Annotated in this window: 43 protein-coding genes; 20 read left to right on the forward strand and 23 right to left on the reverse strand. The window is 60.8% G+C overall.

Annotated elements, in window-relative coordinates; genetic code table 11:
* Window positions 1–227, forward strand: a 227-nt coding sequence (locus tag ACTJK9_RS10435) for a hypothetical protein (protein WP_440813675.1), incomplete at its 5' end; no start/stop codon positions are given.
* A gap of 44 nt (window positions 228–271) precedes the next feature.
* Here the strand turns inward: ACTJK9_RS10435 and ACTJK9_RS10440 are convergent.
* The 3 genes from ACTJK9_RS10440 to ACTJK9_RS10450 form a co-directional block, all read right to left on the reverse strand.
* Window positions 272–640, reverse strand: coding sequence for a DUF6124 family protein (locus ACTJK9_RS10440; RefSeq protein ID WP_440813677.1), 369 nt, complete (start codon window positions 638–640; stop codon window positions 272–274).
* A gap of 409 nt (window positions 641–1,049) precedes the next feature.
* Window positions 1,050–3,461, reverse strand: a complete 2,412-nt coding sequence (locus tag ACTJK9_RS10445) for a glucose/quinate/shikimate family membrane-bound PQQ-dependent dehydrogenase (protein WP_039765764.1) — start codon at window positions 3,459–3,461, stop codon at window positions 1,050–1,052.
* A 135-nt stretch (window positions 3,462–3,596) separates the two neighbouring features.
* On the reverse strand, window positions 3,597–4,958 hold the full coding sequence (locus ACTJK9_RS10450) for a carbohydrate porin (protein ID WP_064599213.1): 1,362 nt from the start codon (window positions 4,956–4,958) through the stop codon (window positions 3,597–3,599).
* A 300-nt stretch (window positions 4,959–5,258) separates the two neighbouring features.
* On the opposite strand from ACTJK9_RS10450, the gene ACTJK9_RS10455 reads away from it, so the two are divergent.
* The gene (locus tag ACTJK9_RS10455) at window positions 5,259–5,489 is read left to right on the forward strand and encodes a VF530 family DNA-binding protein (protein WP_007956650.1); all 231 of its coding nucleotides are present in this window, start codon (window positions 5,259–5,261) and stop codon (window positions 5,487–5,489) included.
* A 1-nt stretch (window position 5,490) separates the two neighbouring features.
* Window positions 5,491–6,129 carry a Pr6Pr family membrane protein gene (locus ACTJK9_RS10460; RefSeq protein WP_085610902.1) on the forward strand — a complete coding sequence of 213 codons (639 nt, stop codon included), beginning with the start codon at window positions 5,491–5,493 and terminating at the stop codon, window positions 6,127–6,129.
* Between the two features lie 18 nt (window positions 6,130–6,147).
* On the opposite strand, the gene ACTJK9_RS10465 is transcribed toward ACTJK9_RS10460, so the two are convergent.
* Both ACTJK9_RS10465 and ACTJK9_RS10470 read right to left on the reverse strand, forming a co-directional pair.
* Complete coding sequence (locus ACTJK9_RS10465; protein WP_064383885.1) at window positions 6,148–6,933, reverse strand: siderophore-interacting protein; 786 nt, start codon at window positions 6,931–6,933, stop codon at window positions 6,148–6,150.
* Window positions 6,930–7,505, reverse strand: a complete 576-nt coding sequence (locus ACTJK9_RS10470) for a PadR family transcriptional regulator (protein WP_039765773.1) — start codon at window positions 7,503–7,505, stop codon at window positions 6,930–6,932. The genes ACTJK9_RS10465 and ACTJK9_RS10470 overlap by 4 nt, the downstream gene beginning before the upstream one ends.
* A gap of 478 nt (window positions 7,506–7,983) precedes the next feature.
* Here ACTJK9_RS10470 and ACTJK9_RS10475 point away from each other — a divergent pair, with 478 nt between their 5' ends.
* From ACTJK9_RS10475 to ACTJK9_RS10495, 5 genes are all read left to right on the forward strand, one after another.
* Window positions 7,984–8,478, forward strand: a complete 495-nt coding sequence (locus tag ACTJK9_RS10475; protein ID WP_064599207.1) for a CS1 type fimbrial major subunit — start codon at window positions 7,984–7,986, stop codon at window positions 8,476–8,478.
* 81 nt (window positions 8,479–8,559) lie between these two features.
* Entirely contained in the window at window positions 8,560–11,082 is a 2,523-nt protein-coding gene (locus ACTJK9_RS10480; RefSeq protein ID WP_064599205.1) for a CS1-pili formation C-terminal domain-containing protein, read from the forward strand.
* A 4-nt stretch (window positions 11,083–11,086) separates the two neighbouring features.
* Complete coding sequence (locus ACTJK9_RS10485) at window positions 11,087–12,301, forward strand: hypothetical protein (protein ID WP_440813684.1); 1,215 nt, start codon at window positions 11,087–11,089, stop codon at window positions 12,299–12,301.
* 43 nt (window positions 12,302–12,344) lie between these two features.
* Window positions 12,345–13,088, forward strand: coding sequence for a pilus assembly protein (locus ACTJK9_RS10490; RefSeq protein WP_085610899.1), 744 nt, complete (start codon window positions 12,345–12,347; stop codon window positions 13,086–13,088).
* A 33-nt stretch (window positions 13,089–13,121) separates the two neighbouring features.
* On the forward strand, window positions 13,122–13,622 hold the full coding sequence (locus tag ACTJK9_RS10495) for a CS1 type fimbrial major subunit (protein WP_221398042.1): 501 nt from the start codon (window positions 13,122–13,124) through the stop codon (window positions 13,620–13,622).
* Between the two features lie 64 nt (window positions 13,623–13,686).
* On the opposite strand, the gene ACTJK9_RS10500 is transcribed toward ACTJK9_RS10495, so the two are convergent.
* On the reverse strand, window positions 13,687–18,606 hold the full coding sequence (locus ACTJK9_RS10500; RefSeq protein WP_440813687.1) for an NEL-type E3 ubiquitin ligase domain-containing protein: 4,920 nt from the start codon (window positions 18,604–18,606) through the stop codon (window positions 13,687–13,689).
* A gap of 290 nt (window positions 18,607–18,896) precedes the next feature.
* Window positions 18,897–22,028 carry a transglycosylase domain-containing protein gene (locus ACTJK9_RS10505; RefSeq protein ID WP_085610897.1) on the reverse strand — a complete coding sequence of 1,044 codons (3,132 nt, stop codon included), beginning with the start codon at window positions 22,026–22,028 and terminating at the stop codon, window positions 18,897–18,899.
* A gap of 498 nt (window positions 22,029–22,526) precedes the next feature.
* Between ACTJK9_RS10505 and ACTJK9_RS10510 the strand changes: the two genes are divergently transcribed.
* From ACTJK9_RS10510 to ACTJK9_RS10525, 4 genes are all read left to right on the forward strand, one after another.
* A complete protein-coding gene (locus tag ACTJK9_RS10510; protein WP_011335773.1) occupies window positions 22,527–23,948 on the forward strand; it encodes an amino acid permease in 1,422 nt (473 codons plus the stop codon).
* 170 nt (window positions 23,949–24,118) lie between these two features.
* Complete coding sequence (locus ACTJK9_RS10515) at window positions 24,119–25,624, forward strand: glucosyltransferase domain-containing protein (protein ID WP_085610896.1); 1,506 nt, start codon at window positions 24,119–24,121, stop codon at window positions 25,622–25,624.
* Between the two features lie 108 nt (window positions 25,625–25,732).
* Window positions 25,733–26,107, forward strand: a complete 375-nt coding sequence (locus ACTJK9_RS10520) for a GtrA family protein (protein ID WP_085610895.1) — start codon at window positions 25,733–25,735, stop codon at window positions 26,105–26,107.
* Window positions 26,104–27,672: a glycosyltransferase family 39 protein gene (locus ACTJK9_RS10525; protein WP_143492871.1), complete on the forward strand. Its 1,569-nt coding sequence runs from the start codon at window positions 26,104–26,106 to the stop codon at window positions 27,670–27,672. Before ACTJK9_RS10520 ends, ACTJK9_RS10525 begins: the two co-directional genes overlap by 4 nt.
* Window positions 27,673–27,676: 4 nt before the next feature.
* Here ACTJK9_RS10525 and ACTJK9_RS10530 read toward each other — a convergent pair whose 3' ends face one another.
* Window positions 27,677–29,296, reverse strand: coding sequence for an FMN-binding glutamate synthase family protein (locus ACTJK9_RS10530; protein WP_085647233.1), 1,620 nt, complete (start codon window positions 29,294–29,296; stop codon window positions 27,677–27,679).
* Window positions 29,297–29,332: 36 nt separating this feature from the next.
* Window positions 29,333–30,133 (reverse strand): helix-turn-helix transcriptional regulator, encoded by an 801-nt coding sequence (locus tag ACTJK9_RS10535; protein WP_011335770.1) that lies wholly within the window; start codon window positions 30,131–30,133, stop codon window positions 29,333–29,335.
* A gap of 125 nt (window positions 30,134–30,258) precedes the next feature.
* On the opposite strand from ACTJK9_RS10535, the gene ACTJK9_RS10540 reads away from it, so the two are divergent.
* Together ACTJK9_RS10540 and ACTJK9_RS10545 are read left to right on the forward strand one after the other, a co-directional pair.
* A complete protein-coding gene (locus tag ACTJK9_RS10540; RefSeq protein WP_221398038.1) occupies window positions 30,259–31,074 on the forward strand; it encodes a carbon-nitrogen hydrolase family protein in 816 nt (271 codons plus the stop codon).
* 146 nt (window positions 31,075–31,220) lie between these two features.
* A complete protein-coding gene (locus tag ACTJK9_RS10545; protein WP_440813693.1) occupies window positions 31,221–32,546 on the forward strand; it encodes an APC family permease in 1,326 nt (441 codons plus the stop codon).
* 7 nt (window positions 32,547–32,553) lie between these two features.
* On the opposite strand, the gene ACTJK9_RS10550 is transcribed toward ACTJK9_RS10545, so the two are convergent.
* The 5 genes from ACTJK9_RS10550 to ACTJK9_RS10570 are packed head-to-tail and all read right to left on the reverse strand — an operon-like array spanning window position 32,554 to window position 40,853.
* On the reverse strand, window positions 32,554–33,957 hold the full coding sequence (locus ACTJK9_RS10550) for an ATP-binding protein (RefSeq protein WP_440813696.1): 1,404 nt from the start codon (window positions 33,955–33,957) through the stop codon (window positions 32,554–32,556).
* Window positions 33,954–35,768: a DAHL domain-containing protein gene (locus ACTJK9_RS10555; protein ID WP_039765801.1), complete on the reverse strand. Its 1,815-nt coding sequence runs from the start codon at window positions 35,766–35,768 to the stop codon at window positions 33,954–33,956. The genes ACTJK9_RS10550 and ACTJK9_RS10555 overlap by 4 nt, the downstream gene beginning before the upstream one ends.
* Window positions 35,765–36,712 carry a cytochrome-c peroxidase gene (locus ACTJK9_RS10560; RefSeq protein WP_440813699.1) on the reverse strand — a complete coding sequence of 316 codons (948 nt, stop codon included), beginning with the start codon at window positions 36,710–36,712 and terminating at the stop codon, window positions 35,765–35,767. The genes ACTJK9_RS10555 and ACTJK9_RS10560 overlap by 4 nt, the downstream gene beginning before the upstream one ends.
* Window positions 36,709–38,583: a putative bifunctional diguanylate cyclase/phosphodiesterase gene (locus ACTJK9_RS10565; protein WP_440813702.1), complete on the reverse strand. Its 1,875-nt coding sequence runs from the start codon at window positions 38,581–38,583 to the stop codon at window positions 36,709–36,711. Before ACTJK9_RS10565 ends, ACTJK9_RS10560 begins: the two co-directional genes overlap by 4 nt.
* Window positions 38,580–40,853: a GGDEF/EAL domain-containing response regulator gene (locus tag ACTJK9_RS10570; RefSeq protein WP_440813705.1), complete on the reverse strand. Its 2,274-nt coding sequence runs from the start codon at window positions 40,851–40,853 to the stop codon at window positions 38,580–38,582. Before ACTJK9_RS10570 ends, ACTJK9_RS10565 begins: the two co-directional genes overlap by 4 nt.
* Before the next feature lie 256 nt (window positions 40,854–41,109).
* On the opposite strand from ACTJK9_RS10570, the gene ACTJK9_RS10575 reads away from it, so the two are divergent.
* From ACTJK9_RS10575 to ACTJK9_RS10590, 4 genes are read left to right on the forward strand one after another with little or no spacing between them, the layout of a single operon-like run.
* Window positions 41,110–42,468 (forward strand): HD domain-containing phosphohydrolase, encoded by a 1,359-nt coding sequence (locus tag ACTJK9_RS10575; protein ID WP_064599172.1) that lies wholly within the window; start codon window positions 41,110–41,112, stop codon window positions 42,466–42,468.
* Window positions 42,469–42,525: 57 nt separating this feature from the next.
* The gene (locus ACTJK9_RS10580) at window positions 42,526–42,960 is read left to right on the forward strand and encodes an NUDIX hydrolase (RefSeq protein ID WP_440813708.1); all 435 of its coding nucleotides are present in this window, start codon (window positions 42,526–42,528) and stop codon (window positions 42,958–42,960) included.
* A 23-nt stretch (window positions 42,961–42,983) separates the two neighbouring features.
* Entirely contained in the window at window positions 42,984–43,622 is a 639-nt protein-coding gene (locus ACTJK9_RS10585) for a LysE family translocator (RefSeq protein WP_440813711.1), read from the forward strand.
* A 2-nt stretch (window positions 43,623–43,624) separates the two neighbouring features.
* On the forward strand, window positions 43,625–44,155 hold the full coding sequence (locus ACTJK9_RS10590) for a GNAT family N-acetyltransferase (RefSeq protein ID WP_085647243.1): 531 nt from the start codon (window positions 43,625–43,627) through the stop codon (window positions 44,153–44,155).
* On the opposite strand, the gene metR is transcribed toward ACTJK9_RS10590, so the two are convergent.
* Entirely contained in the window at window positions 44,139–45,059 is a 921-nt protein-coding gene (gene metR / locus ACTJK9_RS10595; RefSeq protein ID WP_440813714.1) for a transcriptional regulator MetR, read from the reverse strand. The genes ACTJK9_RS10590 and metR overlap by 17 nt on opposite strands.
* A 111-nt stretch (window positions 45,060–45,170) precedes the next feature.
* On the opposite strand from metR, the gene metE reads away from it, so the two are divergent.
* Together metE and ACTJK9_RS10605 are read left to right on the forward strand one after the other, a co-directional pair.
* Window positions 45,171–47,483 (forward strand): 5-methyltetrahydropteroyltriglutamate--homocysteine S-methyltransferase, encoded by a 2,313-nt coding sequence (gene metE / locus ACTJK9_RS10600; RefSeq protein ID WP_440813717.1) that lies wholly within the window; start codon window positions 45,171–45,173, stop codon window positions 47,481–47,483.
* 130 nt (window positions 47,484–47,613) lie between these two features.
* The gene (locus ACTJK9_RS10605) at window positions 47,614–48,648 is read left to right on the forward strand and encodes an alpha/beta fold hydrolase (RefSeq protein WP_440813720.1); all 1,035 of its coding nucleotides are present in this window, start codon (window positions 47,614–47,616) and stop codon (window positions 48,646–48,648) included.
* Between the two features lies 1 nt (window position 48,649).
* Here the strand turns inward: ACTJK9_RS10605 and ACTJK9_RS10610 are convergent, their stop codons facing one another.
* The 8 genes from ACTJK9_RS10610 to glpD form a co-directional block, all read right to left on the reverse strand.
* The gene (locus tag ACTJK9_RS10610) at window positions 48,650–48,979 is read right to left on the reverse strand and encodes a GlpM family protein (protein ID WP_162831789.1); all 330 of its coding nucleotides are present in this window, start codon (window positions 48,977–48,979) and stop codon (window positions 48,650–48,652) included.
* Between the two features lie 20 nt (window positions 48,980–48,999).
* Window positions 49,000–50,328 (reverse strand): sigma-54-dependent transcriptional regulator, encoded by a 1,329-nt coding sequence (locus tag ACTJK9_RS10615; protein WP_039765821.1) that lies wholly within the window; start codon window positions 50,326–50,328, stop codon window positions 49,000–49,002.
* Window positions 50,325–52,238 (reverse strand): sensor histidine kinase, encoded by a 1,914-nt coding sequence (locus ACTJK9_RS10620; protein WP_085610880.1) that lies wholly within the window; start codon window positions 52,236–52,238, stop codon window positions 50,325–50,327. The genes ACTJK9_RS10615 and ACTJK9_RS10620 overlap by 4 nt, the downstream gene beginning before the upstream one ends.
* 165 nt (window positions 52,239–52,403) lie before the next feature.
* A complete protein-coding gene (locus tag ACTJK9_RS10625) occupies window positions 52,404–53,138 on the reverse strand; it encodes an amino acid ABC transporter ATP-binding protein (RefSeq protein WP_007953170.1) in 735 nt (244 codons plus the stop codon).
* Window positions 53,135–53,806, reverse strand: a complete 672-nt coding sequence (locus tag ACTJK9_RS10630) for an amino acid ABC transporter permease (RefSeq protein ID WP_007953172.1) — start codon at window positions 53,804–53,806, stop codon at window positions 53,135–53,137. Before ACTJK9_RS10630 ends, ACTJK9_RS10625 begins: the two co-directional genes overlap by 4 nt.
* On the reverse strand, window positions 53,806–54,552 hold the full coding sequence (locus ACTJK9_RS10635) for an amino acid ABC transporter permease (protein WP_007953174.1): 747 nt from the start codon (window positions 54,550–54,552) through the stop codon (window positions 53,806–53,808). The genes ACTJK9_RS10630 and ACTJK9_RS10635 overlap by 1 nt, the downstream gene beginning before the upstream one ends.
* Before the next feature lie 194 nt (window positions 54,553–54,746).
* Window positions 54,747–55,661 (reverse strand): glutamate/aspartate ABC transporter substrate-binding protein, encoded by a 915-nt coding sequence (locus ACTJK9_RS10640; protein WP_039765825.1) that lies wholly within the window; start codon window positions 55,659–55,661, stop codon window positions 54,747–54,749.
* Window positions 55,662–56,001: 340 nt separating this feature from the next.
* Complete coding sequence (gene glpD / locus ACTJK9_RS10645; RefSeq protein ID WP_440813726.1) at window positions 56,002–57,540, reverse strand: glycerol-3-phosphate dehydrogenase; 1,539 nt, start codon at window positions 57,538–57,540, stop codon at window positions 56,002–56,004.
* Window positions 57,541–57,671 lie beyond the last annotated feature (131 nt).

Raw genomic sequence — 57,671 nt, forward strand, 5'->3', positions numbered from 1 at the left:
CCGATGGGGCCGGCACGTCAAAAGCGGTACTCGAGCTAACGCTCATCGTGGTGAGTGGTGAAGAGCAGGGAAGAGCAGAGGGAGAAGGTGATGGTGAGAGGAGGGAGCCGATTGGGGCTCTAAAACCTGAGTTCGACTCGGTATCTCACGTCGGCGTACCTCTCCCAGACAACTCGGTCGGTCCCCTCTCCCTCCGGGAGAGGGCTAGGGTGAGGGCAGCGTCCTGACTGACTCACCACAAGCCTGACTCCCGCAGAGACCTCATCAGCATTTATGCCGGATATCGACTGACCTCGACATTATCCAGCACCCGATTCACAGCCAGTTCCGCCAGCATGATCACTTGCTGAATCCCGAGGATCCGATGCCGCTGCGGCGTATCGACAAAAGCCGCTACATCACTGGCCATGACACTGGCGGTGGCCAAAGACTCACAGGCATGGGCCAGCAGGGTTTCATCGTCCATGTCCGGCGAGATCTGAAACATCTGGCTCGGTCGGCGACCGGGGCATTTTTTCGGGATGGGGTTGAAGTGGTGGTCGAGCGCGCGTTCGGCGGCTTCGTGTAGTTTCTTCGAATCGGCGGATTCGTAGGGTGAGGTGTCGTTGGTTTCGGGTGGATTTGGTGTTGGTTTTTTCATGATGGAACTCCAAGTGGCAATTTGAGCTACCACGAATCGCTGCGACGCGACGGAGGGTGGTAGCTGTGCGCGGGGTCGCAGACCGGTCCACCTGAAAACCCGGCATACCCGAAGGTATCCCGCGCACAGCCACCATAAGCAAACGAGAAATACCGAAGCACTCCAGTTTGGGGTGGCGATTATGCACCAAGTGAACTGCACGGACTGCGACGCCCGTTCGCTGAATGTTTCAGCGACCCCCAAAGCCTATCCACCCCATTTCCGAGCGACAACCGACGCGACATGTCAGAAACATCCCCCGCAAACACCCCTTCTGTAGGACATAAACACCTCGTTGAGAAACCGCAGCCCACAAAAAAAGGCGACACCCCTCACAGGGCATCGCCTTTCTCTTTACCGCCGTTACAACTTATTCCGGCAGTTTGTACGCAATCACATAGTCACCCATCTTGGTGCCCAACGAACCGTGACCACCCACCACGAGCAGGACGTATTGCTTGCCGTCCTTGCCGGTGTAGGTCATCGGGGTCGCTTGGCCGCCGGCAGGCAGACGCGATTTCCACAGTTCTTTGCCGGTGTTCACGTCGTAGGCGCGCAGGTACTGGTCGAGGGTGCCGCTGAGGAAGCCGACGCCGCCGGCGGTGACGATCGAGCCGCCCATGCTTGGCACGCCCAGGGTGAAGCCGATCGGGATTGGCGAGCTGTCGCGGCTGGTGCCGTTTTTGCGTTTCCAGACGACTTTGCCGGTGGTCAGGTCGATACCGGCGACGTAGCCCCAGGCCGGAGCCTGGCACGGTACGCCCAGTGGCGACATGAACGGGTGCATGATCACCGCGTATGGCGCGCCGGTGTTTGGCTGTACGCCAGCGGTTTCGCTCTCGCGCTTGCTGCCGGCGGCGACTTTCTCGCGTGGCACCATTTTCGAGACGAAGGCCATGTAGTTCGGGCTGGTGAACAGCATCTGGCGAACCGGGTCGACCGAGACGCCGCCCCAGTTGAACACACCGACGTTACCCGGGTAGATCAGGCTGCCCTGTTCCGACGGAGGCGTGTATTGGCCTTCGTAGCGCAGTTCCTTGAACTGGATGCGGCACAGCATCTGGTCGAACGGGCTGGCGCCCCACATGGCTTTTTCGGTCAGTTCCGGGGCCAGCAGGTTCAGGTCCGAACGGGCCTGGGTCGGGGCGGTGTGGTCGCCTTTCACGGCGCCTTGGGGAACCGGGATTTCCTTGATCGGGATGATCGGCGTGCCGTCGCGACGGTCGAGGACGTACAGGCTGCCCTGTTTGGTCGGAGCGATCAGCGCAGGTTTGATGCCGTCGGCGGTTTTCATGTCCAGCAGGGTTGGCTGGCTGCCGACGTCCATGTCCCACAGGTCGTGGTGGGTGAACTGGTAGTTCCAGCGCACTTTACCGGTGGCCAGGTCCAGTGCCACGACGCCGGCGCTGAATTTCTCGGCGCCCGGGGTGCGGTCGGCGCCCCATTGGTCCGGGGTCTGGTTGCCCAGTGGCAGGTAAACCATGCCGAGTTTTTCATCGACGCTGGCCAGCGACCACATGTTGGCCGAGTTGCGGCTGTAGGTTTCGCCCGGCGCCAAAGGCTCGGTGGCGTCTGGCTTGTCGCTGTCCCAGTTCCAGACGAGGTGACCGTCACGCACGTCGAAAGCGCGGATCACGCCCGATGGCTCGTTGGTCGATTCGTTGTCGGTGACGTGGCCGCCCATGATCACCAGATCACGGGTGATCGCGGCAGGCGAGGTGGAGTAGTAGCCACCGGCGGTGAACGGGCCGATGCCCTGGGTCAGGTCAACCACACCGTTGGTGCCGAAGCCTTCGCAGATCTTGCCGGTGTCGGCGTTCAGTGCGATCAGGCGTGCATCGGCGGTCGGCAGGTACAGGCGACGCGGGCAGGCCTGGGCGACGGCTTTGCCGGCCTCGGAGATGACAGCGGACGCCGCGTTTTCAGACTTGGCGTACGCGGCTTCGTCGTAGTACGACACGCCACGGCAGGTCATGTGGGCGAAGCCCTTGAAGCCGACCGGGCTTTTGATCTGCGGGTCGAAGCGCCACAGTTCCTTGCCGGTGTCCGGGTCCAGCGCCAGCACTTTGCTGTGGGCGGTGCAGGCGTAGAGCATGCCGTTGGCTTTGAGCGGGGTGTTTTCGTTGGTCAGCTCGACCGGGTCATCGGCGGTCGGCAGGTCGCCGGTCTGGATGCGCCAGGCTTCCTGCAGCTTGCCGACGTTGGCCGGGGTGATCTGCTTGAGTGGCGAGTAGCGGTCACCGAACTCGGTGCGGCCATAGGCCTGCCAGTCGCCATCAGGCATGGCTGGCGCGGTGCTGGTGGTGTCGGCGGTGTCGCGACCCAGTTCGCCAAAGATTTCGCCCGGGTGGGTGAACAGGCTGGCCAGGGCGGTGACGCCGGCCAGAATCACGGCCACGGTCAAACCGCCGGTGCCCATCGGCGCCGGGCCTGCGAGCAGCAGCGGGCGACGGAACCACGGCAGCAGCATCACGAAACCGAGGACAAACCACAGTGCCAGGCGCGGCACCAGTTGCCACCAGTCCAGACCGACTTCCCATAGCGCCCAGACGGTGCTGGCGAACAGCACGATGGCGTACAGGCCCAATGCTGCGCGACGGCGCATCAGCATCAGAATGCCGGTCAGCGTGATGCCGATACCGGCCAGCAGGTAATACAGCGAGCCGCCGAGCGTACTCAGCTTGATTCCCCCGGCCAGCATGGCCAGGCCCATCAGCAGAAGCAGAATGCCGAGCAGGTTCGGCAGAAGACGGCTTCGACTCGAAGCACCTTCAGTGCTCATAGTGTGATTCTCCGTGACGTTTATGTAGTCCCGCGCTGTAGTCACTTTAGATGACGATTGGGCGCAGGCATGGTTCAGATAAAAACTTGTCTTGCTATCGAATTTCTTTCGCAGGACTGAGCCGCGTGCGCTGGATCAGAACGACGACTGGATCTTGATCCCGCCGATCAGCGCGTCATCGACCTTGTCCACACCGCCCGGATGGCGGATGTATTGCAGGTTCGGGCGCACGGTCAGCCAGTTGGTGACGTGCACGCCGTAATAGAGTTCGGCGCTGTATTCGGTGTCCTGTGGTGGCAGGAAGGACGGATCGTCGTAGTCGTAGACAGCGCGGGCCTGGTTGGTCGCCTCGGCGTTCTTGCGGTAGGCCGGGTTGACGTGAACGCGGGCCAGGGCGAAACCGATGTCATCTTTTGCACGGGCGTCGAACAGGCCTTTGTAGACCACGCCGGCCTGGACGTAGTTGTCGATAGCGTTGGTCTTCTTGTCGTGCATCGTGCCGTTGGCGAACACGCTCAGACCACGGGAGTTGTCGCTGGCCACGCTGGTGATCTGTTGCTGCACGCCGAGCCACACGCCATGTTTGCTCGAAGCGCTGCGATAGGCTTCGCCGCTCAGGGCAGCGGGCTGGCCGTTGCTGTCTTTATAGGCGTCGGTGGCCTTGGCGTTGCTGTAGTAGTAACCGGCGCGGTATTCGCCCGGCAGGCCGTTGAGCTTCGGCTTCCACACCAGCTCGATCGGCAGGATCGCGCCCTGAGTGCCGCTGCCGCTGAGCTTGAAGCCGTTGCCGCGATCAAGGTTCGACGGGTTCTGCTCATAGGCGCCGACTTGCGCGTACAGCTCTGGCGTCAGGTGGTATTTGACGCGCAGCGCCCATTGACTGACCGGCCAGTTGTACCAGATGCCGCCGACCCAGTTGCCGACCTGCGAACCGCAGAACGCCAGGTTCTGGAAGTCGCACGGGAAGCTGTTGAAGTCTTCGCCTTCGCCGAAGCGGCCAACCTTGATGTCGAGCTTCTGGTCGAAGAATTTCTGCTGGTACCACATCTGCGTCAGGCGGGTGGTCTGGCCACGGCCCCAGACTTCCTGGGCCGAGGTGAAGCCTCCGACGCGCGGGTCGTTGATGCGGTCGTTGCTGATGTTGTTGCCGCTGCGTTTGGTCACGGTCAGCTGAAATTCAGCGTCGTTCCAGCCCAGCAGCTTTTGCAGGTCCAGGTGGGTGCCGAGGCCCCATTGGTCGCTGTAGCGCGCGGTGCGGTCGTGGTCGTAGCCGCCGTGCAGATTGCTGCCCATTTCGCCGGTGTAGTCGAGCTTGAAGTCGATGCCTTTCGCCGAGAGTTCGCTGCGGGTGCCGTTCCAGTCACCGAGCATCCACGGTGATTCACTGTCGAAGGCCGGGGCGGCCTGGGTGCAGGTGGCGAGGCCAAGGGCGGTGCAGCCGCCGATCAGGCGCAGGGTGGAGATAGCGCTGTCTCGGGAGAACGGAAAATCGGGCATGAATAGGGTCTTTCTTGATCTTTTTGGGGGATAAGCTGGCCGCTACGATTTGACGCAGGCAGTGAAGCGGTTCAGCAGAAGGGCGGCAGGATAATGTCCTGTTACAAAAACACAAAGGGCTTTTGCAGACATGAACCCTTTCGGATTCGGTAACAGTGCGGCAATACAGCGCATTGCGGGCGTTGGCGCAGGCTGCGATCTTCTCCGGTTGGCCTACATTTAACCCAAGGCCTTCCACCCGCCCATGCCCTCGGCTAAGGTGCGCGGCTTCTGTATTTTCACTTCGCCCAAAGGCCCGGCATGAACGACCACAACCCCGATCCGCTGCACGGCGTGACCCTCGAACAGATCCTCAATGCGCTGGTGACCCACTACGAATGGTCGGGCCTGGCCGAGCGCATCGACATCCGTTGCTTCAAGAGCGATCCGACCATCAAGTCGAGCCTGACCTTTTTGCGCAAGACACCTTGGGCGCGGGAGAAAGTCGAGCGGCTGTACGTGAAGCTGATGCGCACCAAGCGTCCGCTCTGAGATGAACGCCGTATGGCGGCGACGCCTGATCACTTCGGCCGCAGTGCTGGGCTGGGCCGGGCTGGGGATTCAGCTGTACCTGATTTTCTTCGCCCGGCTGAGTGTCGGCGCCAGCCTGCTGGGCGGGCTGGTGAGTTTCTTCAGTTACTTCACCGTGCTCACCAACACCTTGGTGGCGGTGGTGCTGACCTGCGCCGTGACCGATCGCGAATCCGCAGCACGACGCTGGTTTCTGCAACCCTGGGTCAGCAGCGGGATTACCGTCAGCATTGCAGTGGTGGGCCTGGCTTACAGCATTCTGCTGCGACATCTGTGGCATCCGCAGGGCTGGCAGTTTATCGCTGACGAATTGCTCCACGACGTGATGCCGCTGCTGTTCCTGGCTTATTGGTGGTTGTGCGTGCCGAAGGGCAGCTTGCGTCTGAAGCACCTGCCGCTGTGGCTGATTTATCCGCTGGTGTACTTCGCCTATGCGCTGTTGCGCGGGCATTTGCTGGGGGCTTACGCGTACCCGTTCATCGACGTGGCGCTGTTGGGTTATCCACAGGTGTTCATCAATGCCGGGGGGATTCTGCTGGGGTTTGTGCTGATTGCGTTGCTGGTGATTGGCATCGACCGCTGGCAGGGGCGGCGCCTTTAGCAGCGCCGCCGCTCGTATTCACTCTTCTTCGGAGCCTTCTGCGCGCCAGTAACCGACCGCTTTGACGAACTTCTCGTCGAGTCCGTGCTCATCGAGCAGCACCCGGCGGATCTGCCGCGAAACCTTGGTCTCGGTCGCCACCCACGCATACAGATTGCCCTTGGGCACCTGCAATTGTTTGACAGTGGTCAGCAGGTTGTCCTTGCCGCCTTCGCGCAGTACCCAGATCACGTTGACCTGCGCCGCGCTTTCCAGCGTTTGCTGCTCCTTGCCGTTTTCCACTTCGATCACCACCAGCGCCTTGCGATTGGCCGCCAGGCCTTCGAGGCGGCGGGCGATGGCGGGCAGGGCGGTTTCGTCGCCGATCAGCAGGTAGCTGTCGAAGATGTCCGGCACGATCATCGAGCCACGCGGGCCGCCGATGTGCAGGAATTGCCCGGGCTTGGCCTGCTCCGCCCAGGTCGAGGCAGGGCCGTCGCCATGCAGTACGAAATCGATGTCCAGCTCAAGCTTGTCGAGGTCGTAGCGGCGCGGGGTGTAGTCGCGCATTTCGGGCATCGGCACGTCGCTCTTGCCAGCGCCGAGCACCAGGGTTTCCAGCGCGGCGGCCTGTTCGGCGTTCTGCGGGAACAGCAGTTTGACGTGATCGTCGGTACCGAGGCTGATGAAGCCGGCCAGTTCCGGCCCGCCGAGGGTGATGCGGCGCATGCGCGGAGTCAGGTCGACGACGCGCAAGACTTCCAGGCGACGACGTTTGATTTCATGCATGACGCGGTGAATGGTTTGGGTATCGACTGCGGTCATTCGGCTTTCTCCGGGGCAGATTGAACGGCGGGGCCGTCGACGATGGCTTTGGCGGTGTCATTGAGCAGGTCGCGCACCCGCAGGATTTCTTCCGGGCTCCAGCGTCCGTGGTGCATCTGCAGGGCATGGCGCAGGTTATGCACCGCTTCGTGGATTTCCGGCGGGCGATCATGCCCGCGCAGCGAGCGCTTGCTGACGTCGATGCGCATGCGCACACCGTCCAGGGCCACCGCCTGTTCGCTCAGGGACTGGCGACCGGCATCGGTCACGGCGTAGCGTTTTTTCCCGCCCTCGGCATCGCCGCTGATCATTTCGCTTTCTTCAAGAAAGGTCAGGGTCGGGTAGATCACGCCGGGGCTGGGGCTGTAGGCGCCGTCGAACATGGTTTCGATCTGGCGGATCAGGTCGTAGCCATGGCAGGGCTGTTCGGCGATCAGCGCCAGCAACAGCAGTTTCAGATCGCCGGGGGCAAACACCCGTGGGCCGCGACCGCCGCGCTCGCGGCCGTGGCGTTTTTCGAAGCCGTCACGGCTGTCGCCATGCTCACGGTGGGGGGAATGATGGTCTCTCATTTCAGTCTTCTCTCGTCGTATTTAGATACAACTTAAGATATATCTTTTCGTGCGAGCAAGGATTTTCTGACCCGAAGACGACGCCAGCGACGAACGGTGCGTGGCAGTGAGTCTGGAAACCTCATCGATACGACCATAACTAAAAAGTTAAAGTCATCACTCTATTAATCGTTGAGCTTATGTTCTAATTTGCACTCGACCCCCCATTCTTCTTGCTGAAGTTGCTGTATGGTTTTTCAGAGAAAAGTGTCGGTAGTCTATAACTTACAGTCATTGTTTTATATTTGAAGATTTTGTTCTTTTTTCTTTCCAGTTGCAGGGTTGATTAACTACGCGTTCGTGGGAAGTTGCCTGCTTACATTCAATGGCGAACAGTCGATCATGCCCCGGCGTTGAAACTTCAAAGCCACACCGTCGATATCGGCCGGCGTTGTTTGAACTTTCAATGCTCAATCTTATAAAGACAGGGTAATGAACGATGTTCAAGAAAATCGCACTCGCTGCTCCACTGGCTGTTCTGGCACTGGGTTCTTCCATGGCGTTTGCTGCCGGCGAAGCCCGTCACTCCATCAGCCTGATCGCTCACGTTCCAACCAATGGTTTCTATGTGGTTCCGGTCGATCCGGATCTGGTCAACAAGGACCAGGACATGAGCTTCAGCCCGATCACCGGCAGCATGAAACCGGTCAACGGCTTCTTCGACACTCGTAACAACAACGGCTCGGTGCATGGTTACCTGGAAGGCGTGCCGAAGCTGGTGGGCGGCTCGAGCATCATCGATCTGGAGGTCAAGTTCAACAACGTCGTGCTCACCCAGACACCGCAACTGGTGGTCGGTGAAACCGAATCCAATGTGAACTATCGCGCACCGATCAGCATCACCGCCAAAGGCTCCACTTTCACCCCGGGTGATTACACCGGCGCGGTCACCATGATGTTCGATGCCGTGGATCCGGTACTCGGCTCGCTCTAACGTCTGGAAGTAACAAAATCCGGCTGACGGAAGTTTCTGTCAGTCGGACTTCTTGTCTGTTTGCAATCAGAGTAACTGTTCATGTTCCCGATGACGCCCATCGCGGCTGCACTTGCGTTGCTGTTTTGTGCCGCAGCCATGGCGGCTCCTGCCGCCTCTGGTACGACACCGCGAAGTTTATTGGCGCAGGCCAAAGGTTTGCCGGCGGATTTTGAAGAGCACTTTTTTGATGTTCCGCTGGCGGTACGGGTCGAACTCGACCAACAGCCTCTGGGCGAGGCCATGGTGGTGCTGTCCCGTGACGATCGCCTGACGCTGCTGGAATTCACCGACACCAGCGACAGCCGTTTCAGCGCCTTCGAGCGAGACGTCTGGGCCGACTATCTCAAGCCCGGCGTCGCACTGGGTGCCTGTAGCGGACGATGCCCCGAGCAGATGCTTGCGCTGCACTACAACCTGGAAAGCTCGCTGGTGTCGATCGTGACGGCCAATGCCGAACGTGACACCGAGGCCAAGCGTTTCCATGAGCAACCCGAGGGTGGCAGCAGCGGCCTGATCGTGCGTAACCAGCTCAACCTCAATGGTGGCCAGGATCAGGATCTGGGCGGGCGCTTCGGCCTGGCGGCCAGCGGCAGCCTGGGCAACTGGACCCAGACATTCAACATGCAGCTGGCCCGCCTCGGCGGCCCGGACGACAAGCTTTATCACGCCGTCCATGAGCTGCACACCCAGCGCGAACTGCAGGGCAGTTTCCTGCGTCTGGGGTATTTCACGCCGGCCTCCGAAGGCCTGATGCGCCAGCCTCGTTCCTTCGGTGCCAGCCCCGACACCACGGTCGGGGTGATGTATGGCAGCTCCGACAGTCTGGCGATCAATTCGCCTCAGCCCAGCGTGTACCCGATTTACGTCACGGCCAACCGTCAGGCGTCGGTAGAGATCCTGCGTGACGGTTTGTTGATCAACACCCAGTCGGTGCCCGCGGGCCTGCAAACCCTCGACACGCGTCCCTTGCCGGGCGGCATCTATGACGTGGAGGTGCGGTTGATCGAGGACGGCCAGATCACCTCGACCACCCAGGAGCTGGTCTACAAGCCGAACAACTGGCGCAATCTCGATGACCGCTGGCGCTACAACCTGTTTGCCGGTGAGGAAAGCAAACTGCTGAGCAACTGGGACAACCAGGTCACCGGCGATCCCACGGCCGGCGCTTCGATCAACTATCTGCTGCACCCGCGCATGATTCTCGGCCTCTCGGCACGCCAGATACGCGACACCTTGCAGTACGGCACGTCCATCGACTGGACGCTGGCCAACAGCGTCAGCCTGTTCGCCAACATCTATGAAACCCAGGACCATGGCACCGGCCTTGACCTGCAAGGGCTGTACAACTACGGCGCCGGCAGTCTGGTGGTCAGCCATAACCGCAGCTGGCTCGACACCACCGATCTCTACGAAACCCTGCCGGATGGCACGCGGATTCGCCAGCGCAATGTGTTCGTCGGGCAGACCAGCAACTCATCGCTGGCACTCAACCATCGACTCGACAGCCGCAATTCGCTCAACGCCCGGGTTTCCCACAGCGATGGCAACACCGAAGGCGTCGGCGTGGATCTTGGCTGGACCCAGCGCACGACGCTGTTGGGCAGCGACGCCAACTGGCGTCTGTCGCTGTTTGACCGACCGGGCACTTTCAGCAGCGGTGACGAGCGTAATCGCGGGGTCGATCTGAGTATCAATCTGGCTCTGGGGCCGCCCGGCCAGCAGATCACCGGCAGCATCGGTTCGCGCACCGCCCGTGAAGGCGGGCGTGACAACAATGCGTCCCTGGGCTGGCGCAAGGACTTCAAGGATCACGTGCTGCAGAACGTGTCGGTCACCGCGCTGAGCGACACCTATGGCGTGGGCCTGTCGAGCCTGGCGAGTTTCCACACGGATGTCGTTTATGGCGACGGATTCGTGCAGCGCTCCTCCTACAACGGCAACTTTACCGGTGGCCTGAACCTCGACAGCACGCTGGTCATGGGCGCCGACCAGATGATTCTGACCAGTCAGAGCGAAACCCGCGGCGCGGGGATGATCGTCGACGTCGAGTCGGACATCGATGGTATCGCCCTGCGCGCCGACGATTACAGCGGCGGCAGCGCGGCGTTGAAACCGGGGCGCAATTTCATCCCGATCACCGCGTACCAGAACAGTTCGGTGAGCTTCGACTTCCAGGGCAATCACGCCCCGGCCGCGACCATTGAGCCGGCGCGGACCCGTTACCACATGAACAAGGGCGGGGTGGAGTACCGCAAGGTCCGGGTGATGAGAACCCTGACTGTGCTGGGTCGGTTGGTCGATGCCCAGGGCCGGCCGCTCAAGGGCCATCACGTGATCAACCACGCGAGCCGGGGGGTGACGGAAGTCGATGGCTTCTTCTCGATGGAAATGAACGCCGGGGCGCCAACCCTGGAAGTGCGTCAGGGCAACCAGTTGCTGTGTCAGTTCCGCCTCGATGCGAACAGCCATCGCAGTGAAAACAACGTGTTGATGATCGGTGATCTGCGGTGCACCCCGGACACCCTGGCCGATGTCACTTCTACCGAGCAGAAGGCGGGTTGAAACCATGAAAAAAACGACGTGTTGGCTGGGGTTGCTGGCGGCGCTGAGCGCCTCGCCGGCAGGGGCGGCGAATCAGGAAATCCGTGCCTTGTTCCAGCCTGATCCTGCGCATCCGAACAAAAATGTATTCATCAACCAGACGCCCAACAGCGGTTATTGCGCGGTATGGCCGGATCAATGCGTCGACAACCAGATGTTCAGTATCGAGTTGCCGATTCGTTTCACTTCCAGTCGCTTCATGACAGCCGGTTTTCCGCTTTCACTGAAGGTGCCAGCCAACTGGAGGCCATTGACAGTCACCAACCGGGACACCCTGGAAACCGAAACCGTCGAAGTGCGGGTCATCGGCATCGGCTCCGATTTTGTGCTGAGCGATACGGCCGCCAATCTGGTCGGAGTATCGGACATCCTCGAAGGTCATCAAAAACTCTGGACCACCAGCAGTTGGGTTTACGCGCCGGCGCCCTGTCAGTACAGCGGCGTGGGTGCCTACACGCCTTCGACGTATCGGTTTTTCTGGAAAACGCCGGTGGAAGCAAGCTGTACCAAGGTAACGGCTTTCCTGATTCCGGGGATGGCTTTCAGAACGATGGATTTCGCTTACGAACTGCGCACGCCCAATCCGCTGGGCATGTCGTCGGGGCTCTATACCGGCTCGTTGTCCTACACCCTTGGTCCCGGTGGTGATTTCGATCTCGGCATGCAGATGTACCCGGACGACAGCAACCTGACTCTGGATTTCGTACTGGATGTACAACACACCCTGAAGGTCGATCTGCCACCGGGAGGCAACAAGGTCACCCTTGAACCGGCCGGGGGCTGGCAGAGCTGGCTCGACAGCGGCCGCAAGCCGACCAAGATCTTCCGTGATCAGCCTTACTTTCTCTCGGCGTCGTCACGCTTCAAGATCCAGATGACGTGCGATTCGCTGGGCGGTGAGGAGTGCAATTTGCGCAGTCCGACAGGCCGTTCCACCAAGGCGACCGTCAAGCTCAGTGTGCCGGGGGGAATCGTCGGCCCGGGTGGTGGCGATGGCTGGACGGGCACGCTGCGCCACAACTTATGGATAGGCCCTTTCCAGCCCACCCACTATGTGGACCGCAAGCCCGGCAACCTGCATTTTTCGATTTCTCAGCGGGACATCGAGTTTCTATTGCGACCCGGCGTCAACGACACGCTCACGGGGCGCATCACCATTATCTGGGACTCGGAAGTCTGACCCTCCGGATCAACCCCTTACATCTTTCAAAAGGTTGAAGACGATGACACGCCTGTTTCTGCTTTCACTGCTCGGGCTGCTCGGCGGACCCGCACTGGCCGGGCCGCAGATCAATGTCGGCACGGTGTACGACTATCTGGATGGTGACAAGAGCACCTACCTCAAACGTGTATTCAACAGCGGCGACAGCACGGCCTTCGTCAAGGTCAACGTGCTGGAAATCGTCTATGACGATCAGGGCAAACCGCAGGAAATCCCGATCGAGACGGCCACCGACGGCGCGTCGCGCAATGGCCTCATGGCCAGCCCGGCGCGGTTGATCGTGCCGACCAAAGGCATGCAGGGCACACGCCTGCTGTACATGGGCGAGCGGGATCGCGAGCGCTATTTCCGGGTGCGTTTCGTGCCGGTGGTGCCTGAGAAGGAGGATGAATTCGTGGTGAGCGAGCAGGAGCGTGACGCCTACAAGGAGGCGTTGTCGGCCGGGGTCAACCTGATGACCGGTTTCGGCACGATCTTTTTCGTACGGCCCAGGGACGCCCGGTTCGAGACCGTCGTCAATGAAACGGGCGATCGCTATGAGCTGCGCAACAGCGGCAACACCGTGGTCATCGTCGATGAGTTCAAGAGCTGTTCCCTGAGTAACGAAACCGACTGCGGCGCGACCACCAAGCACCATATCCTGGCCGGCAAGACGTTTGCCTTCGACAAGGAGAAGGGCCGCGAGTACCGCTTCAAGTTGATCGAAGGCGACAGCAAAAAAGACTTGAGGGTGACGAGCCGCTGACGGCGGTTTCCATTGACGCGGCAGGTAAAGAACATGAACAAGCAATGTGCCGTCCTTGCATTGATGGCAATCACCGCACTGACCAGTCACCCGACATGGGGGGCCCGCGAGGAACACGTTTTCGAGGTGTCCCTGACGATTCCAAGTCGGCCGTTCTATATCGTGCCCGCCGAACCGGACTGGATCCACCGGGTCCAGCGCCTGGTCTGGAATCCCGGCAGCGAGACGCTTAGCACGCTGAGCAAGCACTTCGATGTGCGGCATGACTCCAGCGCTATAGAGGCACGTCTGGACAGCCCTGCGCATCTGTCGAACGGCAGGTCGAGCGAGGACATCTGGCTGAAGGTCACTTTCAATGGCGTAGTGCTCGGGCCTGAAGTGCCTTCCCGACTCGTGCTGTCACAGGAGGAGGCGGCGGTGGGCAAGCGAGTGCTGCTGGAGATAGAACCGTTGAAACCGACCGGAGGATTCCGGCCGGGGGATTACAGCGGCACCGTGATGCTGCTGTTCAATGCCAGGGCACCGGGAGCGTGATCCCGGGCCTGGCATGGCGTTGCGAAGGGTATTGCGCGCTTGCCTCACGTACACCGGTCGAAGATCAGATCCCGGCCCGGGCCATGGCTTCGCGGGTCAGGCGTCTGCTCAGTCCCTTTTCCTCGTAACCGATGTCGCGTTGCAGGCTCTCGTAGACGGCATCGGTCAATGGCTCCTCCGTCAGGACCTGGTCCAGCGGGATGGACAGTTTGTCCGCCAGTCTCACCAGGCTTTTCAACAGGGTCTGCTGCTCGCTTTGGCTGGGTGCCCGCTGCCATTCCCGGCGCAATGACAGCAGCTCCAGCCGGTCATGGAACAGCGCTGTATTACTGGCGAAATCGCTCGGGTAGGTCTGGCGCAGATAGCGATCCCAGAACGGTTGCTCGATCATTTGATTGACCAGCCCGTCGCCGGCTTCGGCTGCAATGATCTTCCCGTAGGCTTTGTCGATCGCCTCGTCAGTGACGCCTGCCACCGGGCGAAACCTCATGGCCTCGGACTGCCAGGGCAGATCCAGACGCCTGGCCAGTCCGGTTTCATACGCCAGATGCACCTCGACCTGATCGGGGTTGCTGTCCGGCCCACGTGCCTTGATATCGGCACGGGCAATTTCACCCACTTGCTCAAGGCGCGCCGACCCTTTGGCCAGCGTCACCAGTCGCGATTCGGTTTCGGCGAGGGTAGTGGAGAAGCTCAAGGCTTCCGTGGCCAGCACTTTTACCCCCATGTTGTTGAACAGTTGGGCGCCGGCGTCCTCACAGCCCTCCGGTTCGGTGGACATGAGCAACAGTTCTTCGCGCAGCATCGGGTCGAGTGTCATGGCGTCCACCATGCGCCATACGCGGTCGGTCAGTTGTGCGCGAGCGCGTCCCCCCTGGCGGTAGTCGGCGGAACGGGTCAGGTCCTGGATGACCTTGAAAAAACCTTCGGAATCCGGCTCGTTAATCAGTTCATGCCAATCCTCTGCGCGGTGGATACCGATGCCGGGTGATTCGCTGTACAGCGATGCATCTTCGTCGGGCGTCCATTTCTCCAGCAGATCTGCGGCAGGCAACCGATACTTGACGGCAGGCATCAACCCCACGGACTCCCGGTACTGTTCGTAAGTCATGCGAAGGTCGGGCGGCAGTTTTTCCCGGTCGACTCGGGTACGGGCGATGAGAAGGGCCTTGTCCGAGCCTGGGGCGACGTCGGGTATGGAACGCAGCCGATTTCTGCGCAGATCGAGGAAAAAGCCCTTCGGTCGGGCAAGACTGAATACCCCGGGCGGCCAGGCCTTGAGATCGGTATTGGACAGGTTCAGGACCTTGAGCCAGGGCATGCGCTGCACGGGCGGCGGGTCGCCCAATGGATTGTTGTCCAGTCGCAGGATTTCCAGGCGTTCGAGTCTCTGCATCTGCTCGATGGCGGACGGCGTCAGCTCGATCATGTTGTCACTGAGTCGCAGGGTTCTGAGCTGCGTCATATTGCCGATGTTCTCGGGCAGGCTTCGCAAGCCACAGTTCCTGGCACTGAGTTGCTGCAGATTGGGAAAGTTCTTGAGCAGCCCCCCTGGCCCGGACGAGAACTGCTGGGCATCGAGGCTCAGCGTCGTGATTTGTTCCAGATACGGTTTGAGTTCCGGCAAGGGTGGCCACCAGCGTTCGAGATTGTGCGGCAGTAGCTGTGAGGACAGGTCCAGGGTGTAACCGTCCTCCAGACGGGTGCCGCGTTCGCCGAACACCTCGCCAATCCTGTCGAAGCAATCCACCAGACGCTCCATGATCAGCCGACCGCCCTTGCGCTCGAACTCCCAGTAGGCGTCGGGCAGGCGGCCGGCGTCGTCCGGCTCGAATCCGCTCAGATAGCGTTGGCGCCAGTTCTCCAGGGTGTTCCTCAGGTTTGTCCGCTCAAGCTTCAGGCGTTCGATTTCCTGGTGGGGATCGCCCTTGGCCTGCAACGAACGGGTGAAGGCAGCCACCTCGCCCCGGTCAAAGTGCGGATAGAGTTCCTGCACCTTGGTTTCGACGGTTTTCTCGGTGAACGGCCAGCGTACCTTGGACAGCCCCTTGCCCTGCACCAGCAGCTCGGTCTGCCGGGGCACGAACGCCCGCAGGGGTGGCCGGGCAAGCAGTGTCCGGCGCTCGGCGGGTGTATGCGCCTTGGCCATCACCCATTGCCTGAACAGTTCCCCTTGCCCCGGGCGATAGCCCAGTGCGTTGCGTTTTGTCACCGGCAGGGCTGACAGGACGGCTTCATAGAGACTGTCGGCACCGTGGAGCAGCCTGTTCTCGCCATCGTGCACCTCATAGCGGCCATGCTCGTCCCTGACCAGGATTCGCACGCTGGTCGCGTCTTCGGCCCCGGCACGGCAACGCAGCGGTCCTTCAGTGGTGCCGTCGCGTACTTCGATGCGCAAGTCGGCGAAGGCGTCGACATGCAGTCGCAGGGCATTGAGAGCCAGTCGCTCGGTATCGGGCACCAGCAATGCCGGTTCGTAGAGGCCTTCGACGGCACGGGCCGCCCGCGCTTCGAAGGCACTTTCACGGGCCAGGTTCTTCAGGCGCAGGGGAATGCGTTGCTGTTCGGACATGAGCTGTCGTTCCGCAGGCGTCGCCTGCTCCAGCAGGGGCTGAGCGACCGCCGATGGCAGTTGCGGGAGTCGGCGCTGCAGCAGATTCACCTGCGGATTGCCGGAGCGGTTCCTGAGTCGGTACTCGTAATCGAAAATCTCGGGGGTTCGCGCCTCGACGGCTTGCGCCATCCGATTGCGCAGCGCCTGGACCTGCAAGTCCTGGGGGTAATGTCTGCCCAGCACGGCGGTCATGTCGGATTCACTCAGAAAACCGGGCAGACGCTCCGGCAGCCGGCCAGCCATCAGGTCGGCAAGACTGATGTCCAGCATCTTGTCGGAGGGCGCTGCGGCGTTGCCGTACTGGCGGTGGCTGCCGGTCAGGTCGGCTTGCTCGAAGACTCTCAGCCCTTTATCCGCCGGCCATCCCGGCAGGTTCGCCGCGATGGTTTCAAACCAGTAGGAGTCGGCGGGCAAGGGTTGCCCGTGACGCACGAGCTGGCTCGCACCGCGGGTTCGATCCCAGGTATCGAAACGGGCGACGGTGTCGGCCAGCAGCGGTGGCGGAGCGGCGTTGTCGACATGCATCCGGCGTAACGAGTCGTCCGGCGTGCCGCTGATGCGGCGCAGTGTTTCCAGCTCGGCGGGCGTGTAGTCATCGACGGAATGCCCGATCCGTCGCATCAGGGTTGATCCTTCCCAGTCCTGGGGCCGTTCGCCTTCGTGGACCCAGGCACCCAGGCCGTTGTGGCGCAATTGGGGAGCGTAGGCTTGTGAGCGCGTCGGGTGCAGGATTCGATATTGGTCGCTGGAGATGTCGTACAGCACCTGGTAATGCTTGCCCTCCAGGGGCAGGACGGTTTTGCCGGCGACCTGGTGCAGACCGAGGGTGTCGGGTTTCGATGTCGGGTTCGGTGCCAGTGTCGGTTGCTCATAGGGTGTGAGATCCGGGTGCCAGAGGCGGGTCTTGCCGTCGAACGAGCGCACGGGCCTCATCCCTTCGATCAGCGGTGAAAGCTTCAGGCGAAAGGTGTTGCCGATCGTCACGCCGGCGCCGAATGCCGCAAGTTGCAGGACGTCGGTCACCACCCCCAGCACATGTTCGCCCACTTCGGCGAAATGCCCCTCGGCCAGGTCCACCATGCCTTCGACCGCTTCGTTCGTAAGCTGGTACGCGGTATAGGCGAGCATGAGTTCGCCCAGAAACGGTACGAAAGGTGTCATCACCAGCAGCGCTGCATTGAAGATATCCGAAGCGATTTTCTTGAAGTTTTCCCACCAGGCCCAGCGCGCCTGACTGTCCGCGTCGGCAGTGGGCACCGCGATGCCCCGGGCGTCATTGAGAATCTTGTTCAGTCGTTGCTGGTAAAGGTGAGTCCACAGCGGCTGGTTGATCGGCGGGGCGCTGAACTGCAACTGGGGATTGCTCACCGGAGTTTCGCGCCAGGACGGCCGCGGATCGCCCGGCTCCCTCGGGTACCACTTGACGTACGTGAGACGTTGCTCGAGATCGGCGAAAAAATGTCCGCGTTGTTCGTGATCGACAAACTGGCTGAAGAACTGACGGTAGCTCATGCCGGTCGATGGCAGGACGTTGTTGTCGCGCAGTTGCCGGCTCAGTTCGTTCATGAAATCCGGGATGGACGGGTATTCCTTGAGCGGATGCTCGGGGTCGTGAGGTACATAGGCGATCATTTTCTGTGAGCGCTGCGGTGTATCGGGATCGGGCCTGATGATCAGGATCCCGGTGAGCGTGAGGTCCATCATGCCCAGATCGCAGAGCTGCATGGATTGCTGATCGAGCTTCAATTGCTGCCGACCTTCGAGCAGTTCGCGGACCAGTGCGTGCCCCTGACGGCTGATGTCGTTTTTCGCCAGCGCGATGTGCGCGGCAGCCTTGAGCGCCGATTGCTGGCTGCGCTGGACCTGGAGTTTCAGATAGGCAACAGAGGCCGGGTCCCGCTCGAGCAGGAACGTTTCGAGGTGGGCCTTGTACTGCGCGCCGATGTCCAGTTCGCGGCACAGCGCCTGAAACTGGCTGACACTGATCCGGCTATTGATCGGTGATACATCGAACAGGTCGCGCGCAGGATCGGTCTTGACGACGAAAGCCGAGTCTTTTGCGAATGTTTCGTCATAGGCGAAGTTATGAAGGGCCGCATCGAGGAGCGACACGGTTCTTGCGCTATATCCTTTTGAAACTTGAATCACCCACCAACTGCTTTCCTTGGGGACATACAGTCGCAAACAGGTGTTTTCGACGTCGACATTGATTTTGTATTGCTCAAACAACTTTGCCCGCAACAATGGCTCGGCGAATGCACGAATGTCCTGCAAACGCGACAGTATCCGGTCAACCTTGTTCTGCGTGCTCCAGGCCTTCTTGTTGGCGCTGTCCAAGCGTTCGGCATGGTTGGCCGGCAAATCGGTCATCCACATATGACGATGCAGCGGAACATGTCGCAATGCATTGTTTCGATGCCAGCGCATATCAAGATAAACAGCGTCGATACGCGATTTTATCAATTCGTAATGTTGCCCTTTGTATTCATTTATTGCAGTCATTGGTGAAGCCTTGAATAAGTCGTGAGTTTTCAGACTAACGTTCAAGACTCGGAATGATTAGTTCAAAAGCCTGTTTGGGAATGCTGGGGTTTATCGCGGATCCATTGAATATTGATATGTATAAAACATATAAATAACACCCCGGCTTTGAATCCGTTTCAAGTGCCCGTACTCAGTGCCGCCACCGCTGTGTTTGCAGGGGGCAGGCACTGCGAGTCGCTGCCCGGTTGCAGGTACGGCATCAGGATCGGTGCCATGCCCTTGAGCACTTGCACCGGCAGGGCCGAGGTGAATTTGAAGTTCTCGGCCGAGCGCCCCGGAACGAACGCTGTGAGCGTGCCGAAATGGTGGTCGCCGATGTAGAACACGAAGGTCGCCGTGCGGTTGATCGATTTCGAACTGAGAATCCGTCCTCCGGAGCCAATCGCTTCGATCCGGTTGTCGCCTGTGCCGGTCTTGCCGCCCATGGTCAGCGGTGTTCCATCGGCCAGTTTGAAACTGCCGGAAACACGTTTGGCGGTTCCCGAGTCCACCACTTGCGACAGCGCTTCACGCATCGCCGTGGCGACTTCGGACGGCATCACCCGTTTGCCCACATGAGGATCATTGACCAGTTTCGTTTCGTAAGGCGTGCCAGCGGCAAAGTGCAGGCTGTCGATGCGCAGGGTCGGCATGCGCACACCGTCGTTGAGGATGGTGCCGATCAGTTCGGCCAATGCGGCGGGGCGATCCCCGGAGCTGCCGATGGCGGTGGCCAGCGACGGCACCAGGTGATCGAACGGGTAGCCGACTTTCTGCCAGCGCTGATGAATGTCGAGGAACGCTTCGATCTCCAGCATGGTGCGGATGCGGCTGTCACGTGCACCCTTGTGCCTGCTCTTGAACAGCCAGCTGTAGACTTCCTGACGCTCGAACTGGCTGGCCTTGACGATGTCCTTGAAGGTCGCGTCGGGGTGGTTGAGCAGGTAGCCGATCATCCACAGGTCCAGCGGGTGAACCTTGGCGATGAAGCCTTGATCCGGCAGGTCGTAGGTGCCGGGTCCGTAGGCCAGATAGAGCCGCTCCAGGCGTTCGTCGGTGAGTTTCTCGGTAATTTTTACGCCCTTGAGGTGCGAGCGCACAAAGGTGTTGAAGTCCTCCTGGCTGGCGTTGGGCAGCAGGTAACGGTGCACGGCGGCCATGCGGATCGGGGTCGGGCGCATGCTGTCGAGGAAGGTATCGAGCCGGGCCTGGGTGTCCTTGTTGCGGTACTTCTTCCAGAACTTGAGCAGGAACGAGGTGCCCTCGCGATCGGCGAACGAGGCGAGGTATTCCTGACGTCTTGGGTCGCGGTCGTCCTTGAGCAGCTCGGCGCTGTTGTTGGGGCCTGAGTAGGTGGTGTAGCGCACCAGATCGCGCATCAGGCGAATGAACGGCAGGTTGATCGATTCGCGCAGGGCATCGCGCAGGGTCGGCAGGCGGCCGTTGTCTTCCTTGCGAAAGTTATGAAACGTGTGCAGCCCGCCACCGGTAAAAAAAGCTTCGCCGGGACTGGCAGAGTATTTGCGATCAAGGGCTGCGCCGAGCAATTTCGACAGATCGCGATCCTTGTTCTGGATCAGGTAATCGACCACCCACCGGCTCAGGCGATCCTGTTCAGGGACCTCGACTTTCTTCAGCTCCGGCACGCTCATGGCGGCGTATTTGTCATGCAGCTCGGCGATGATTTGCAGGTAGGTGGTCAGCACCCGCATTTTCGCCGTGGAGCCCAGCTCCAGTTTGCTGCCTTCGTTGATGTCGAACGGCTGATCGGTGCTGTCGGTCTGCACCCGCACACGTGAACCGTCCGGGGTCAGCTCGAACAGGGTGAAGCTGTAACGCACCTGAGTAGTGCTGGTGGGCGTCAGCAGGCGTTCGCCCATCAGGCCGACTTCGGTCGCATAGGCCGGGTCAGCCAGTCGTTTCAGATAGGCGGTGGCCTGGGTTTGCAGCTCGCCTTGCAGGGTGCTGGTGGCGGAGAGGTCGAGGCGGTCAAGGTCGTACAGCGGACGGTTGAGCATCGATGCCAACCGGCTGCGGGCGACACTGATGCCCTTGTTGGTCTCGATCGGTTGAATCGTCGGCTGGGTCTGCCAGTCGCGATAGCTGATGGTGCTGGCCAGCGCGGCATCGGCCAGGGCGGCGTCGATCACACCGTTCTGTTTGAGCAGGCGCAGGTGGCTGTTTGTCAGTTCGACCAGTTCCTCGCGGCCCTTGGTCAGGTAATGCGAAGGACGGCGCTGAGCGATCATCAGCGAGAGCATTTCGCGCAGGGCCAGGCCCTTGTCCGCCATGGACTGCGGATCGGTCGCCGAGCTGGAGAGTTTGCGGTTGGCCTCGTTGAAATCGGCGCCGTACCAGACCCGCAGGCCCTCGGCCATGCCGTGCACTTCGCCATGTCCCGGCACCGCCGACAGCGGCACGCTGTTGAGGTAGTCACGAATGATGTTCTGCCGCGCCGGCAAGGTGTCCGGGCCGCCCTGATAGGCGCGCACGCTGGCGGAAATCATCTGGCGGATTTTCTCCGCGCCGGACACCGTCAGCCCGTCGGGCGAGTGGCGGTATTTCTCAAGCTGGGTGGCCAGGGTACTGCCGCCGGCCGACTGCCCTGGCAAGTGCAGCAACTTGGCGACCTGCGACCACGCGGCCATGCCGAAGCGCGGCCAGTCCACCGCCGGGTTGGCCAGCGGTTGCTTTGGGTCGAGCAGAAAACGGTTTTCGATGAACAGCAGGCTGTTGACCACCACCGGCGGGATCGAATCGAAACTCGCGTACAGCTGCTGCGGATAGTTGTACTGATACAACGGCGCTGCGCGGCAATCGGTGATCGACAGCCCGGCCTGGATCTTCTCGGAGTAGGGCACGAACAAGCCCTTGTCGGTGTAATTGAGCAGGGCCGGGGAGAAGCGCGTCTGCTCGGTGATTACGTAGTTGCGCTTGAGCAGCCGTGGCAGGAACTCGTCCAGCGAGCTGTAGCCCAGGCGCAGGTCGAACGGCCCGTTGCCCGGATAGCGGATCGCTTCGCTGGGCCCCGGTTGCAATTCGTACTTGAGTTTGGCGGCGTACTGGCTGACCTCGCGGGACTGAAAGCGCGAGGTGCGCATTTCCTTCATCGCGGCCAGGCCCACGACAATCGCGATGATCACCACCAGAAGCCAGAAAGCCTTCCACCCGTGCCGGTTGCGGCGGGGTTTTTCAGGTAAAGGCGCTTCATCCACACGTTCAGTCGGAACCACTTTTTCACTCGAATCGGTTTGCCACAAAGCGCCCATAGTCGATTGATCCATTCACGCAGATTGATCGGACTTGTCTGAAGCTTAGTCGGTGGTTGGCGCGGGTGAAAAAATTGTGAAGGCGGGACCCTGAACAAATCTGCACATCCGGCTGCAACCCTCCGGCAAGTGATCGCAGGCCTGAAAAGTCCGGAACAGAGAGGTCCTGAGGCAGCTGCGACTTTGGTCGCGGCATGACGTTGCACCATTGCTGTGCAATACTCGGCGCCCATTTGCGCCGTGAATAATCCTCGAAATGCAGGATGGTTTGTCTCGTAAACCTCGCAATAGACGAGGTTTAAGTCTGAATCAGATGCCTTATAGAGTGAAAAAACCTGTCGCAAGCTTTTTATACTGCACGCCCCGCTGATCCCGCAGGTTGCTTCTGCGGGACGATCCTGCCCACGAAGCAGGGCCGGTTTTACCCAGGCGCAGGCTTATCGGCCGACGCTTGAACACTCGGTGGTCACATCCAATAACAAGACGAGGAACTCCCCCATGCCAGTCGGCAATCACCCGCCCCATGGCGAAACCGCTCAAGGCGGTCCGCTCAAACGCGAACTTGGTGAACGGCATATTCGCCTGATGGCGCTCGGCGCCTGTATCGGTGTCGGTCTGTTTCTCGGTTCGGCCAAGGCCATCGAAATGGCCGGCCCGGCGATCATGCTCTCGTACATCATCGGCGGTCTGGCGATCCTGGTGATCATGCGCGCCCTCGGCGAAATGGCCGTACACAACCCGGTTGCCGGCTCTTTCAGTCGCTATGCACAGGATTACCTCGGCCCGCTGGCGGGCTTTCTCACCGGCTGGAACTACTGGTTCCTGTGGCTGGTAACCTGCGTCGCCGAAATCACCGCGGTGGCGGTGTACATGGGCATCTGGTTCCCCGATGTACCGCGCTGGATCTGGGCGCTGGCGGCGCTGGTCAGCATGGGCTCGATCAACCTGATCGCGGTGAAGGCCTTCGGTGAATTCGAGTTCTGGTTCGCCCTGATCAAGATCGTCACCATCATCGCCATGGTGCTCGGCGGCATCGGCATCATCGCCTTCGGTTTCGGCAATGACGGCGTGGCGCTGGGGATTTCCAACCTGTGGGCCCACGGCGGCTTCATGCCCAACGGCGTGACGGGCGTGCTGATGTCCCTGCAGATGGTGATGTTCGCCTACCTCGGTGTGGAAATGATCGGCCTGACCGCCGGTGAAGCGAAGAACCCGCAGAAGACCATCCCGAATGCAATCGGCTCGGTGTTCTGGCGGATCCTGCTGTTCTACGTCGGCGCGCTGTTCGTGATCCTGTCGATCTACCCGTGGAACGAAATCGGCACCCAGGGCAGTCCGTTCGTGATGACCTTCGAGCGTCTGGGCATCAAGACCGCCGCCGGCATCATCAACTTCGTGGTGATTACCGCTGCACTGTCGTCGTGCAACGGCGGCATTTTCAGCACCGGGCGCATGCTCTACAGCCTGGCGCAGAACGGCCAGGCGCCGGCCGGATTCGCTCGCACCTCGAGCAACGGCGTACCGCGTCGGGCGTTGCTGCTGTCGATCTTCGCCTTGCTGCTGGGCGTGCTGCTCAACTATCTGGTGCCGGAAAAAGTCTTCGTCTGGGTGACCTCGATTGCCACCTTCGGCGCGATCTGGACCTGGGTGATGATCCTGCTGGCCCAGCTCAAATTCCGCAAAGGCCTGAGCGCCAGCGAACGTGCGGGCCTGAAGTACAAGATGTGGCTGTTCCCGGTCAGCTCGTATCTGGCGCTGGCGTTCCTGGTGCTGGTGGTCGGCTTGATGGCGTACTTCCCGGATACTCGTGTGGCGCTGTATGTAGGCCCGGCGTTCCTGGTGCTGCTGACCGTGTTGTTCTACGTGTTCAAGCTGCAACCGAAGGATTCGGTACAGGGCGCGATGCGTTCGGCTTCGTAATTCGTTGTCGCTGAAACCTGAAAGCCCCGGTCGAAAGTCCGGGGCTTTTTCATGGGGGTGAGTTGATGCCGCTGGTCTGAAATCAGCGCAAAAAACGACCTCTGATTCAGAGTCATGTTCGAAGGTTTATCTACGTTGTTTCCCGCGCAGCCGTGAAAAGAGGCGCAGGTATGAGGATCAGCGATTTTCTCGTAAGAGAACTCGGCCGCCGTCAGGTCGTGCTGTTCTTCCTGCTCGCCACGCTGCTGTACATCCTGCCGCTGATCCTCGCCGATTTCCCCTACATCGACGACAACTGGCGCACCCTCGCTGCTGGCAACGCCTGGGCGGGGCAGGGGCGGTTGTTCATGGATTGGCTGTATCAGGCGCTGAGCTTCACCGGCGCTGCGCCGAATATTTTTCCACTGCCGCTGTTGCTCGCCACCGTAGCGATGTCGTTCGCTCTGACCCGGCTGACCTTCCACTATTTTCCCGAACCGACGCTGGCCTGTTGTCTGGTGCCGTTGCCGCTCTGGTACAACCCGTTCCTGTTGCAGAACCTGTCCTATCAATACGACGGCGCCGGCATGGCCCTGAGCCTGGTCGCGGTGATTTATGCAATCACCTTTTGCGGCGCTTCACGCATTCAGCGATGGCTGGTGCCATCGGTGTTGCTGGCGCTGGCGATCGGGTTGTATCAGATCAGCCTGAATGTGTTTCTCGGGTTGTGCTGCCTGGAATTGCTGCGCAATGTTCATCGGCAAGTGCCGTGGGATGAACTCAAGCACCGGTCAGGTTGGCGGCTGGCGCAAATGCTGCTGGCGGTGCTGATCTACAGCGTCACGGCCTATCCATTCACTGACGCCGGACGCACGCAATTGCTGAATCCGAGCGCTGACCCGTTGCTGCAGATCGGCGTCAATATCGGTCGGGTGATGGAGAAGGTTGCGCTGCTGTTTCACGGCGGCTACACGGTGGTTTGTATTGTGTTGGTGCTGTGCGCCGTCTTCGGCGCCGTGCAGTTGGGGCGCCAAGTGCGCGAGCGCGAAATGCCGCGCGCCAAGGGTTTGCTCCTGAGCTTCAGTTGCCTGCTGGCATTGCCGCTGGTTGTGCTGCTGGTGCCGGGCATGACCCTGCTGTTTCGCGATTTCAACGAAGGCGCACGCACCCTGATGGGGTTTGGCGTGCTGTTGATGCTGCTGTTCTATCTGGCTTGGCTGGGGTTGATGCCGCTGCATCAACGGTTGCCTTTGGTGTTGGCGATTCCGCTTCTGGCCACGCTGTCGCTGTCCTTCGCTTATGGCCGGGTGCTGACGATGGAAAAAACCTTCGCCAGCAGTGCGCTCTACAGCCTCAGCCACGACATCTCGTCCCATCGAGAACTGCGCGAAGCCAAACGGATTTATCTCTCGGTGACGTACTCCGACCGCTGGCTCGCGGGGGCGGAAGGGACGTTCAAACAACTGCCGGTGCTGCGTTACTTGCTGAACATCGACTACTTCATGCTCGCCGAAACCCTGCCATCGGCGGGCATCACCAATGTGGTTGCAGAACGCGAACGACGCAACGCGACCCACGCCGGTCTGATGGGCTATCCACCCTTGGTGGACAGCCTTTATTACCGCCTCTACCTGATCGGCGACTACGGCTTCATCGTCATGAAAGAGCCGCCCCACGGGCGGTTATTGCAATGGTGACCGTTGGTCAGAAACCAGCGCCTACCTGTAATTTCTGACAGTAGACCGCACCCGTACCTTGCCCTAGCGTGAAAGCTCCGCCCGTTGCAGTGACAGCAAGGATTGACGATGAGGATCTTGTGGAAAGGATTTCCCGCCCAAACGGCAATCGGCCTCGCCGCAACGCTGGTCCACTGGCAGGTTTTTTTCGTACTGACCAGTGCGGTTCAGCTCGATCAGGCGGCAAGCAACTTCGCTGCGTTTTGCATCGCCGCATCCTTCGCGTTTTACATGAACGCGCTCTACACGTTCGAGACCGGAACGTCGGTGCTGGCGTACCTGATGTTTATCAGCGTGATGGGGGCGTTGAGTTACGGCACAGGTGTGATCGCCGATGCATGGAGTCTGCCCGGACTGGTGACGGTGTCGGTGTTTTCACTGCTGGATCTGTTGCTGGGGTACTGCTTTTTCCGGTTTGTATTGTTTCGTGGGCGTCAGGCATGAAAAGCCTTGCGAGTGTTGCCGCCTCCGCCGGGTTCACTTCCTTGAGGATCGACAGACTGGCCCTTCTGGCGGTTGTATCCCTCGCCCTGTTCGTCCGGTTCTACGCCATTGATGTGCCGAGTATCTGGTATGACGAGGCCTACAGTCTGTTACTGGCCCGAGAAACACCGACACGCATCTGGGCATTGACGGCGCTGGATGTGCATCCGCCGCTTTATTACGTCCTGCTGCATTACTGGGTGCTGCTGTGGGGCGAAGGAGCGCTGCCGGCCCGTGCGCTGAGTGCACTGGCGGATGTCGGGACGTTGCTGCTGAGTATCAAGTTGATGAGCCTGATTGCCACACGCCGGGCGGTGTGGATGGCTGCATTGCTGTTGGCTTTATTGCCGGTTTCAGTTCGTTACAGTCAGGAAGTGCGGATGTATACCTTGCTGGGGTTCTGGTTGATGGGCGCTACGGTGGCGTTGGTGTGTTGGGCCAGGAGGCCGGAGCAAACCAGGTTCGCGGCTTGGTATGTGTTGTTGATGACTACAGCGTTTTATACCCACTACTTCGCGGGTTTGTGCATGTTGGTGCATTGGCTGTTTTGGTGGCAAAGCGGAGTGCAGCGCTACGCAACGAGAATGGCGGGAGAGCAATGGTTAGTCGCGAATGTCGCCATCGTTTTTCTATATTTGCCCTGGATACCTCACCTCTTATCGCAGCTTGCGCTCACCGAGGGCTTGGGATGGATCGAGCCTGTGACCTTACAGGGGGCAATGACATTAGTCTGGCAGTTCACCGTAATGGGGGACGGCATCTCCCAACCGAGTCTATGGCACCTGATGCCCCTTGCTCTGGTGGTGTCGTGTGCCGTGACAGCCATTATCAATAACGAGGGTGAGCGACGATACAGTGTTCTGTTGGTGGGCTATTTCTTTATCCCGCTGGTTGCTGTTTACCTGATCTCTTTGTTTCTACCGTTGCTTGTACCCCGATATCTGGTTTTTACCGCGCCAGCTCTGCCGATGATTGCGGCGCTCGCTTTGGACATCTGGTGGCCGCGTCGTTTTATGTTGGCGAGTGCGGCATTGCCGCTTTTCGTCTTTGCGCAATTGCATGGGCTGAGTACGGTGTATTGGCAAACAGATGGGTTGAATGGAACCGAGAGACGCAGAGACACCCAGTTTTCTCAGTTGATGGCGCAATTGAATCAAAAAGCTCGCCCGGGAGACGAAATCGTAGTAACCAACGCTTTTTGGTACCCGACATTTGCTTATTTCAACGTCACCGGCATCGCTCCCAGGTTTGAGATCTCATCGATGGATGGCTTCTTGAAACTCACCCGTCGCAACGCCTTGAGCCTGATTCAGGATCCAGTAATGAATACCTATCTCGACGGCGTAACGATTCTGGATTGTCATAGCCAAAGGATCTGGTGGATCACAGACGCCGATTTACATGCTGACAGGCCGCTTTTCGCCAAGGGATGCACGCCCTCTATCACGATCCACGGCGCTCCCATTTCGGCTTATTTGTTTGCCCCGGATTCTGTGCCGGCATCCATGGACGCCGACATGCAATAAGCACTCAGGCAGCCACCCCATCCTGCGGCTCAAAACTATCCGCCCGCGCCATCTGCCACATCCGCGAGTAGAACTCGCCGTTCACTTCCCCGGTGAGCAATTCCCCTGGCTTCAGGAACACGTGCAACTGCGAGAACAGTTTGATTTCGGTCGCTGACATGCGCCGCACCAGATGCTTGGCCGACAGTTGCGAAGGATGATCGAGGCCGGCGGCGGCGAGCATTTCCGCCAGTGCCTTGAGTGTATTGCGGTGGAAGTTGTAGACCCGCTGGGCCTTGTCCGGCACTACCAGCGCGCGCTGGCGCAGGGTGTCCTGGGTGGCGACGCCGGTCGGGCATTTGTTGGTGTGGCAGCTTTGCGACTGGATGCAGCCGATGGCGAACATGAAGCCGCGCGCCGAGTTGGCCCAGTCGGCGCCGATGGCCAGCACGCTGGCGATGTCGAAAGCGCTGACGATCTTGCCGCTGGCGCCGAGTTTGATCTTGTCCCGCAGATTCAGGCCGACCAGCGTGTTGTGCACGAACAGCAGACCTTCGCGCATCGGTACGCCGATGTGGTCGGTGAATTCCACCGGTGCGGCGCCGGTCCCGCCTTCCTTGCCGTCGACCACGATGAAGTCCGGCAGGATGCCGGTTTCCAGCATGGCCTTGGCGATGCCCATGAACTCCCACGGATGACCGAGGCAGAACTTGAAGCCCACCGGTTTGCCGCCGGACAGTTCACGCAGTTGCTGGATGAAATGCATCATTTCGATCGGCGTGGAGAACGCGCTGTGGCGCGACGGCGAAATGCAGTCTTCGCCCATCAGGATGCCGCGGGTGTCGGCGATTTCCTGGGTCACTTTGTGCTTGGGCAGGATCCCGCCGTGGCCGGGTTTGGCGCCCTGGCTCATCTTGATTTCGATCATCCGCACTTGCGGGGTCTGCGCCTGGGCGGCGAAGCGTTCCGGGTCGAAGCGGCCGTCGCTGGTGCGGCAGCCGAAATAGCCGCTGCCCAGTTCCCAGGTCAGGTCACCGCCGTGTTCGCGGTGATAGGGGCTGATGCTGCCTTCGCCGGTGTCGTGGGCGAAGTTGCCGAGTTTCGCACCCTGGTTCAGCGCGCGGATCGCGTTGGCACTGAGGGAGCCGAAACTCATGGCCGAGATGTTGAACACCGACGCCGAGTACGGCTGGGTGCACTGCGGGCCACCGACGGTGACGCGGAAACTGCTCGGGTCGCTCAACGGCGCCGGACGCATCGAGTGGCCGATGAATTCGAAGCCGGACTGATAGACGTCGATCAGGGTGCCGAACGGCTTGTCGGCGGTTTCATTCTTGGCCCGCGAGTACACCAGCGAACGCTGGGCGCGGGAGAAGGGCAGGGCGTCGCTGTCGGATTCGAGCAGGTACTGGCGGATCTCCGGGCGGATGCCTTCGACCAGATAACGGATATTGCCCAGGATCGGATAGTTGCGGCGCACCGCGTGTGGGCTTTGCAGCAGGTCGAACAGACCGATCAGGCTCAATACGCCGGTGACGGCGGTGATCGGCCACAGCCAGTCGTGTTCGAGAAAGGGCAGGCTGGCGAGGGTGAACATCACGCAGACGGCAAAGAAGGCGTAGCGGCTCAGGAGTGACAGGCTCATACGGTTTCCTTGGTTCGGACGGTTTTTTTGCGGCAGTCAGGCGTTCTGCGCCTGCAGAAAGATCGAAAACAGCTCCGACTGGGATTTGATCCCCAGCTTGCTGTACATGTGTTTCTTATGGACTTTCACGGTTTCAACAGAGATTTCCAGCTTACGGGCGATTTCTTTACTGGAGCAACCGCTGAGCATCAGGCGCCCGACGTCCAGTTCCCGGGCGGTCAGCTGCGCGCCCTTGAGCTGCTGCACCGACGCCTCGAGCTGCACCCGCCAGTCCGGTTGCGCAGGCGCCGGAGCCAATGCCACGGTTTCGTTGATTTCATAGGGCAGGCGCTGGCGCAACAGGCCGAGCACCCACGGCTGGATCAATGACAACAGGGCAATCTGCTCGCCGGTGAAGCGTTGCTGGCTGCCCAGCGACAGGCACAGCGTGCGGTCGCCCTCGAGCTGGCAATTGAACTGGATTTCGTCGGCCACCACATTCAGACGAAAGTATCGCTGGTAATACTCGGTCAGTTCGAAGTGCTCCGGCGCGACCTCCGACAGGCGATACAACCCGGTGCGCGACTGCTCGCGGCAGGCGATGTAGAACGGGTCGAGCAGGTACAGACCGCGCAGGTAATCCTGAAACAGCTGATCGGGACTGCCGTCGGCACCGGGGCATTCGGCGAACACCTGCGGGTGGCGGTCGGCGCTGAACAGCAGCGCCACCCAGCTATCGAACGGCACGTACTGGTCGAGCAGGCGCACCAGTTGCGCCCAGAAATTCGGCTTGTCGAGGGCGTCGATCAACTGTCCGACGGCGCGGTGCCAGGTGATGTCGTCAAACGAAAGAGTCATGCCTCTACCCCTATCGGGTTACCCCGGCCGCGTAATTCCCTGGCCGGTCGAATGCGAAGCATACTGGCCCACAGACAGCCGCCGGGCAATCTTTCGGCACCCGGCGCCCATAACAAGGACTGCCCATGAAAGTCGAACTCGCCCAACTGGCGGGCCGTGACAAAGACACGGCGTACAACCTCGAACGCGCCCTCGCGGCGATTGCGGCCTGCGCCGCCGACACGCAATTGATCGTATTCCCCGAGACCCACCTGATGGGGTTCCCGACCGCCGCCACCGTGGCGCAGATCGCTGAGCCGGTAGACGGCCCGACCGTCAGCGCGGTGCAGGCTGCCGCCCGCGAACGCAACCTCGCCGTGGTGATCGGCATGGCCGAGAACGACAACGGCCGCTTCTACAACACTACGCTGCTGATTACCCCCGAAGGCATCGCCCTGAAATATCGCAAGACCCATCTCTGGGCCTCGGATCGCGGTGTGTTCGAGGCTGGTGACCGTTACGCCACCTGCCTGTGGAACGGTGTGCGGGTCGGTCTGCTGATCTGCTACGACATCGAGTTCCCGGAATCGGCCCGGGCCCTGGCGCAACTGGGCGCGGAGTTGTTGATCGTGACCAACGGCAACATGGACCCGTACGGCCCGACCCACCGCACCGCGATCATGGCCCGGGCCCAGGAAAACCAGGCGTTTGCGCTGATGGTCAACCGTGTGGAAGCCGGGGATGACGGGTTGATGTTTGCCGGCGGCAGTGCGCTGGTGGATCCGCTGGGCACGGTGCTGTTCGAGGCCGGGCGTGAGGAAGGGCGGTTCAGTGTCGAGCTGGATTTCGCTCAGCTGGAGCTGGCGCGCAAGGATTATCGGTATCTGGATGATCAGCGGTTGAGGTTGCCGGGGGAGGTGGTTGAACACGCCTCAGGAGTACGTGAGCTGCTGATCCCTTGACCCGTTGTACCTGATCGTTCCCACGCAGAGCGTGGGAACGATCACGCACCTTTAAGCCTTACCCAAAAAACAACAACGCAACACCCGAAACATTCGCCGAACTCGGCCTCTGCCATAAATCCAATAAAATCCGGAGTAAGTCGCCCATGGCTCGTTTGCAACGCACCCTTTCGCCAGGGTCGGTGGTGCTGTTCGGCATCGCCTACATGACGCCGATCATTGTCCTCGGCACATTCGGCATCCTCGCCCAATCCACTGCAGGCATGGTGCCCGCCGCGTATCTGGCGGCGCTGGTGGCGATGTTCTTCACCGCCATGAGCTACGGGCGCATGGCCGCCGCATTCCCGGTGGCCGGCTCGGCCTACAGCTATGTGCGCAAGGCCATCAGCCCGAAACTCGGCTTCATCGCCGGTTGGGCGGTGCTGCTCGATTATCTGTTTCTGCCGATGGCGATCTGGCTGATCGGCGCCGCGTACCTGGCGTCGGCGTTCCCGTCGATTCCGCAGTGGATCTGGGTGCTGGTATTCATCGGCATCACCAGCGCGATCAACATCATCGGCCTGAAACTGGCCAACGGTATCAACGCCTTGCTGATGCTGGTGCAGTTTCTGGTGCTGATCGCCTTCGTCGCACTGTGCGTGCATTACGTCGGCGACGATGCCAGCACGCCGCTGTGGTCGATCAAACCGTTCTTCAACGGCGACATGCAGATGCCGCTGATCATGAGCGGCGCGGCCATTGCCTGCTACTCGTTCCTCGGCTTCGATGCAGTCAGCACGCTCACCGAAGAAACCCGCGATCCGCGCCGCACCATCCCTCGGGCAATCATGTTGATCACCCTCATCGGCGGGCTGATTTTCGTCGGTGTCTCTTATTTTGTGCAGATCGCCCATCCGTCGTTCCAGTTCGACAGCGTCGACTCGGCGGCCTACGAAATTGCGCGCAACATCGGCGGTGATCTGTTCGTGTCGATCTTCCTGATCGGCCTGATCGTCGGTCAGTTCGCCTCGGGCCTGTCGGCGCAGGCCAGCGGTTCGCGGCTGTTGTTCGCGATGGGCCGTGACGGCGTGTTGCCGAAGTCGTTTTTCGGCACCTTGCACGAGCGCTTCGGTACGCCGGTCAACAGCATCCTGCTGTGCGCCGTTGTCGCGTTGCTGGCGCTGAAACTCGACGTGACCACCTCGACCTCGTTCATCAACTTCGGCGCGTTCCTGGCGTTCAGTCTGGTCAATCTGTCGGTGATTTTTCACTACTGGATCGGCGGGGATAAAAAAGGTCTGCGCGAACTGGTTCTGTTCCTGCTCTTCCCGTTCATCGGTCTGCTGGCGGACTTGTGGCTGATGGTCAGCCTCGATCACCTGGCGGTGTATCTGGGCCTGAGTTGGCTGGCGATTGGTGTGCTGTATCTGGCGGTGCTGACCGGTGGCTTCCGTCGCCAACCACCGGAGATGGACTTTCAGGAAGCGGCCTGATCAGGCATCAGGCCGCGGGCCGGGTTTGGCGCAACGGCAGTTGCACGCGGAACGTCGTACCGAATCCCGGTTTGCTGCTGACGGAAATGTCACCGCCGTGTTTTTTTACAATGCCATACGACAGGGACAGGCCCAGGCCCGTCCCCTGGCCGACCGGTTTGGTGGTGAAGAACGGGTCGAAGATTTTTTGCAGGGTCTCGGGTGCAATGCCCGAGCCGGTGTCGGCCACTTCGATGATCGCTGTTTCACCCTGCACGCCAGTGCGCAGAGTGATGGTACCGCGCTCCGGGCCCATTGCCTGCGCCGCGTTGACCACCAGGTTCATGATGACCTGATTGATTTGCGAGGGCAGGCATTCGATGTCCGGCAGCTCCTGATATTCCTTGATCACATCGGCCTTGTACTTGAGCTCGCTGGCGACAATGTTCAGGGTCGATTCGATGCCCTGTTGCAGATTGGCCCACTGCCATTGCTGATGGCTGTCGACCCGGGAGAAATCCTTCAGGTCCCTGACGATCTGGCCGACCCGAGCGATGCCTTCCTTGGATTCCCTGATCAGCACCGGAATGTCTTCGAGCAGAAAATCCAGTTCGAGGTCCTCGCGCAATTGCTGCAACTGCCCAGCCAGTTCGGCGGGCAGAGTTTGCCCGGCGGTGTGATAGGCGCCGAGCATGGCCAGCAGTTGCTGGAAATAGCCGTCGAGCGTGCCGAGGTTGGAGGAAATGAAACCGATCGGATTGTTGATTTCATGGGCGACGCCAGCGGCCAGTTGCCCCAGCGAAGCGAGCTTCTCCGATTGCACCAACTGGCCTTCCAGCTGTTTGCGTTCGTCGATTTCCCGCTGCAAGGCTTCGCTGGCCTGCTTGAACTGGGCGGTACGCTGATCCACCAGATGTTCCAGGTGATGCATTTGCAGCGACGCGCGCTCGGTCATCTGCCATTTGGTCAGCAGGGTGTTGGCCATCTGCTGGACTTCGATGTTGTCGAAGGGTTTTTTCAGAATCAGCAGCCGGTCATGGGCGTGCAGACGATCCAGCAATTCGTCCCAGGAATAGTCGGAATAGGCGGTACAGACCACCACCTGCAACTGCGGATCCTGCTGCCACAGCGCTTCGATGGTTTGCGCCCCGTCCCAGCCGTCGGGCATGCGCATGTCGACGAACGCCAGGGCGTAGGGACATTGTTCCTGCAAGGCCAGGTTGAGTTTGGCCAGGCCTTCTTCCCCTCCGTAGGCCGAGTCCAGTTCAAAAACCGCTCGCCGGGGTCTGGCGGTTTCGCCGAACAGCGCGGCTTCCATTTCGTCCATCTCTGCCGACTGCGCTGAAGCCGGGGCGAGGATCTTGCGAAAGTCTTCGTGGATCGACGGCATGTCATCGATCAGCAGAATGCGGCGGTTCGACAATTCGCTCATGCGTTCTCCGTTACCGCGATCAGCGGAATCTGCAAGGTGAACAGGGCGCCCTGGCCAGGTCCGTCGCTGTGGGCCGTGAGGTGGCCGTTCATCTCGATGGCCGCCAGGGCGCAACTGTGCAGGCCGAAGCCGTGGCCCTCTTTGCGGGTGGTGAAACCGTGGGCAAAGATCCGCGTCATGTTTTCCGGGGCGATACCTTCGCCATCGTCCTTGACGCTGATTTCCAGATAATTCCCGTCGACGATTTTTACGCCCAGGGTGATGGTGCGCGGGCGGTTGCTGAGGTCGGACATCGCGTATTTGGCGTTGCTGATCAGGTTGATCAGGATCAGCAGCAAACGGTGTTTGTCACCCATCACCTGCGGCACTTCGGCGTAGTCCTTGACCACTGTGACGTGGTGCCGGGTCAGGGCTCCGGCGTTCATGCGCAGGGCGTCTTCGAGCAGTTCGCTGATGTACAGCGGCTCGGTCAGGCTGCTGGCCCCGGCATAGGATTGCTGGGTGGCGACGATGTCCTTGATGTGATCGACACTTTTGTTCATCTGGTTCAGTTCGTCGACCATTTCCTGCTGTTCCTGGGCGATGGCAACGACCAGTTGATTGAGATAACCGGGCAGCAATTTGCCCTTGGGGTCTTCGCTGAGGAACTGGCCGAGGTCGTCGGGGTGTTCGTTGATCAGCTGCATGGCCTTGCCCAGCCCCAGGGTCTTGCTGTTGCGTAACTTGCGCGCGATCAGGTCGGAGGAAATGTTCACGCTGTTGAGCACGTTGCCGACGTTGTGCAGCACGTTGGTCGCGATCTCGGCCATGCCGGCCTGGCGTGCGGCGTCGAGCAGTTCGCTCTGGGCGTTCTTGAGCTCCCGGGTGCGTTCCTCGACCCGTTGCTCCAGCACATCGTTGGCGGTTTGCAGGGCTGCGTTGACCCGGTTGATCTCGGCGAAACTGCGGATCAGACGGATGGCCAGCCACAGCAGCGACAGCATCAGCAGGACCGAGAACAGCAGCAGATAGAAGTGATATTTCCTGTCGATTTTTTCGACCCGCTGCTGATCCCGGTTGAGCATGTTGGTGATGTTGTCCAGGCGCTCGGCCACCGGAACCGCCTCAATCTCCTCGAGCAAGCGGTTGACGATCGGCTGCTCGCGCAGGATCAGGCTGATGTGATTGCTCAGGATCCTGATCGGGGCTTGAAAGTCCTGGGGCAGGCGTTGCGCGTTCACCGCCAGTTTGTTCAGGCCCAGGACGATATCGGCGGCCTTGTCGTCGGAGGTGACCTGAGAGAACTCCAGTGCGCTGAGCAGCAGGTCATAGGTATCGGTGGCGATGTTCTGCACCTGAATCTTGTCGAGATCGGACAGGCCGGCCAGTTGTGCCTGAATGTCATCTTCGGCGGTCGGCAGGAACGCCAGAGAGTTGCGCAGCAAGGCGTTGTGCGACTTGAACTGCTCCACCAACCGGGTCTTTTCCTGCATCGCCTTGAGAAAACTCTCGTGGGCTTCGTCCCATTGTGTCGAGTCGTTGCGCCCGTGACCGGACTCCATGGTGTCGAAGCGTTCCCACAGGCGGTTCATCTCGCTCATCGGCGAGACCAGCGGGTCGTAATTGTGGGAGATCGCCACCCGCGCCTTGAGGATTTCGTTTTCCCACAGCGAGTCCTGCTGCTTGATCTGGCGGATCAGGTCCCGGGACTCGGTGTAGGCCGTCGTCTGCTCGGTGCTGGACTTGAGGTAGAGAAACACCAGGATCGAGGCCAGCAGCACGGCGACGAGCCCGATCAACATCAGGCTGACACGGCGTGAAACCTTCATCATGGCTGGCCCTCCGGATGGCCGGTCAGGGTCTTGAGAAACAGGATGATCAGGGTCTTGTCTTCTTCGCTCGGCATGCGCCCCAACTGATACTGGAACATCACGTCCACGGCCCGTTCGAGGGTGGGCGCCGAGCCGTCATGGAAGTACGGTGCGGTCAGCGCGACATTACGCAGGCTCGGCACCTTGAACACGGCGCGGTCGGCTTCGTCGCCGGTCACGTTGAAACGGCCCTGGTCGGCCACCGTCGGGTTACCGCGATCGGCGATGTAGTCGCCGAACACGCCAAATTTCTGGAACATGTTGCCGCCAATGTTGACGCCCTGATGGCAGGCAATGCAGCCGTACTCCTTGAAACGCTGATAGCCGTATTTTTCTTCGAGGGTCAGGATATCGGTATTGCCCAGCAGGTACTGATCGAAACGGGAGTCGGGGGTCAGCAGCGTGCGCTCATAGGTGGCCAGCGCATTCTGGATATTGGCCCGGCTCACGGCATCGGGGTAGGCGGCACGAAAGCTCTGACCATAGGCTGCGTCGTCAGCGATCCGTTGCACGACGGTGTTCCAGTCGCTGCCCATTTCGTGGGGGCTGGTGATCACGACGTTGCTTTGTTCTTCCAGGGTTTCGACGCGGCCATCCCAGAACTGGCGGAAATTGAGGCTGGCGTTGAATACGGTTGGTGTGTTGACCGCCACCGGTTGCCCATCGAAGCCGTTGGAGAAGGCGCGGGTGTCGGCGCCGCTTTTATCCAGTTGATGGCAGCTGGCGCAGGACAGCGTGTTATTGATCGACAATCGCGGGTCATGGAACAACTGGCGCCCGAGCTCGACCCGCCTGGCATCCAGGTGCGGCTTTGGCGGCAAGGGTTTCAGCGGCTCGTCCAGCGGTGCGGCGATGGCATTTGCGCACAGACCGAGCAGTAGAACCAACGTCCCCGGGCGATTCATGAAACACCCCACGTGCCAGGTTGAGCAGACTCCAGCAAACGGGCGAAGGCCTCTGCCGGCAAGGCCTTGCTGAAATAGAAGCCCTGGCCTTCCTCGCAGTGATGAGCTTTTAGAAATGCCAACTGATGCGCGGTTTCCACACCTTCGGCAATGACGTTGAGGTTCAGGCTCTTGCCCAGGCTGATGATCGCGCCGACCAGGGCGGCATCACCGCTGTCATGGCTCAGGCCGCGAATGAACGATTGATCGATTTTCAGCACATCGATGGGAAAACGGCGCAGATAGCTCAAGCTGGAATAACCGGTGCCGAAGTCATCGATGGCCAGCCGAACCCCCAGCGCCTTCAGCCTGCCCAGCGCGTTCATCGTTGCGTCGACGTTCTGCATCAGCACACCTTCGGTGATCTCCAGTTCCAGCAGACGGGGATCGAGCCCGGTCTGTGCCAGTACCTGCTCGATGCCCTCGACGAAATGGCGCTGACGAAAGTCGATGGCCGAGGTGTTGACCGACATGCGAATCGGCGGCAATCCCGCCTGTTGCCATTCACGGGTATGACGACAGGCCTCGGCCAGCACCCATTTGCTCAGCGGCACGATCAGGCCGCTGTCTTCGGCCACCGGGATGAACTCCGAGGGATAGACCCAGCCATGCCCCGGTTTCTGCCAGCGCACCAGTGCCTCGGCACCGACTACCCGGCCGCTGGCCAGCTCGATTTTCGGCTGGTAATGCAGGACGAATTCCTGGCGTTGCAGGGCCTGGCGAATGCCCGACTCGATGCTTTGCTGTTCCCGGGCGCGCTGGTTCATGGCTTCGATGAAGAAGCCGATTTCGTTCGGTCCGTTTTCCTTGGCGCTGCGCATGGCCGTTTCAGCTTTCTTGATCAGCTCGATGGCCTCGAGCCCGTCATCGGGGTAGAGGCTGATGCCCAGACTGGCCGTGACGCTCACGTCATGCCCGACGATTGTCTGTGGTGTGCGGATAGTGCTCAGTAGTTTCTCGGCGATGCTGCGCGACTGCTGCGGGTGATTGATGTCGCTGAGCATCACCACGAATTCGTCGGAGCCATAACGAAAAACCGAATCCGATTCGCGCACGCAGGCGAGCAATTGCTGGCCGACCCGTTTGAGCATCTCGTCGCCCGCCGGATGGCCCAGGGCATTGTTGATGCGCTTGAAGCGATCCAGCCCGAGAAACATCACCACCAGTTGTTTGTCATGGCGCCGGCAAGCGGCCAGCGACTGAGTCAAACGGTCACCGAGCAAGGTGCTGTTGGGCAGGCCCGTGAGGCTGTCGTACTGCAACAGGTGCGAGACCTTGAGCAATTCATGCACGCGGGCTTCGATGGTCTGCTCGAGACTGAGCATTTTCAGCGCCGCATCCTGGGCCAACTGCCATTTCCAGGTCAGGGCATTGGCCATCTGGCGGATTTCCAGGGTGTCGAACGGTTTTTTCAGGATCAGCAACTGATCGCCGAATTCCAGTCGTTCGGCCATGGCCTCCCAGCTGTAGTCGGAATAGGCGGTGCACAAGGCGATTTGCAGATTCGGATCGACCGCCCACAGTTTTTCGATGGTTTCCAGGCCGTCCCAACCGGGCGGCATGCGCATGTCGGTGAACGCCAGGGCATAAGGCCGGCCTTCTTCCACCGCATGCTGCACCAGTTTCAGCGCTTCCTGCCCCTGATAGGCGGAGTCGAGCTGGAACGTCAGGTGCGATGATTGCCGGGTGCCGAACAGCGTTTGTTCGAGCGTATCCAGGTCTGCTGCACCGCTGGTGTCCGGGGTCAGTATCTTGCGAAAGTCATCATGGATCGCCGGGGTATCGTCGACGATCAATATGCGCCGGTTGGTCTGGGGAAAAGGTGTTTTCATCCCTCATCCTCCCTGGGCAGCGGGGCAGTCGCGTTTCCGTCCTTCAGCAGGCGGGCTGCTTGCTCGGGGCTGACAGCTTCCCTGAAGCAAAGGCCTTGCACGTTTTTCAGCGGGGCCGAAGAGGTGAGGGCGTCATCCCGATCTGCGGGCTGGACGCCTTCGGCGCTGATGTCGATCGCCAGATCCCGGGCGAAATTGACGATCGCTCGCAGGGTATTGGCGCTGCCTTCATCCTGGGCCGCACTGTCGATCAGGGATTGGGCGAGTTTGAGGTGATTGACCCGGTAGGTTTTCAGGTAATCGAACGATGAGTATTCGGTGCCGAAATCGTCGATGGCGATCTTTACCCCAAGCTCGCTGAGGCGCGGCAGCACATCGTTGTGGGTCCATTTGGTCTGGGCCAGGGTCGCTTCGGTGACATCGAAACGCAGATCCCACGGTGCCAGTTCCCAGCGGGCGGTGGTGCGCAGCACGTCATAGATGAGTTCGGGGCCGCTCTTGAGTTGCGCCAGGGAAATCCTGATCGCCATCACCGGAGGCGCCACACCCTCGTTTTGCCACTGGCGCATCTGCCAGCAGGCGTGATCCAGGATCCAGCGACCGAGCGGGATGATTGCACCGGTCTTTTCCGCTGCCGGTACGAAGGCCGACGCCGGCAGCAGACCAAGCCTGGGATGTTGCCATTTGACCTGCGCGGCCATGCCGAGAATCTTGCCGCTGTGCATGTCCACTTCCGGCGTGTAGTCGAGCTTCAGTCCTCCCTGAGTCAGGGCGGTCATCAATTCCTCGGCCAGGGCCATGCGCTCGGCGACTTCGCGAGTGATTTGCTCGGAATGGAACTGGTACTGATTGCGCCCCGTTTCCTTGGCGCGGTACAGCGCCATGTCGGCGCCGGCCAGCAGACTGTCGGCATCCCGACTGTTGGCGCGGTACAGGCAGATGCCGATACTGACGGAAATGCGCAAGGCATTGCCTGCCAGTTGGTAGGGCTCCAGAAGCGCATCGCGGATCTTGGTCGCGATGGCAGCAGACTGGGTCGGGTCGCTGACGTCCAGTTGCAGGATCGCGAACTCGTCTCCGCCCAGACGTGCGACCACGTCATTTTCCCGTACATTGGATTTGATCCGTTGCGCCACTGCCTGCAACAACAGATCGCCGACTGGATGGCCGAGGGTGTCGTTGATCCGCTTGAAGTGATCCAGATCCAGGTAAAACACCGCAAAAGGTGCCGCTCCCCGACGCGCGGCGGCGAAGGCCTGATGCAGACGCTCGATCAGCGTGGCGCGATTGGCAAGTCCGGTGAGTCCGTCCGTGCGGGCCAGCAAGGCCATTTTCTCTTCGGCCAGCCGGCGTTCGGTGATGTCAAGAATGATCCCCTCGACTTCCAGCAGGCGGCCGTCGTGATCGCGCACCGGGATGTAGCGGTTTTCCACCCAGCGCCAGTCGCCCGCGCCGGTACGCAGGCGAAACTCGATGGTGGCGCCTTCGGCATGCCGATCGAGCACCCGGCCCATGGCGGTATCGACACTGACCTGATCGTCCGGGTGAATCAGCGTCTGCGCCCAGTTGGCCGAACCCACCAGATCAGCCGCGACATGGCCGTAGCGGGTGATGTTGTGGGAGATGTACATCAGCGGAAACGACGGTTCACCGCGCAACCGGTAGAGGATGGTCGGGCTGTTCTGCACGATGATGTTGGCGTCGGACAGTTCCCGGGTACGCTCCTGAACCGCCTGCTCCAGCAGGTTCATCTTCATGGCGGCGTCTTCGGTCATTTGCCACTTGACCGTCAGGGCGCTGGCCATCTGCCGGATTTCTATCGCGTCGAAGGGTTTTTTCAGGATCAGCAGGCGATCGGTCAGGGCCAGCCGCTGGTCGATGTCTTCCCACGAGTAATCGGAGTAGGCGGTGCACAGGGCCACCTGCAGCTTGGGATCGACCTGCCACAGCCGCTCGATGGTTTCCAGGCCATCCCAGCCCGGCGGCATGCGCATGTCGATGAAGGCCATGGCGTACGGGCGCCCGGCGGCGAGTGCGGCTTCGACTTTGTCCAGCGCTTCGCGGCCCTGATAGGCCGAGTCCAGTTCGAAACGGTCTTTCGGTGCGACGGGGGCGGAGGACGCATCGCCGAACAGCAGGCTTTCCGTTTCATCCAGGCTGTCGGCTTCAGCCGTGGCCGGTTTGAGGATCTTGGCGAAATCGTCATGGATCGACGCGGTATCGTCGACGATGAGCACGCGGCGGTTGGTGTGTCCGGGTTGCGCACTCATGACGCAATACCCGTGTGTTCACGCACATTCGTCATCGGGAGCATCCCTTTCCCCTCATCAAATGCCTGCGCGCAGGCCGATGGTGTCGTCCAGCGACTTGAGCATAGTTGCAGGGGCGCAACTTCGCCTGGCGTGGTGTAACAGGGGATTTACACGAGCCCTGCGAAAATCATCTAGCCTGTGATTCAAGCGCAGGCAAGCAGGGGAGGTCTGCCGGCGCGTCAGTCATGTCCAACGTTTTTCACGAGGCTTCGCCATGGAAGAGCCGTCCGCCCCGATTTCGCCGCCCCGGCCCAAAGTGCTGCTGGTCGATGACGAGGAACCGATCCTCAACAGCCTGCGCCGTCTGCTGCGCGGCCAGCCTTATGACGTCTTGCTGGCCACCAGCGGTGCCCAGGCGCTGGAAATACTCGAGCAGCAACCGGTGAATCTGGTGATGAGCGACGCGCGCATGCCCAACATGGATGGGGCCACGCTGCTGGCTCTTGTTCATGAGCGGTATCCGGCGACCGCGCGGATCATGCTCACCGGCTACGCCGATCCTTCGGCGATCATCAAGGCCATCAACGAAGGGCAGATCCACCGTTACATCAGCAAACCCTGGAACGACGAGGAAATGCTGCTGACCTTGCGTCAGGCCCTCGAGCATCAGCATCTGGCACGCGAGCGCGAACGTCTGGAAAAACTGACGCGAGTGCAAAACGAACAATTGAAATTGCTCAACAGCACCCTGGAAAAACACGTCGCCGCCCGTACCGCCGAACTGCAGCAGACCGCCGACATGCTCGACCTCGCCTACGAGGAGCTCAAGCGCAGTTTCCTGACAGGCACCGAAATGTTCTCGTTGCTGGCCAACCTGCGCCTGCCGCCGGCGAAGCAGACCAATCGGCAGATCATCGAGCTGGTACGCGGCTACTGCAAGATGCACCGTCTGGACGAAGCCGCCAGCCGCGACCTGACCATGGCCGCCGCGCTCTACAATATCGGCAAGCTGAGCTGGACCGACAGCATGATGACCACGCCGTCGGACTTGCTGCACAGCACCGAGCGGGACCGCTATCGGGCTTATCCGAAACAGAGCGAATCGCTGTTGATGACACTGGACCCGATGAAGGATGCCGCGCGGCTGATCCTGCACCATCAGGAGCACTGGGACGGCAGCGGGTTTCCCGACCGGCTCAAGGGCGAGGCCATTCCCTTGGGCTCGCGGCTGTTGAAACTGGCGGTGGATTTTGTCGAGTTGCAGCGCGGGCTGATTCTCGAGCGGCAGATGAACAGCGATGAAGCCTTGCTGTACCTGCGCCAGTACGCCGGCAAACTCTACGATCCCGAGCTGATCGAGGATTTCATCAAGGTCTGCGCAATGGTCAGCGACATCACCCTGGCCGATCCGGACGTCAAGGTCATGGGCACCCGGGAGTTGGCGGCGGGGATGATCCTCGCGCGCAACCTCAATGCCGACAACGGCATGTTGCTGCTCAACGCCGGCAAAGTGCTGAGCGCTCCGCTGGTTGAAAAACTGATCAGTTTCGAGGCCATGGAGGGCGGCAAATACAAGGTATTCGTGAAGGTGCCGCAAGAGCCTGAGACGACGCTCGCGGCCCAGGGTGGATGACGCTGGCGCGGCCGGCATGGGATCCTTGCGGCTTTTCTCAAGGCCGGTGGCTGACCCATGACTTCTGTATCCGCAGTTTCCCCCCGCATCATCCGTATCGCCGCCGCGCTGCTGATCGGTCCCGACGGCCAGACCCTGCTGGTGCGCAAGCGCAATACCATGGCGTTCATGCAACCGGGCGGCAAGATTGAAGCCGATGAACTGCCGGTGCATGCACTGGCCCGTGAGCTGGAGGAAGAACTGGGACTGGTGATCGATCCGGCGCAGGCTAGCTTTCTCGGCCAGTTCTCGGCACCCGCTGCCAACGAGCCGGGATTCGTCGTGCAGGCCGACATCTTTCAACTGACCATCGACGCCAGGGTGTCTCCGGCCGCCGAGATCGAAGAGGTGATCTGGATCGATCCGGCCACCGACGGCGATGTGGTTCTCGCCCCATTGACACGCGACCTGATCCTGCCGTTTTATCGAGCCTCGCTGACTGCGATCGCCTGATCATTCGTGCAAAGGACTTCGTCATGATCCCGCTTCAAGACCTGTTGATTTTCGCCGCCGCCGCACTGCTGATGGTACTGACGCCGGGGCCGAACATGATCTACCTGATCTCGCGGTCGATCTGCCAGGGACGTCGCGCCGGGGTGACCTCGCTGCTCGGCGTGGTGGCGGGATTCTTCGTGCACCTGTTCGCGGCGGCCGCCGGTTTGACCGCGGTGTTTCTCGCCGTGCCGATGGCCTATGAAGTGTTGAAGTGGGCCGGCGCGCTGTACCTGTTGTGGCTGGCCTGGCAGGCGGTGAAACCCGGCGCCCGCTCGCCGTTCGAGGCGCAACAGTTGCCGGCGGATTCGTCGCGCAAACTGATCACCATGGGCTTTCTCACCAGTGCCTTGAACCCGAAAATCGCGGTGTTCTACCTCTCGGTATTCCCGCAGTTCATCACCCCCGAGCACGGCTCGGTGTTCACCCAGAGCATCATCCTCGGCCTGACCCAGATCAGCGTCAGTTTCAGCGTCAACCTGCTGATCGCGCTGTTCGCGGCGGGGATCGCTTCGTGGTTCGTCAACAACCCGACCTGGCTGGCGGCGCAGCGTTATTTCATGGGATTCGTGCTGGGCGGCCTGGCCGTGCGGCTGATGCTTGAACAGCGCAAGGCCGCCTGAACATGTGGATCGAGCGGCTGGACGCCAGTCATGCGCTGGCCTATCGCGAATTGATGCTGGAGGCGTATGACCGGCATCCGCAGGCGTTCACCTCCAGTGTGCGCGAGCGTGCAGTGATGCCGTTGAGCTGGTGGGAATCACGCCTGACCAGCAAGCTCGACGCAGTGTTTGGCGCGTTTGAAGAGGGCCGGCTGGTGGGGATCGTCGGCCTGGCGTTCGAGCCTCGGGAGAAGGCCCGGCACAAGGCAACGGTGTTCGGCATGTATGTGTCGGCCGAGTTTCGTCAGCGCGGGCTGGGGCTGAAATTGATGGAGGCGGTGCTGGGGGAAGCGCAGCAGCATCCGGCGCTGAAAGTCATTCAATTGACCGTCACCGCCGGCAATGACGCGGCGTTTCATCTGTACCAGCGCTGCGGCTTCGTCCAGTTCGGCCTCGAGCCGATGGCGGTGCGGGTCGGCGAGGACTACTTCGACAAGATCCACATGTGGTCCCAGCCTTTCGTGCCAACCGCCAGTCTCAACGAACCGCGCTGACCCCATCCAGGGTCGAGAACGAGGTGTCCTTGGCCGTCAGCAGGAAGTCGCGCATGTACGGCGCGTCGAGCATGTCGGCGCGGATCGCCGCGTACAGCGTCGCAAACAGACCTTTCTCGCCCAGCCGCTTGCCCTTCACGTAACCGCGCGAGCTGTATTCATGCAGCGCCCAGTGCGGCATGNTGCCGCACACGCCACGGCCGCTGGCCACCAGCTGCATCATCATCACCGTCAGCTCTGACGTGCGTACCTGCGCCGGCTCGATGTCGGCCGGTTCGAGGAAGCGGGTGAAGATATCGAGGCGGTCACGTTCCACCGGATAAGTGATCAGGGTTTCGGTCAGCAGATCTTCGGGGACGATGTACGGTTTGCTTGCCAGTGCGTGCTGGTTGGCGACCGCCAACATCGCCTCGTAGGTGAACAGCGGCACGTAGGTGATGCCGGCGATTTCCAGCGGATCGGACGTCACCACCAGATCCAGATCACCCCGGGCCAGGGCCGGCAGTGGTGCGAAGGAGAAACCCGAAGCGAGGTCGAGTTCGACTTCCGGCCACGCATCGCGGAACTGGTCGATGGTCGGCATCAGCCACTGGAAGCAGCTGTGGCATTCGATGGCCATGTGCAGACGCCCGGCGGTGCCACCGGCCAGACGCCCGATATCACGTTCGGCGGCGCGCAGCAGCGGCAGGGTCGCGTCGGCCAGTTGCAGCAGGCGCAGGCCGGCGCTGGTGAAGCGCACCGGTTTGGTCTTGCGCACGAACAACGGCACGCCCATGCGCTCTTCCAGCTCCTTGAACTGGTGGGACAGCGCCGACTGGGTCAGGTGCAGGCGGTCGGCCGCATCGACCAGGCTGTCGGCTTCGCGCAGGGCATGCAGGGTTTTCAGGTGACGGATCTCAAGCACCGCAGGCTCCATGAGGAAAATTTGTGATCAACACGAAAAGGTTGAGTTTGTCTCATGTTGCTCTGGCTGTCGACAATGGCGCCATCTTTTACGCAATGGAGAACACTCGACATGGCCGTGGCACACACCCTGGGTTTCCCGCGCATCGGCGCCGACCGCGAACTGAAAAAAGCCCTCGAAGCCTACTGGAAAGGCGATCTCGATCAGGCCGCTCTGAATCAGGTCGGCCGCGAGCTGCGCGCCAGGCACTGGCAATTGCAGAAGGACGCCGGCATCGACCTGCTGCCGGTCGGCGACTTCGCCTGGTACGACCAGGTGCTGACCCACTCGCTGACCTTCGGTGTGATCCCCGAGCGTTTCGACGGTGTGCGTGACGAACGCGGTCTGCCGACCCTCGACACCCTGTTCGCCATGGCCCGTGGCGCCACGGCGTCCTGCTGCGGCGGTGAGCACGGCAAGACTCAATACGCCCAGGAACTGACCAAGTGGTTCGATACCAACTACCACTACCTGGTCCCGGAATTCACCGCCGACCAGCCATTCAAGCTGAGCTGGGAACAGCTGTTCGATGAAGTCGAAGAAGCCAAAGCCCTCGGTCACAACGTCAAACCGGTGATCATCGGCCCGCTGACTTACCTGTGGCTGGGCAAGGCGAAAGGCAACGGCTTCGACAAGCTCGATCTGCTCGAGCGCCTGCTGCCGGTGTACAACCAAATCCTCGGTCGTCTCGCTGCACAGGGCGTGGAGTGGGTGCAGATCGACGAGCCGATCCTCACCCTCGATCTGCCGCAAGCCTGGAAAAGCGCCTTCGAACGCGCCTATCACATTCTGCAGTATTCGCCGCTGAAGAAACTGGTGGCGACCTATTTCAGTGGTTTGCAAGACAACCTCGGTTTGGCCGTCGGCCTGCCGGTGCAAGGCCTGCACATCGACGCTGTGCGGGCACCGGATCAGCTCGGTCAGGTGCTCGATCGTCTGCCGACCTACAAGATTCTCTCGGTCGGCCTGGTCAACGGGCGCAACGTCTGGCGCTGCGAACTGGAGCAGGCGCTGGCGCAACTGCAACCGGCGCAGGAGCGCTTTGGCGACAACCTGTGGGTCAGCAGTTCCTGCTCGTTGCTGCACAGCCCGGTGGATGTCGAGCGTGAAGACAAGCTCGATCCGGAACTGAAAAGCTGGCTGGCATTCGCCGTACAGAAATGCAGCGAAATCTCGGTGTTGCGTGATGCGCTGAACGACCCGCAAGCGCCGAACGTGCAAAACGCACTGGCCGCAAGCCGCGCGATTCAAGAGAGCCGCGCCCGCTCGCCGCGTATTCACAAGGCCGACGTGCAAGCGCGGATCGAGGCGATCAATGCCAGCGACAGCCAGCGGCATTCGCCGTTTGCCAAACGCATCGCCGCACAGCAGGCGCGTTTGAAATTGCCGACGTTCCCGACCACCACTATCGGTTCGTTCCCGCAGACCGGCTCGATTCGCCTGGCCCGTCAGGCATTCAAGCAGGGCAAGCTGTCGGCCAACGACTACCACGATGCCATGCGCAGCGAAATCCGCCACGCGGTGCAGGTGCAGGAACGTCTGGGCCTCGATGTGCTGGTGCACGGTGAAGCCGAGCGCAACGACATGGTCGAGTACTTCGCCGAGCAGCTCGACGGTTATCTGTTCACCCGTTTCGGCTGGGTCCAGAGCTATGGCTCCCGCTGCGTCAAACCGGCGGTGATTTATGGCGATCTGTCCCGTCCGAACGCCATGACCGTTGACTGGATCAGCTACGCCCAGAGCCTGACGGACAAGGTGATGAAAGGCATGCTGACCGGTCCCGTGACCATGCTGATGTGGTCGTTCCCCCGCGAAGACGTGTCGCGCAAAGTCCAGGCGCAACAACTGGCGCTGGCCCTGCGGGACGAAGTGGTGGACCTGGAAAACGCCGGAATCAAGATCGTGCAGATCGACGAGGCGGCGTTCCGCGAAGGCCTGCCGCTGCGCCGTGAACAATGGCAGGAATACCTCGACTGGGCGGTGCAGGCGTTCCGCCTGACTGCCTCGGGCGTGAAAGATGAAACCCAGATCCACACCCACATGTGCTACAGCGAATTCAATGACGTGATCAAGGCGATCGCCGACATGGACGCCGATGTGATCACCATCGAAACCTCGCGTTCGGACATGGAGTTGCTGGAGGCCTTCGAAGCGTTCGACTACCCGAACGACATCGGCCCTGGTGTCTACGACATTCACTCGCCGCGAGTGCCGGACACCGCCGAAATGGTCAAGTTGATGAGCAAGGCCGTGAAACGCATCCCGGCGCAGCGGCTGTGGGTCAACCCCGATTGCGGCCTGAAGACTCGCGCCTGGCCGGAGACCGAAGCCGCATTGGTCAACATGGTCGCGGCGGCTCGGCAGTTGCGCAGTCAGTTGGCGTAACGGCAACACCGAATGAAGGGTGTCGACCGCTCGGCACTCTTCATCAAACTGTCATCGAACTGTGGCAGCGCGCTTGAACAAACTTCATCAGACTCGCGCTCTACTGGGGTTCTGCGTTTCGGTGTTTTTCATGTTCAAGGGATTTTTTGCAATCGCGGCGTTGTTGGCCGCGGTTTTTTTCGTTCCGGCGTCCTACGCGGCGTCGCGTTGCGACGTCAATGTACCGACCGAACGGGTCGATTTGCAGCAGGTAAGCCTGGCGTACCAGAGCATCGGTCGTGCGTCGGATCCGGCGCTGTTACTGGTGATGGGCCTGGGCGGGCAGTTGATCCACTGGCCGGATGAAGTGGTGGTCGCGCTGTGTCAGCAAGGCTTTCGGGTGATCCGTTATGACAACCGCGATGTCGGTCTGTCGACCTGGCGCCAGGCGCCGGCCGAAGCCAACCTGACCTTTGAGGTGCTGCGCTACAAACTCGGCCTGCCGGTGGCGGCGCCTTACAGCCTGACCGACATGGCCGACGATGCGCTGGGCCTGATGGACGCCTTGCACGTCGAGCAATTCCACGTGCTCGGCGCGAGCATGGGCGGGATGATCGCCCAGCACCTGGCGGCGATGGCGCCGCAACGGGTCGAAAGCCTGACGCTGATCATGACCAGCTCCGGTGCCGAAGGGCTGCCGGCGCCGAGCGCGGCGCTGGTGCAGTTGTTGTCACGGCGCGGCGCGCCCAATCGCCAGATTGCGCTGGAGCAACAGGCCGATCTGCTGGCCGCACTGGGCAGCCCTTCGGTCAGCGATGACCGGCAGGCCTTGCTGCATCAGGCGGCGCTGTCCTATGACCGGGCGTTCAATCCCGAAGGCGTGAAGCGCCAGATCATGGCGATCCTTGCCGAGCCGAGCCGGGTGGCGTTGCTCAACCAGTTGCGGGTGCCGACGCTGGTGGTGCATGGCACGGCGGATCCGTTGCTGCCGGTGATGCACGGCGTGCACCTGGCGGCGCATATTCGCGGCAGTCAGCTGCGGCTGATTCCGGGGCTGGCGCACCGCTTTCAGGAAGCGTTCAAGGAACCGTTGCTGGCGGCGGTGTTGCCGTATTTGCGCGAGCATCGCGAAGACACGTCGCACTGGGCGCAGATCGAACCGGTGGCGGAACACAACCTGCTCTGACTCAGGCGTGCAGCCGCACCCACACCGACACCAGCACCGTCGCCGCCATCAGCCACGCCACCGCCGCCACCGCCAGTGAAGCTTCGAGACGCATGCGGTCGACCATCACGTACAGCGTCGCCAGATACACGAAGTACGGAATGATCGACCACATGCCGAAGACGATGGTGGTCTTCAAGTCGTCGATCGAACGGCCCTTGCCGACGATGTAGTGGGCGATCAGGGCGAAGGTCGGGAACAGCGGCACCAAGCCGGCGATGTAGTAGTTTTTGGTCTTGGCCAGCATGGCGAGGATCACCACCACGGCCGCACCGAGCATTGCCTTGAAAATCAGATCCACATCGTTCTCGCTTAATGGCTCAGGCCGTATTTTTTCACTTTGTCGAACAGCGTGGTCTTGGCCATACCCAGTTCGAGGCTGGCCTGGGTCAGGTTGCCGCCGCTGCGTTGCAGGGCGTCGCTGAGCAGGTTGCGTTCGAACGCTTCCACCGCTTCGGCGAACGCCAGGCCCTGACCTGCGCTGCCCGCGCCGGTTTTCTTGAACGCCGGCAAACCGAGGGCAAAACGCTCGGCGACGTTGCGCAGTTCGCGCACGTTGCCCGGCCAGTCGTGGCTCATCAGGCTCGACAACGTCTGGTTGTCCAGCTCCGGCAGCGCCCGGTCGAAACGCAGGGCCGATTGCTGGGTGAAGTGTTCGAACAATTGCAGGATGTCTTCGCGGCGCTCGCGCAGGGGCGGCAGTTCCAGCGTTACCACGTTGAGGCGGTAGTACAAGTCGCTGCGAAATTCCCCGGCCTTGCTTGATTCGTCGAGGTCGGACTTGGTGGCCGCAATCACCCGGCAATCCACCGCCACGCTCTGGTTCGAGCCGAGGCGTTCGAGGGTGCGTTCCTGCAACACCCGCAGCAGTTTGATCTGCAACGGCAGCGGCATGCTTTCCACTTCATCGAGGAACAGCGTGCCGCCGTCGGCGTGTTCGATCTTGCCGATCCGCCGTTTGCCGGCGCCGGTGAAGGCGTTGGCTTCGTGGCCGAAAATTTCGCTTTCGAACAGGTTTTCCGGCAGCCCGCCACAGTTCAGCGCAACGAACTGTTTGCTGTGACGGCGGCTGAAATCATGCAGGCAACGGGCGACCAGTTCCTTGCCGGTACCGGTTTCGCCCTCGATCAGCACATTAGCCGAGGTGTCGGCGACGTTGGCGATCAGTTCGCGCAGGTTCTGCATGGCCGGCGAACGCCCGATAATCCGTCCTTCCAGTGAATCACGTTCGGCCAGTTGCCGACGCAGGGACGAGACTTCGCGATTCAGGCTGCGTTGCTCCAGCGCACGACGGGCCACGTCCACCAGTCGTTCAGGGGAGAACGGTTTCTCCATGAAGTCGTAAGCGCCTTTCTGCATCGCGCCGACCGCCATGGATATGTCGCCGTGGCCGGTGATCAACACCACCGGCAGGCTGCGGTCGCGCTGCTTGAGCCGGGTCAGCAGCTCCAGGCCGTCGATGCCCGGCAGGCGAATGTCGCTGATGACGATCCCGGCGAAATTGTCACCGACCTGCTCCAGCGCTTCTTCGGCACTGCCGACGCCGATGCAGGGAATGTCTTCCAGCGTCAGCGCCTGCTGGCAGCCGAGCAGGACATGGGGGTCGTCTTCGACGATCAATACACTGAGGTCGTTGTTCATATTGGCTCGGCAGGAGTAGGGCTTACCAACGGTAAACTGAGGACGAAAGTGGTACCACCGCTGGCCGGGTGTTCGACACCCAGATGCCCGCCGGTGGCGGCCGCCAGACTGGCCGACAGGGTCAAGCCGAGGCCCAGACCCTGTTCGCCGGGCTTGGTGGTGAAGAACGGTTCGAACAGATGCTTGCGCGCTTCCGCGTCGATGCCGTGGCCGTTGTCGCGCACGCGCAGGCGATATTTGCCGTTGAATTCTTCGCCTTCCAGCCACAGTTCCGGCAGCGGTTGCGCCTGCATGGCGTCGAGGGCGTTGCCGATCAGGTTGACCAGAATCTGCTCCAGACGCGTCTGGTCGATCTGCACCTGCACATCGTCGAACTGGCGATGCAGTTGCAGCGAGGCACTTTCGACGCGAGCACCGAGTACTTGCAGCGCGGCATCCACCGCTTTGCCGAGGCTGGCGCGGCCTTTGTCGTCGCCGCGTCGGGCGAAGGAGCGCAGGCTGGCGGTGATCCGGCCCATGCGGTCGATCAGGTCGTTGATGGTCTTGAGGTTGGTGCTGGCGACATCGAGCTGGCCGCGCTCAAGGAAGCGAATGGTGTTGCCCGACAGCGTGCGCATCGCCGCCAGCGGCTGGTTCAGTTCGTGGGCGATGCTGGTGGACATCTGGCCAATGGCTGCGAGTTTACCGGCCTGCACCAGTTCGTCCTGGGCGCGGCGCAAGGTTTCTTCGGCCTGACGCCGTTCGCGGATCTGGCTCTTGAGCCGGTCGTTGCTGGCGCGCAGGTCGGCGGTGCGTTCGGTAATCCGACGCTCCAGTTGATTGTTGGCTTCCTGCAAGGCTTCGCGGGCGGCGAGGCGGGTGGCGATGACCTTGCGCCGTTCGTTCCAGGCGATCAGCAGGAACGCCACCAGGGCAAACGCCACGGCCACCAGAATCCCCTGATTGATTGCCTCGCGCCGCAGATCCTGCAACGGCGTGAGCAGGGTGAAATTCCACGGGGTATCGCTCAACGGTCGGGTTTGCGCCAGGTAGCTGATGCTTTCTTCATCGCCATCCTGTTGGCTCGGCACTTCGCTGTTGGCCGGGAAGGTGAGTTTTTCCACGCCTTCGGACAGGGTTTCCCGGGCCAGCGGTTGCAGTTCGTTCAGCGGGAACCAGTAGTACTGCAAGCTGCGGGCGAGTTTTTCCTTGGTCTCGTCGCTCAGCGGTATGACTGATTTGAGGCGCCGGGCCGGATCGCTGGACAGAATGATGATGCCGTTTTCATCACTGACGAATGCTTCGAGGCGCGCCCGCTGCCAGCGTTCTTCCATGGCTTCCAGGCGCACCTTGACCACCGCGACGCCGATGATCTTGCCGTGTTCTTCGAGGCCGTGGGCCAGGTAATAACCGGGCTCGCCGTTGGTGCTGCCGATCCCGTAGAAGCGTCCGGGCTGGCCGCGGATGGCGTTCTGGAAGTAGGCGCGGAACGACAGGTCTTCACCGAGGTAGCTGTCGACGTCACGCCAGTTGCTGGTGGCCATGACCCGGCCGGTGGTGTCCATGACGTAGATGGCCCGACTGCGGCTGCGCCGGTTCAGACCTTCAAGGTAATCGTTGACCGTTTGCCGGTGTTCCGGGGTCGGGTCGTCCAGCAGCTGCGAAACGCTCGATTCGAGCTCCAGCAGGCTGGGCAGGTAGGTGTATTTGCTGATCTCGCTTTCGACCGCGCGGGCGTGCAGTTCCAGCTGGCGCTGGCCGTTTTCGCCGAGGCTGCGGATGCCGAAATGTTCGCTGGTCCAGAAGCCGATGTAACCCAGTCCGATCATCAGAGCGATGACCAGCGGCGGCAGGAGCAGGTGGCGGATCAGACGGGGTTTCACGGCAAGTGATGGCGGCGTGGCGCGATAGAGAGTGGGGTCGCATTTCATCACAGTTGCCTTGGGTCAACCACAACACAAATCTCAGGATCATCATCGATCCAATGTGGGAGGGGGCTTGCTCGCGAAAGCGCTGGGGCAGCCAACGGTGATGTTGAAAGTGCCGGCCCCTTCGCGAGCAAGCCCGCTCCCACAGTTGGGGAGCGGTGTGCGGTTTTAGTGCTGCAGGATTTTCTCGAGGAAATGCTGCGCGCGTTCGGAGCGTTGGCTGATGTCGCCAAAGAACTCTTCTTTCTTGCAGTCTTCGATGATCTTGCCGGCGTCCATGAAGATCACGCGGTCGGCCACTTTACGGGCGAAGCCCATTTCGTGGGTCACGCACATCATGGTCATGCCTTCGTGGGCCAGCTGCACCATCACGTCGAGCACTTCGTTGACCATTTCCGGGTCCAGCGCCGAGGTCGGTTCGTCGAACAGCATGACGATCGGGTCCATCGCCAGCGCACGGGCAATCGCCACGCGCTGTTGCTGACCACCGGACAGTTGCCCCGGATGCTTGTGGGCGTGAGCCGACAGGCCGACACGTTCGAGCAGTTGCAGACCTTTCTTGGTGGCTTCCTCCTTGCTGCGGCCCAGCACCTTGATCTGCGCAATGGTCAGGTTTTCGGTGATGGTCAGGTGCGGAAACAGTTCGAAGTGCTGGAACACCATACCGACGCGCGAACGCAGTTTCGGCAGGTTGGTCTTCGGATCGGCAATCGATGTGCCGTCGACCACGATGTCGCCTTTCTGGAACGGCTCCAGTGCGTTGACGCACTTGATCAGGGTCGACTTGCCCGAACCGGACGGGCCGCAAACCACGATCACTTCACCCTTTTTGACCTCGGTGCTGCAATCGGTCAGCACCTGGAAGTCCCCATACCACTTGTTGATGTTCTTGATAGAGATCATACGGCGAACCTTTTTTGCAGACGCTTGACCAGCACCGAGGCGGCAAAGCTGATGGTGAAGTACACGAGACCTGCGAAGATCAGGAACTCATTCGAGCGGCCAATGATGTCGCCACTGGCGCGCGAGGCGTTGAGGAAATCCACCAGGCCCACGGTGTAGACCAGCGAGGTGTCCTGGAACAGGATGATGCTCTGCTGCAGCAGCAGCGGGGTCATCTTGCGGAACGCCTGAGGCAGGATGATCAGGCGCATCATCTGGCCGTAGGTCATGCCCAGTGCCTGCGCTGCGCCCATCTGGCCTTTCGGGATCGACTGCACGCCGGCCCGGACGATTTCGCAGAAGTACGCCGCTTCGAACATCATGAACGCCACGATGCACGAGGTGAACGCGCCGATCGGGGTGTCTTCGCCGGTGATCCAGCGCAGCACGAACGGCACTGCCAGATAGAACCAGGTGATCACCAGCAGCAGCGGGATCGAACGGAAATAGTTGACGTACGCACCGGCAATGCTCGACAGCAGTTTGCTGTGGGACAGGCGCATCAGCGCGAGGATGGTGCCGAGGATGATCCCGCCGACCACGCCCAGCGCCATCAGCTTGAGGGTCATCAGCATGCCGTTCCACAGGCCGGGAATGGCCGGAACGATGCCACTGAAATCGAATTCCATTATTTACCCCCCACGGAGATCAGGCCGGGCACGGCGACTTTCTTCTCGACCATGCGCATCAGCAGCATCAGGCTCATGTTGAGGGTGAAGTAGATCAGGGTCGCCAGGGTGAAGGCTTCAAACAGGTTGGCCGAGAATTCGGCGGTCTGTTTGGTTTGCGCCAGCAGCTCCATCAGACCGATCAGGGACGCCACGGAGGAGTTCTTGAACACGTTCAGGAATTCCGAGGTGAGCGGCGGAATGATGATCCGGTAGGCCTGGGGCAGCAGCACGTTCCAGTAGATCTGCGGCAGCTTGAAACCCATGGCGCGGGCGGCGGATTCCTGGCCCCGTGGCAGCGCCTGGATACCGGTGCGAACCTGTTCGCAGACCCGGGCGGCGGTGAACAGGCCCAGGCAAACGACAACGCTCAGGTAGGCCGAGGTGGTCGGGTTCAGGTCCTGCTTGTACCACTCCTGCAGATCCGGCGGCAGCAGATCGGGCACCAGGAAGTACCAGATGAACAGCTGAACCAGCAGCGGCACGTTACGGAACAGTTCGACGTAGCAGGTCGCGATGCCCGACACGATGCGGTTCGGCACGGTGCGCATGATGCCCAGCAGCGAGCCGAGCAGCAGGGCGATGATCCAGGCGACGATGGCGATGGCGATGGTCCAGCCCAGACCGGAAATGAACCAGTCGAGATAGGTCTCGCTGCCCACGCCGGTGGACTTGAAGAACACGCCCCAGTCCCAGTTGTAATTCATTAGGGTCTCCCCTCGATTCGATCGATGTACAAGTGCCCGCCTGGGGAAGCTCCGTTCCCGCCCTGATTGTGAAAATCAGGCACACGCGATCGGCTCGACAGCCACCGGTTCGAGTGTTTCCAATAAGTGCCAGCAGGGAGTGACCATCCCCTGAAAAGGCAGGCGCCTCCTCAGGGGATAAGGTTAGTCAGAAATCAGGATTTCTTGTCGTCAGCCGCTTTGTCGGTCGGATTGGCGATCAGGGCCTTGAGCTCGTCGCTCATCGGGAAGTTCAGGTTCAGGCCTTTTGGCGGAATCGGCTGCATGAACCATTTTTCGTAGATCTTGTTGATCTCGCCCGAGGCGTAGGTCGCCTTGATGGCGTCGTCGACAGCCTTTTTGAACGGCGCGTCGCCCTTGCGCATCATGCAGCCGTAGATTTCGTACGACTGTGGAGTACCGGTCACCGCCCAGTCGGAGGCTTTCTTGGCTTTGGCGGCTTCGCCGGCCAGCAGGGCGTCGTCCATCATGAACGCAACGGCACGACCCGATTCCAGCATCTGGAAGGATTCACCGTGGTCCTTGGCGGAGATCACGTTCATGCCCATCTGCTTGTCAGCGTTCATCGCCTTGAGGATGCGCTCGGAAGTGGTGCCGGCGGTGGTCACGACGTTCTTGCCTTTCAGATCGTCGAAATCCTTGTACTTGGAGTCAGCCTTGGACAGCAGACGGGTACCGATTTCGAAGATGCCGACGGAGAAGTCGACCTGTTGCTGACGCTCGACGTTGTTGGTGGTGGAGCCGCACTCGACGTCCACGGTGCCGTTCTGCACCAGCGGGATACGGGTTTGCGAGGTGACGAGGTTGTATTTGACCTGCAGGTTTGGCAGGTCGAGGTCTTTCTTGATCGCTTCGACGATGGCCAGCTGGATATCGTGGGAGTAGCCGACCGGCTTGCCGGAAGCGTCAGCGATGTAGGAGAAAGGAATGGAAGCGTCACGGTGGCCCAGGGTGATGACGCCGGACTCTTTGATCTTCTTAAGGGTGCCGGTGAGTTCGGCAGCGAAAACTGGTGTGCTGATCAGAGCGGCAGCAATGGCTGCGCCCAGGATATGGGGAACGATGCGCATCAAATTTTCCTCGACATTGTTTTTTTTATGGAGCCGGTTGAGCGGGCCCTTTTGAGCTTCGAATGCCTGACGGCTCCTGTTGTGTTGGCGCAACAGGCATTCGTCGAAGGAGTGTAGAGCATGAGTCGTGCCAGACCAGTCGCTACACGCTAATGCATTGATTTATAAGGTTATTAAAGTTTTGTGATGGTGTTTTTTCGTGGATCTGATCCGGTTAACCGAATTGACCGTCAGGTCGCGTTCGGAAAACCGAACGTCTGCGACACGCCTTGTTTCGCCTTGAATGCAAAAAGCCCCTGAATCATTCGATTCAGGGGCTTTTTGTTCAACGAGGAACGGATCAGGCCGCTTCGATCTTGCTGCGGTTCTGCTCGACCTTGTTCAGGTACGCCGCCAGGCGCTCTTGCTCAGCCGCCGTGGTGAACAGGCCCAGTTTGCTGCGACGCCAAAGAATGTCATGCGCGGTGATGGCCCATTCTTCGGTGCACAGGTAGTCGACTTCACGGGTGTAAAGCCCGCCGCCGATGTGTTCGCCCATGTCGGCCAGAGTGTCGACGCCTTCGAGCATGCGCCAGGTGCGGCTGCCGTAGGTAGTGGCCCAGCGACGGGCAATTTCGGTCGGTACCCAGTCGAACTTGTCGCGGATCTGCGCGCTCAGGGCCTGTGGCGTGGTCATGTCCTCGCCGCCGGGCAGGGTGGCGGTGGCCGTCCAGCTCGGGCGCATCTGGGTGAAGAACGGCATCAGCTGCGTCATCGCCGACTCGGCGAGCTTGCGGTAGGTGGTCAGCTTGCCGCCGAACACCGACAGCAGCGGCGCTTCTTCGGTACTGCCGGACAACGCCAGGGTGTAGTCGCGGGTCACGGCCGACGGGTTATCGGATTCGTCGTTGCACAGCGGACGCACGCCCGAATAGGTGTGCAGGATGTCGTCACGGCTGATCTGCTTCTTGAAGTGGGCGTTGACTACTTTGAGCAGGTAATCGGTTTCGCCGTCGGTGATCGCCACTTTGGCCGGATCGCCGGTGTATTCGCGGTCGGTGGTGCCGATCAGGGTCAGATTGTTCAGGTACGGAATGGTGAAAACGATGCGCTGATCTTCGTTTTGCAGGATGTGCGCGTGATCGCCTTCGTACAGTTTCGGCACGATGATGTGGCTGCCCTGGATCAGGCGGATGCCGTACGGCGATTCCATCTTCAGGTCGTCACGGATGAACTTGGCGACCCACGGGCCAGCGGCATTCACCAATGCCTTGGCGGTGATCGAAAACAGGCTGCCGTCGGCGCGTTCCAGGTTCAGGTGCCACAGGCCCTTGGCGCGGCGGGCGCTGACGCAACGGGTCTGGGTGTGAATGTGAGCGCCTTTTTCACGGGCGGCCATGGCGTTGAGAACCACGAGGCGGGCGTCGTCGACCCAGCAGTCGGAGTACTCGAAGCCTTTGCTGATTTCGCTTTTCAGTGCGCTGTCGGCGCCGAACTTCAGGCTTTTCGAGCCCGCCAGTTTTTCGCGCTTGCCGAGGTGGTCATAAAGGAACAGGCCCGCGCGGATCATCCACGCCGGACGCAGGTGCGGGCGGTGCGGCAGCACGAAACGCATTGGCTTGACGATGTGCGGGGCCTTGGCCAGCAGCACTTCGCGTTCGGCCAGGGCTTCGCGCACCAGACGGAATTCGTAATGTTCGAGGTAGCGCAGGCCACCGTGGATCAGCTTGCTGCTGGCCGACGAGGTGTGGCTGGCCAGATCATCCTTTTCGCAAAGGAACACCGAAAGACCGCGACCGGCGGCATCCGCTGCGATCCCCACGCCATTGATCCCGCCGCCGATGACGGCGATGTCGTAGATCTCGGAGATAGGGGGCGTACGCAAGGTAGATGTGGACATCGGCTGGCCTCGGGCTCTTTTGATTTTCTGTCTTGGAAATCGAACATGAATGTTCATTTGCGAAAATGGTAGCCCATAAAGACGCGCGCAGCCAGTCGACTTCGATTGAAAAAACTCATCGAAGGGCCGAA

Origin of the sequence: Pseudomonas sp. 22082 (genome assembly GCF_052046055.1) — a bacterium.
Taxonomy (GTDB): domain Bacteria; phylum Pseudomonadota; class Gammaproteobacteria; order Pseudomonadales; family Pseudomonadaceae; genus Aquipseudomonas; species Aquipseudomonas pharyngis.

Excerpts from the sequence above, each read along its gene's own strand:
- ACTJK9_RS10440 (WP_440813677.1), bottom strand. The coding sequence starts at position 640 with ATGAAAAAACCAACACCAAATCCACCCGAAACCAACGACACCTCACCC.
- ACTJK9_RS10445 (WP_039765764.1), bottom strand. The coding sequence starts at position 3,461 with ATGAGCACTGAAGGTGCTTCGAGTCGAAGCCGTCTTCTGCCGAACCTG.
- ACTJK9_RS10450 (WP_064599213.1), bottom strand. The coding sequence starts at position 4,958 with ATGCCCGATTTTCCGTTCTCCCGAGACAGCGCTATCTCCACCCTGCGC.
- ACTJK9_RS10455 (WP_007956650.1), top strand. The coding sequence starts at position 5,259 with ATGAACGACCACAACCCCGATCCGCTGCACGGCGTGACCCTCGAACAG.
- ACTJK9_RS10460 (WP_085610902.1), top strand. The coding sequence starts at position 5,491 with ATGAACGCCGTATGGCGGCGACGCCTGATCACTTCGGCCGCAGTGCTG.
- ACTJK9_RS10465 (WP_064383885.1), bottom strand. The coding sequence starts at position 6,933 with ATGACCGCAGTCGATACCCAAACCATTCACCGCGTCATGCATGAAATC.
- ACTJK9_RS10470 (WP_039765773.1), bottom strand. The coding sequence starts at position 7,505 with ATGAGAGACCATCATTCCCCCCACCGTGAGCATGGCGACAGCCGTGAC.
- ACTJK9_RS10475 (WP_064599207.1), top strand. The coding sequence starts at position 7,984 with ATGTTCAAGAAAATCGCACTCGCTGCTCCACTGGCTGTTCTGGCACTG.
- ACTJK9_RS10480 (WP_064599205.1), top strand. The coding sequence starts at position 8,560 with ATGTTCCCGATGACGCCCATCGCGGCTGCACTTGCGTTGCTGTTTTGT.
- ACTJK9_RS10485 (WP_440813684.1), top strand. The coding sequence starts at position 11,087 with ATGAAAAAAACGACGTGTTGGCTGGGGTTGCTGGCGGCGCTGAGCGCC.
- ACTJK9_RS10490 (WP_085610899.1), top strand. The coding sequence starts at position 12,345 with ATGACACGCCTGTTTCTGCTTTCACTGCTCGGGCTGCTCGGCGGACCC.
- ACTJK9_RS10495 (WP_221398042.1), top strand. The coding sequence starts at position 13,122 with ATGAACAAGCAATGTGCCGTCCTTGCATTGATGGCAATCACCGCACTG.
- ACTJK9_RS10500 (WP_440813687.1), bottom strand. The coding sequence starts at position 18,606 with ATGACCGATTTGCCGGCCAACCATGCCGAACGCTTGGACAGCGCCAAC.
- ACTJK9_RS10505 (WP_085610897.1), bottom strand. The coding sequence starts at position 22,028 with ATGGGCGCTTTGTGGCAAACCGATTCGAGTGAAAAAGTGGTTCCGACT.
- ACTJK9_RS10510 (WP_011335773.1), top strand. The coding sequence starts at position 22,527 with ATGCCAGTCGGCAATCACCCGCCCCATGGCGAAACCGCTCAAGGCGGT.
- ACTJK9_RS10515 (WP_085610896.1), top strand. The coding sequence starts at position 24,119 with ATGAGGATCAGCGATTTTCTCGTAAGAGAACTCGGCCGCCGTCAGGTC.
- ACTJK9_RS10520 (WP_085610895.1), top strand. The coding sequence starts at position 25,733 with ATGAGGATCTTGTGGAAAGGATTTCCCGCCCAAACGGCAATCGGCCTC.
- ACTJK9_RS10525 (WP_143492871.1), top strand. The coding sequence starts at position 26,104 with ATGAAAAGCCTTGCGAGTGTTGCCGCCTCCGCCGGGTTCACTTCCTTG.
- ACTJK9_RS10530 (WP_085647233.1), bottom strand. The coding sequence starts at position 29,296 with ATGAGCCTGTCACTCCTGAGCCGCTACGCCTTCTTTGCCGTCTGCGTG.
- ACTJK9_RS10535 (WP_011335770.1), bottom strand. The coding sequence starts at position 30,133 with ATGACTCTTTCGTTTGACGACATCACCTGGCACCGCGCCGTCGGACAG.
- ACTJK9_RS10540 (WP_221398038.1), top strand. The coding sequence starts at position 30,259 with ATGAAAGTCGAACTCGCCCAACTGGCGGGCCGTGACAAAGACACGGCG.
- ACTJK9_RS10545 (WP_440813693.1), top strand. The coding sequence starts at position 31,221 with ATGGCTCGTTTGCAACGCACCCTTTCGCCAGGGTCGGTGGTGCTGTTC.
- ACTJK9_RS10550 (WP_440813696.1), bottom strand. The coding sequence starts at position 33,957 with ATGAGCGAATTGTCGAACCGCCGCATTCTGCTGATCGATGACATGCCG.
- ACTJK9_RS10555 (WP_039765801.1), bottom strand. The coding sequence starts at position 35,768 with ATGATGAAGGTTTCACGCCGTGTCAGCCTGATGTTGATCGGGCTCGTC.
- ACTJK9_RS10560 (WP_440813699.1), bottom strand. The coding sequence starts at position 36,712 with ATGAATCGCCCGGGGACGTTGGTTCTACTGCTCGGTCTGTGCGCAAAT.
- ACTJK9_RS10565 (WP_440813702.1), bottom strand. The coding sequence starts at position 38,583 with ATGAAAACACCTTTTCCCCAGACCAACCGGCGCATATTGATCGTCGAC.
- ACTJK9_RS10570 (WP_440813705.1), bottom strand. The coding sequence starts at position 40,853 with ATGAGTGCGCAACCCGGACACACCAACCGCCGCGTGCTCATCGTCGAC.
- ACTJK9_RS10575 (WP_064599172.1), top strand. The coding sequence starts at position 41,110 with ATGGAAGAGCCGTCCGCCCCGATTTCGCCGCCCCGGCCCAAAGTGCTG.
- ACTJK9_RS10580 (WP_440813708.1), top strand. The coding sequence starts at position 42,526 with ATGACTTCTGTATCCGCAGTTTCCCCCCGCATCATCCGTATCGCCGCC.
- ACTJK9_RS10585 (WP_440813711.1), top strand. The coding sequence starts at position 42,984 with ATGATCCCGCTTCAAGACCTGTTGATTTTCGCCGCCGCCGCACTGCTG.
- ACTJK9_RS10590 (WP_085647243.1), top strand. The coding sequence starts at position 43,625 with ATGTGGATCGAGCGGCTGGACGCCAGTCATGCGCTGGCCTATCGCGAA.
- metE (WP_440813717.1), top strand. The coding sequence starts at position 45,171 with ATGGCCGTGGCACACACCCTGGGTTTCCCGCGCATCGGCGCCGACCGC.
- ACTJK9_RS10605 (WP_440813720.1), top strand. The coding sequence starts at position 47,614 with ATGTTCAAGGGATTTTTTGCAATCGCGGCGTTGTTGGCCGCGGTTTTT.
- ACTJK9_RS10615 (WP_039765821.1), bottom strand. The coding sequence starts at position 50,328 with ATGAACAACGACCTCAGTGTATTGATCGTCGAAGACGACCCCCATGTC.
- ACTJK9_RS10620 (WP_085610880.1), bottom strand. The coding sequence starts at position 52,238 with ATGAAATGCGACCCCACTCTCTATCGCGCCACGCCGCCATCACTTGCC.
- ACTJK9_RS10625 (WP_007953170.1), bottom strand. The coding sequence starts at position 53,138 with ATGATCTCTATCAAGAACATCAACAAGTGGTATGGGGACTTCCAGGTG.
- ACTJK9_RS10630 (WP_007953172.1), bottom strand. The coding sequence starts at position 53,806 with ATGGAATTCGATTTCAGTGGCATCGTTCCGGCCATTCCCGGCCTGTGG.
- ACTJK9_RS10635 (WP_007953174.1), bottom strand. The coding sequence starts at position 54,552 with ATGAATTACAACTGGGACTGGGGCGTGTTCTTCAAGTCCACCGGCGTG.
- ACTJK9_RS10640 (WP_039765825.1), bottom strand. The coding sequence starts at position 55,661 with ATGCGCATCGTTCCCCATATCCTGGGCGCAGCCATTGCTGCCGCTCTG.
- glpD (WP_440813726.1), bottom strand. The coding sequence starts at position 57,540 with ATGTCCACATCTACCTTGCGTACGCCCCCTATCTCCGAGATCTACGAC.